Annotated in this window: 42 protein-coding genes and 2 pseudogenes (1 of these 44 running past the window's edge); 22 read left to right on the forward strand and 22 right to left on the reverse strand. The window is 45.6% G+C overall.

What is annotated here, in order from left to right:
• The 3 genes and pseudogenes from IJJ71_RS02710 to IJJ71_RS02720 all read left to right on the forward strand — a co-directional run.
• Positions 1-361, forward strand: a pseudogene (locus tag IJJ71_RS02710) (iron ABC transporter substrate-binding protein); the annotation flags it as partial.
• 64 nt (positions 362-425) lie between these two features.
• The gene (locus tag IJJ71_RS02715; protein WP_296845177.1) at positions 426-2,132 is read left to right on the forward strand and encodes an ABC transporter permease; all 1,707 of its coding nucleotides are present in this window, start codon (positions 426-428) and stop codon (positions 2,130-2,132) included.
• A 9-nt stretch (positions 2,133-2,141) separates the two neighbouring features.
• Positions 2,142-3,218 carry an ABC transporter ATP-binding protein gene (locus IJJ71_RS02720; RefSeq protein ID WP_296845178.1) on the forward strand — a complete coding sequence of 359 codons (1,077 nt, stop codon included), beginning with the start codon at positions 2,142-2,144 and terminating at the stop codon, positions 3,216-3,218.
• A gap of 123 nt (positions 3,219-3,341) precedes the next feature.
• On the opposite strand, the gene IJJ71_RS02725 is transcribed toward IJJ71_RS02720, so the two are convergent.
• The 12 genes from IJJ71_RS02725 to IJJ71_RS02780 all read right to left on the reverse strand — a co-directional run bounded on the left by IJJ71_RS02725 (position 3,342) and on the right by IJJ71_RS02780 (position 16,199).
• Complete coding sequence (locus tag IJJ71_RS02725; RefSeq protein ID WP_296845179.1) at positions 3,342-4,535, reverse strand: galactokinase; 1,194 nt, start codon at positions 4,533-4,535, stop codon at positions 3,342-3,344.
• Positions 4,536-4,692: 157 nt separating this feature from the next.
• Positions 4,693-5,718, reverse strand: coding sequence for an aldose epimerase family protein (locus IJJ71_RS02730; RefSeq protein ID WP_296845180.1), 1,026 nt, complete (start codon positions 5,716-5,718; stop codon positions 4,693-4,695).
• A 72-nt stretch (positions 5,719-5,790) separates the two neighbouring features.
• Entirely contained in the window at positions 5,791-7,314 is a 1,524-nt protein-coding gene (gene galT / locus IJJ71_RS02735) for a UDP-glucose--hexose-1-phosphate uridylyltransferase (protein WP_296845181.1), read from the reverse strand.
• 229 nt (positions 7,315-7,543) lie between these two features.
• Positions 7,544-8,380 (reverse strand): hypothetical protein, encoded by an 837-nt coding sequence (locus IJJ71_RS02740; protein ID WP_486389610.1) that lies wholly within the window; start codon positions 8,378-8,380, stop codon positions 7,544-7,546.
• A gap of 129 nt (positions 8,381-8,509) precedes the next feature.
• Positions 8,510-9,478: a glycosyl hydrolase gene (locus tag IJJ71_RS02745; protein ID WP_296845182.1), complete on the reverse strand. Its 969-nt coding sequence runs from the start codon at positions 9,476-9,478 to the stop codon at positions 8,510-8,512.
• Positions 9,479-9,526: 48 nt separating this feature from the next.
• Positions 9,527-10,180 carry an SGNH/GDSL hydrolase family protein gene (locus IJJ71_RS02750; RefSeq protein ID WP_296845183.1) on the reverse strand — a complete coding sequence of 218 codons (654 nt, stop codon included), beginning with the start codon at positions 10,178-10,180 and terminating at the stop codon, positions 9,527-9,529.
• A 31-nt stretch (positions 10,181-10,211) separates the two neighbouring features.
• Positions 10,212-11,195 (reverse strand): LacI family DNA-binding transcriptional regulator, encoded by a 984-nt coding sequence (locus IJJ71_RS02755; RefSeq protein WP_296845184.1) that lies wholly within the window; start codon positions 11,193-11,195, stop codon positions 10,212-10,214.
• Positions 11,196-11,281: 86 nt separating this feature from the next.
• Positions 11,282-12,424 carry a glycosyl hydrolase gene (locus IJJ71_RS02760; RefSeq protein ID WP_296845185.1) on the reverse strand — a complete coding sequence of 381 codons (1,143 nt, stop codon included), beginning with the start codon at positions 12,422-12,424 and terminating at the stop codon, positions 11,282-11,284.
• A 111-nt stretch (positions 12,425-12,535) separates the two neighbouring features.
• Positions 12,536-14,218 (reverse strand): hypothetical protein, encoded by a 1,683-nt coding sequence (locus tag IJJ71_RS02765; RefSeq protein WP_296845186.1) that lies wholly within the window; start codon positions 14,216-14,218, stop codon positions 12,536-12,538.
• Between the two features lie 136 nt (positions 14,219-14,354).
• Positions 14,355-14,981 (reverse strand): hypothetical protein, encoded by a 627-nt coding sequence (locus IJJ71_RS02770; protein WP_296845187.1) that lies wholly within the window; start codon positions 14,979-14,981, stop codon positions 14,355-14,357.
• Entirely contained in the window at positions 14,906-15,517 is a 612-nt protein-coding gene (locus IJJ71_RS02775; RefSeq protein ID WP_296845188.1) for a hypothetical protein, read from the reverse strand. The genes IJJ71_RS02770 and IJJ71_RS02775 overlap by 76 nt, the downstream gene beginning before the upstream one ends.
• A 73-nt stretch (positions 15,518-15,590) precedes the next feature.
• Positions 15,591-16,199, reverse strand: coding sequence for a hypothetical protein (locus IJJ71_RS02780; RefSeq protein ID WP_296845189.1), 609 nt, complete (start codon positions 16,197-16,199; stop codon positions 15,591-15,593).
• A 294-nt stretch (positions 16,200-16,493) separates the two neighbouring features.
• On the opposite strand from IJJ71_RS02780, the gene IJJ71_RS02785 reads away from it, so the two are divergent.
• The 10 genes from IJJ71_RS02785 to IJJ71_RS02830 all read left to right on the forward strand — a co-directional run bounded on the left by IJJ71_RS02785 (position 16,494) and on the right by IJJ71_RS02830 (position 30,473).
• Positions 16,494-17,801 (forward strand): ABC transporter substrate-binding protein, encoded by a 1,308-nt coding sequence (locus tag IJJ71_RS02785; protein ID WP_296845190.1) that lies wholly within the window; start codon positions 16,494-16,496, stop codon positions 17,799-17,801.
• Positions 17,802-20,018 (forward strand): alpha-galactosidase, encoded by a 2,217-nt coding sequence (locus tag IJJ71_RS02790; protein ID WP_296845191.1) that lies wholly within the window; start codon positions 17,802-17,804, stop codon positions 20,016-20,018. It begins immediately after the preceding gene.
• A 113-nt stretch (positions 20,019-20,131) separates the two neighbouring features.
• Positions 20,132-21,013, forward strand: a complete 882-nt coding sequence (locus IJJ71_RS02795) for a carbohydrate ABC transporter permease (protein ID WP_296845192.1) — start codon at positions 20,132-20,134, stop codon at positions 21,011-21,013.
• Positions 21,013-22,182: a carbohydrate ABC transporter permease gene (locus IJJ71_RS02800; RefSeq protein ID WP_296845193.1), complete on the forward strand. Its 1,170-nt coding sequence runs from the start codon at positions 21,013-21,015 to the stop codon at positions 22,180-22,182. Before IJJ71_RS02795 ends, IJJ71_RS02800 begins: the two co-directional genes overlap by 1 nt.
• A gap of 57 nt (positions 22,183-22,239) precedes the next feature.
• Positions 22,240-24,408 (forward strand): cellulase family glycosylhydrolase, encoded by a 2,169-nt coding sequence (locus IJJ71_RS02805; RefSeq protein WP_296845194.1) that lies wholly within the window; start codon positions 22,240-22,242, stop codon positions 24,406-24,408.
• A 40-nt stretch (positions 24,409-24,448) separates the two neighbouring features.
• Entirely contained in the window at positions 24,449-25,666 is a 1,218-nt protein-coding gene (locus tag IJJ71_RS02810) for an AGE family epimerase/isomerase (protein WP_296845195.1), read from the forward strand.
• A 370-nt stretch (positions 25,667-26,036) separates the two neighbouring features.
• A complete protein-coding gene (locus tag IJJ71_RS02815) occupies positions 26,037-27,206 on the forward strand; it encodes a glycoside hydrolase family 130 protein (RefSeq protein ID WP_296845196.1) in 1,170 nt (389 codons plus the stop codon).
• Positions 27,207-27,264: 58 nt separating this feature from the next.
• Positions 27,265-28,260 carry a glycoside hydrolase family 130 protein gene (locus IJJ71_RS02820; protein WP_296845197.1) on the forward strand — a complete coding sequence of 332 codons (996 nt, stop codon included), beginning with the start codon at positions 27,265-27,267 and terminating at the stop codon, positions 28,258-28,260.
• Positions 28,261-28,274: 14 nt separating this feature from the next.
• Positions 28,275-29,054, forward strand: a complete 780-nt coding sequence (locus IJJ71_RS02825) for a type I phosphomannose isomerase catalytic subunit (RefSeq protein ID WP_296845198.1) — start codon at positions 28,275-28,277, stop codon at positions 29,052-29,054.
• A 69-nt stretch (positions 29,055-29,123) separates the two neighbouring features.
• The gene (locus IJJ71_RS02830; protein WP_296845199.1) at positions 29,124-30,473 is read left to right on the forward strand and encodes a GH1 family beta-glucosidase; all 1,350 of its coding nucleotides are present in this window, start codon (positions 29,124-29,126) and stop codon (positions 30,471-30,473) included.
• A gap of 302 nt (positions 30,474-30,775) precedes the next feature.
• On the opposite strand, the gene pnp is transcribed toward IJJ71_RS02830, so the two are convergent.
• From pnp to truB, 3 genes are all read right to left on the reverse strand, one after another.
• Positions 30,776-32,881: a polyribonucleotide nucleotidyltransferase gene (gene pnp / locus IJJ71_RS02835; protein ID WP_296845200.1), complete on the reverse strand. Its 2,106-nt coding sequence runs from the start codon at positions 32,879-32,881 to the stop codon at positions 30,776-30,778.
• 162 nt (positions 32,882-33,043) lie between these two features.
• The gene (gene rpsO, locus IJJ71_RS02840; protein ID WP_296845201.1) at positions 33,044-33,313 is read right to left on the reverse strand and encodes a 30S ribosomal protein S15; all 270 of its coding nucleotides are present in this window, start codon (positions 33,311-33,313) and stop codon (positions 33,044-33,046) included.
• A gap of 37 nt (positions 33,314-33,350) precedes the next feature.
• On the reverse strand, positions 33,351-35,150 hold the full coding sequence (truB, locus tag IJJ71_RS02845) for a tRNA pseudouridine(55) synthase TruB (protein ID WP_296845202.1): 1,800 nt from the start codon (positions 35,148-35,150) through the stop codon (positions 33,351-33,353).
• Positions 35,151-35,329: 179 nt separating this feature from the next.
• Here truB and ilvD point away from each other — a divergent pair.
• The 4 genes and pseudogenes from ilvD (at position 35,330) to IJJ71_RS02865 (ending at position 38,847) form a co-directional block, all read left to right on the forward strand.
• Positions 35,330-37,017 (forward strand): annotated as a pseudogene (ilvD, locus tag IJJ71_RS02850) (dihydroxy-acid dehydratase).
• A gap of 116 nt (positions 37,018-37,133) precedes the next feature.
• Positions 37,134-37,298, forward strand: a complete 165-nt coding sequence (locus IJJ71_RS02855; protein WP_296845203.1) for a hypothetical protein — start codon at positions 37,134-37,136, stop codon at positions 37,296-37,298.
• Between the two features lie 113 nt (positions 37,299-37,411).
• Positions 37,412-38,002 (forward strand): type IV toxin-antitoxin system AbiEi family antitoxin domain-containing protein, encoded by a 591-nt coding sequence (locus tag IJJ71_RS02860; protein ID WP_296845204.1) that lies wholly within the window; start codon positions 37,412-37,414, stop codon positions 38,000-38,002.
• Entirely contained in the window at positions 37,999-38,847 is an 849-nt protein-coding gene (locus IJJ71_RS02865) for a nucleotidyl transferase AbiEii/AbiGii toxin family protein (protein WP_296845205.1), read from the forward strand. Before IJJ71_RS02860 ends, IJJ71_RS02865 begins: the two co-directional genes overlap by 4 nt.
• A 62-nt stretch (positions 38,848-38,909) precedes the next feature.
• Here IJJ71_RS02865 and IJJ71_RS02870 read toward each other — a convergent pair whose 3' ends face one another.
• Entirely contained in the window at positions 38,910-39,197 is a 288-nt protein-coding gene (locus tag IJJ71_RS02870; protein ID WP_296845206.1) for a helix-turn-helix domain-containing protein, read from the reverse strand.
• 274 nt (positions 39,198-39,471) lie between these two features.
• On the opposite strand from IJJ71_RS02870, the gene IJJ71_RS02875 reads away from it, so the two are divergent.
• Both IJJ71_RS02875 and IJJ71_RS02880 read left to right on the forward strand, forming a co-directional pair.
• Positions 39,472-40,779: an MBOAT family O-acyltransferase gene (locus IJJ71_RS02875; RefSeq protein WP_296845207.1), complete on the forward strand. Its 1,308-nt coding sequence runs from the start codon at positions 39,472-39,474 to the stop codon at positions 40,777-40,779.
• An 8-nt stretch (positions 40,780-40,787) separates the two neighbouring features.
• Positions 40,788-41,759: a hypothetical protein gene (locus IJJ71_RS02880; RefSeq protein WP_296845208.1), complete on the forward strand. Its 972-nt coding sequence runs from the start codon at positions 40,788-40,790 to the stop codon at positions 41,757-41,759.
• Between the two features lie 14 nt (positions 41,760-41,773).
• Here IJJ71_RS02880 and IJJ71_RS02885 read toward each other — a convergent pair whose 3' ends face one another.
• Both IJJ71_RS02885 and IJJ71_RS02890 read right to left on the reverse strand, forming a co-directional pair.
• Complete coding sequence (locus IJJ71_RS02885; RefSeq protein WP_296845209.1) at positions 41,774-42,616, reverse strand: TIGR02452 family protein; 843 nt, start codon at positions 42,614-42,616, stop codon at positions 41,774-41,776.
• A gap of 182 nt (positions 42,617-42,798) precedes the next feature.
• Positions 42,799-43,992 carry a hypothetical protein gene (locus IJJ71_RS02890; protein WP_296845210.1) on the reverse strand — a complete coding sequence of 398 codons (1,194 nt, stop codon included), beginning with the start codon at positions 43,990-43,992 and terminating at the stop codon, positions 42,799-42,801.
• A 185-nt stretch (positions 43,993-44,177) separates the two neighbouring features.
• Between IJJ71_RS02890 and IJJ71_RS02895 the strand changes: the two genes are divergently transcribed.
• Entirely contained in the window at positions 44,178-46,142 is a 1,965-nt protein-coding gene (locus IJJ71_RS02895) for a sensor domain-containing diguanylate cyclase (RefSeq protein ID WP_296845211.1), read from the forward strand.
• Here the strand turns inward: IJJ71_RS02895 and hslU are convergent, their stop codons facing one another.
• The 3 genes from hslU to IJJ71_RS02910 form a co-directional block, all read right to left on the reverse strand.
• Positions 46,143-47,615, reverse strand: coding sequence for an ATP-dependent protease ATPase subunit HslU (gene hslU, locus IJJ71_RS02900; protein WP_296845213.1), 1,473 nt, complete (start codon positions 47,613-47,615; stop codon positions 46,143-46,145).
• A gap of 139 nt (positions 47,616-47,754) precedes the next feature.
• Positions 47,755-48,294, reverse strand: a complete 540-nt coding sequence (gene hslV / locus IJJ71_RS02905) for an ATP-dependent protease subunit HslV (RefSeq protein ID WP_184657837.1) — start codon at positions 48,292-48,294, stop codon at positions 47,755-47,757.
• A 152-nt stretch (positions 48,295-48,446) separates the two neighbouring features.
• Positions 48,447-50,540, reverse strand: coding sequence for a methyl-accepting chemotaxis protein (locus tag IJJ71_RS02910; RefSeq protein ID WP_296845215.1), 2,094 nt, complete (start codon positions 50,538-50,540; stop codon positions 48,447-48,449).
• Positions 50,541-50,646: 106 nt separating this feature from the next.
• Between IJJ71_RS02910 and IJJ71_RS02915 the strand changes: the two genes are divergently transcribed.
• Both IJJ71_RS02915 and IJJ71_RS02920 read left to right on the forward strand, forming a co-directional pair.
• Positions 50,647-53,712, forward strand: a complete 3,066-nt coding sequence (locus IJJ71_RS02915) for an SUMF1/EgtB/PvdO family nonheme iron enzyme (RefSeq protein WP_296845216.1) — start codon at positions 50,647-50,649, stop codon at positions 53,710-53,712.
• A 25-nt stretch (positions 53,713-53,737) separates the two neighbouring features.
• Positions 53,738-57,169, forward strand: coding sequence for a formylglycine-generating enzyme family protein (locus IJJ71_RS02920; RefSeq protein ID WP_296845217.1), 3,432 nt, complete (start codon positions 53,738-53,740; stop codon positions 57,167-57,169).
• Between the two features lie 52 nt (positions 57,170-57,221).
• Here IJJ71_RS02920 and IJJ71_RS02925 read toward each other — a convergent pair whose 3' ends face one another.
• Positions 57,222-57,671, reverse strand: the 3' portion of a protein-coding gene (locus IJJ71_RS02925) for a tyrosine-type recombinase/integrase (RefSeq protein WP_296845218.1). Its footprint extends 453 nt past the window's final position; 450 of the gene's 903 nt are visible here — the last part of the coding sequence; its start codon lies beyond the right edge, outside the window — the gene reads right to left on this strand; the stop codon is at positions 57,222-57,224.

A 57,671-nucleotide genomic window follows, 5' to 3' on the forward strand; every position in this document is an offset into this window, starting at 1 on the left:
AATATACCAAATTCTCCAGGGCTACAACAACATCGGTCTTGTAGTTCCTGCAGACGGAACTTCATTCGAAATCGGCGCAACCGCAATCTTCAAGGGAGCAAAACATCCTAACGCAGCAAAACTCTGGATTGAGTACGCACTTTCTCCAGACTGCGTAAACCTTGCAAAAGAATCTGGCTCATATCAGTTCCTCGTTTTGAGCAACGCAACTCAGCCAAAAGAAGCAGCACAGTTCGGCCTCGACATGAACAACACAATCAAGTATGACTTCGAGGATGCAAAAAAGAACAGCGCAAAATATGTAGAGGACTTCTTCAAGGCACTTGAAAGCGCGGCAGATGACCGTTTCAAGACGAAATAAAAAAGCACGGGGCAGGATTTCTGCCCCATTTTCGGCTTTTTGCATCAAAAAAGGAAAAAAATATATGGAATATAAAAATCAAGGGCGGGAGCTTGACAGGAAGAAGTTTTTTGCGGATCCGGTGCTTATCAGCATGATTGGCGTTCTTCTTGTTTTTTTAGCTCTTTTCATTCTTTATCCACTCCTCATGGTTCTTTTGGACAGCCTTGTTTCAGAGGGCAAGGTCTCTATAGGAGTTTTCAAGCGAATCTTGAGCATGGCTCGCTTCAGGACGGCGTTCACAAACACAATAACGCTTGGCTTTATCACAGGAATTGCTTCAACTGCAATAGGCCTTCTTTTTGCCTATGTTGAAGTCTATGTAAAACTGAAGACTAAGATTTTGTCGGGGCTTTTCAGGCTTGTTTCAATGCTGCCGATTGTTTCCCCGCCGTTCGTACTTTCTCTTTCGATGATTATGCTTTTTGGACGAAGCGGAATCATCACACGAACGATATTTCATATAAATGACTCGAACATTTACGGTCTCAAAGGAATCGCGATTGTTCAGATTATGACTTTCTTCCCGGTCTGCTACCTCATGCTCTGCGGTCTCTTAAAGAATATCGATCCTTCTCTGGAAGAAGCTTCAAGAGATATGGGAGCCAGCCGATGGAAGGTTTTTACGAGCGTTACACTTCCGCTCATGCTTCCAGGCCTCGGAAACGCATTTCTGGTAACATTCATTGAGTCTGTCGCCGACTTCGCAAACCCGATGCTCATCGGAGGCTCTTATGATACACTTGCAACAACAATCTACTTGCAGGTAACAGGAGCTTACGATGCGACAGGTGCTGCGGCAATGAGTGTCGTTCTGCTTTCGCTCACGGTAGTTCTCTTTCTGATTCAAAAATATTATCTCGAAAAGAAGACAGCCGCTACACTCACAGGAAAGGCAAGCCGTGCCAGAATGTTGATTTCGGACACAAGCGTCCGCATTCCGCTTTCTGTTCTCTGCGGACTTGCAAGCGCATTCGTTCTTCTTCTATATATCATGGTTCCGTTCGGAGCTTTGTTCAAACTTTGGGGCAGAAACTACGCGCTCACATTCAAATGGTTCGACTACATGTTCCGTACAAGCGGAATCAAGGCTTTCAAGGACTCATTCATACTTTCTTTGATTGCGGCTCCACTCACAGCACTTCTTTCAATGGTAATCTCATACCTCGTTGTCAAAAAGAAGTTCAAGTCAAAGGGATTCATCGAATTCGTCTCTATGCTTGCGATGGCGGTTCCTGGAACAGTTTTGGGTATCGGCTACATCCGCGGCTTTGCAAACGGTCTTTTCCGCACAGGAGTAATGTCAAGTCTTTACGGAACAGGATTGATTTTGATTATCGTCTTCATCGTGCGCTCATTGCCGACAGGAACCCGAAGCGGTATCTCAGCCCTTCGCCAAATCGACAAATCAATCGAAGAAAGTGCTTATGACATGGGAGCAGGCAGCGCGAGAGTCTTTATGACGGTCACACTTCCGCTCATCCGTGATTCATTCTTCTCAGGCCTTGTCACGGCATTCGTCCGCTCAATCACGGCTATTTCAGCAATCATCTTGCTTGTCACGCCGGACTTCCTTCTCATCACCTGCCAGATTAACGAGCAGGCCGAAAAAGGCAACTACGGAATCGCTTGTGCTTATGCAACAGTGCTCATCCTCATCACTTATGGTGCGGTTCTTTTGATGAAACTTGGAATCCGCTTCTTCGGAACAAGCCGCAAAATTAAAGAATAGGAGAATTTTATGTCTACAGAAAAGAAAGGCGTACGCCTTGATCATATATCTAAAATCTATCAGGATCCGAAGACAGGAAAGGACTTTTACGCCGTCAAGGACACCTCTCTCGACATCAAGCCGGGAACTTTCGTCACTTTGCTCGGACCTTCCGGCTGTGGAAAAACAACAACACTCCGCATGATTGCAGGATTTGAAAGCCCGGACGAAGGAGAAATCTTTCTCGGAAACGAGGCAATCAACGCACTTCCGCCGAACAAACGCGACACGGCAATGGTTTTCCAGAGCTATGCACTTTTGCCACACTACAATGTCTTTGACAATGTGGCTTACGGTCTCAAAATCCGAAAACTCCCAAAGGAAGTGATTCACGAAAAAGTAATGAACATCCTTAAGCTCGTCGAAATGGAAGGAATGGAAGGCCGAATGACGAACCAGCTTTCAGGCGGACAGCAGCAACGAGTCGCATTGGCGCGAGCACTCGTAATGGAGCCGGGAGTTCTTCTGTTTGACGAACCGCTCTCAAACCTCGACGCAAAGCTCCGTGTAACTATGCGTACCGAAATCCGAAAGATTCAGCAGAAAGTCGGAATCACGGCAGTCTATGTCACACACGACCAGAGCGAGGCAATGAGCATTTCCGACCAGATTATCATCATGAGCAAGGGAAAAGTCGAGCAAATCGGCACTCCGCGCGAAATTTACTACCGACCGGTAAACAAATTCGTCGCTGACTTCATCGGTGAGGCAAACTTCCTCGATGCAAAGATTGATGAGACCAATGGCGAGACAGCAAAAATCACCGTGGCAGGAACACAGATTGAAGTTCTCAACTACGCCGGAATTGCTGCCGGTTCGGAAGCATCTCTCGTTCTCCGCCCAGAAAATGTCACACTTTCCGACACAGGAATCCTGAACGGCACGGTAACATTCAGTACATTCATGGGAAGCTACCAATACTATCAGGTTGATGTCGGCGGAAAAAATGTAAATATCACGGACTACAACCCGCTCGGCCGAAAAGTCTACGAGGCAGGCGAAAAAGCCGCGCTCAATTTCGACACAAAGGGAGTTTACATCCTTTAAGTTGAAAGTGGAAAACTGAAAACGGAAAGTTGAAAGTTTAAAACTAAAAACTGGACTTAGAACACATTTTTCCTAAAACGGAAGCTGTTCGATAAGTCCAGTTTTTTTATAACTTAAGAATCGCTATAAAACTCGCGCGACTCCATCTCCAGAAGAGCATTCAAAGAAGCCAGCGGCATAACCGACTTTTGCAGTATACTCTTTCTGGACATTTTCGATGAACGAGTCAACATTGTCTTTGTGGACAAGGGCGATTGCACAGCCACCGAATCCGGCTCCTGTCATTCTTGCACCAAGACATCCCGGCTGTTTCTGTGAAGTTTCTGCAAGGGTATCAAGTTCGAGGCCTGTTACTTCGTAATCAGTTTTAAGAGAAGCGTGGGAAGCATTCAAGAGCGAGCCGAGTTTCTTCAAGTCGCCGACTTTCAATGCAGCAACGGCATCAAGAACACGCTGATTCTCATAAACACAGTGATTTGCCCTCTTCTGTAAGATTTCGTCAGAGACAAAGTGCTTGACTTCTTCCCATTTTGCAGGGCTAAGCTCACACAATGCTTTTACAGCCACACCATTGTCCTGCAAAATCTTCAATGCAGATTCACACTGGCTTCGTCTTTCGTTGTATTTTGAGTCGGAAAGTTTTCGGACTTTATTCGTGTTCATTACGACAAAACGGTAATCGCCTAATTCCAGCGGAGCGTATTCATATTCAAGAGTAGCGCAGTCAAGCATTTCGGCGGTGTTTTTTTTGCCAGTCGCGATGATGAACTGATCCATGATGCCACAGTTTACGCCCATGAAATTGTGCTCGCTCATCTGACCAAGCTTAGCAATCTCAACACGGTCAATTTTAAGACCGAAAGTGTCAATTACAGCATAAGCAAAGCCACATTCCAGAGCAGAAGAAGAAGAAATTCCGCCGCCAGCAGGAACATTGCTCACCATAAGGATTTCAAATCCGCTGTCGAGTTTGTACCCCTGAGCCTTAATCTGGCTCAAAATTCCGTTGAGATAGTTCGCATAATCATTTTTTTTGTCGAACGCAAAATTATCATTGATGTCAAATTCATAAGTGCCAGGAAATCGAACATCATTGTAGATGATTTTTGAGTCAGCACGCTTTCGGATCGCTACATAAAGATAGCGGTCAATCGCAGCCGGGAAAACCTTTCCGCCGTTGTAATCAATATGCTCACCGATGATGTTGATTCGGGCCGGTGACGCGTAAACTCTGATTTCGTTATCATTCTTGCCATAAGTTTTCAAAAACTCAGCGGGCAAATCCTTCGGATCATATTCTTTGGATGTAAGTCCCATAATTGTCTCCATGTTGGAAGTTGAAAAAAAGTGATGAGGGGGAAGTCTCCCCCTGCGCGCCCACTTTGTTGGTCGCTACCCTCTCTGCGGGGAAAAACAATAGCGAGCTTCTTGTTCCCCGCAACGCCCCGTCATCGAGAGCGAAAGGAAGCAATTTTTAGTTTTCAGTTTTCAATTTAAAAATCGTTTTGTGATAATATTTTTCACCAGGCTTCAAGACACAGCTTGGGAAACTCGGCTCGTTGATTGCGTTCGGGAAACGCTCTGTCTCAAAGCAGATTCCGTCGTGAGGCTTGTGAACGACACCGCCCTTTCCAATCTTGCCGCCGATATAATTTGCGGTGTAGACATGTACGCCACGCTGATTCGTGAAGATTTCCATGCTGATTCCGCTTTCATCGGCCCAGATTTTTCCAAATCGAACAAGGTCTGTCTCGTTTTTACCACGGGTCAGGAAGCACTGGTCGTAGCCGTTTTTAAGAGGCTCAACTTTGTCGCAGTCTTTGCCAACAAGTTTTTCGTTTCTGAAGTCAAATACAGTTCCGTCAACGCTCAGGATTTTTCCTGTAGGAGCAGAATCTGCCGCAGTCTCAAGGATTTCGTCACAATCAAGCTGCAAGTGATGACCTTCCGCGCTACCCTTTCCGTTCAAATTGAAGTAAGCATGATTAGTAAGATTGATTGGAGTGGCTTTGTCAGTTGTCGCGCTGTATTCCCAGATAAGCTCGCTTTTGTCGTTGAGCTTGTAGATTACGCACAAATCGACATTTCCAGGAAAGCCCTGCTCGCCGTCCGGACTTTTTCGGGTGAATTTTACGCCCTCGCCTTCTGAATCAGAATATTTTTCGCCTTTCCAGAGCTGTTTTTCGTAGCGAGTTTTTCCACCGTGAAGGCAGTTTTCGCCGTCATTCTTGTCGAGAGTGTAAGTTTTGCCCTCAAGCTCAAATTTTGCGCCGCGGATTCGGTTTGCGAAACGGCCTACAATAGCATTGTGAGCCTCTGTGCCCTTCTTCCACTGCTCAAGCGTGTCAAATCCAAGCAGGATGTCAACTTTTGAACCGTCTTTTGCAGGAACAAAAAGATTAGTAATAGTGCAGCCCCATTCGATTGCAGTAAAACTGACTTTTCCGTTTGATACTGTAAAAGCCGAAATTTCGTCATCCAGTTTTTTAACTTCAGTCATAAATTTTCCTCTTTTTAACCATGATGGGCACAGATTTTTTATAGCAGCCTATCCATGCCCATCGGTGTTGTTTTACAAAGTCTCAACAAATTTCATGAATGAGACTCGTCCTTCTTCAGTGTATTTGTAAACGCCCGCATGTTCAAGAACTTTTGAAAATACAACACCAATTTCTTCTTTTAAGACTGAATCGACTTTCTCTTCGCTCATTGAAGCAAAGTCATATTTTCCACGAAGTTCAGCTACCCAGTCGGCATGTTTTCCAAGAGACTCATCGCAGGAGATGTCTTTTCCAGACCTCAATGCCTCATTCAGGCCCAAAAGTTCTGTCTTAAGACGGCCAGGCAAAATAGCCAAGCCCATGACTTCAATCAAGCCGATGTTTTCCTTTTTGATGTGGTGAAGCTCTGCATGTGGATGATAAACGCCAAGCGGATGCTCCTCAGTTGTGATATTGTTTCGCAAAACCAAGTCCAGCTCGAACGCTTCCCCTCTTCGGCGGGCAATCGGATTGAGAGTATTGTGTTTTTCGCCGTCAGTTTCAGCAAAGATGAATGCTTTTTCGTCAGTGTAGACGCGCCATTTTTCCAAAACATGCTCTGCAAATTCTACAAGCCGCTCTTTTTTCTCAGAACTGACGCGGATTACGCTCATCGGCCACTTTACGATTCCGCATTTGATGTCCTCAAAGCCTTTGACCGTAAATTCTTTTTCAACAGGAGCCTTTGCCATCGGGAATTCATAAGCTCCGCCCTGGAAATGGTCGTGAGTGAGGATTGAGCCTCCGACAATCGGCAAGTCCGCGTTGCTTCCAAGAATGTAGTGCGGGAATTTTTCTACGAAAGACAAAAGTCGCTCGAAAGTTTTTTTGGTGATTGCCATCGGCGAGTGCTCAAATTTGAAGACAATACAGTGTTCGTTGTAGTAAACATAAGGCGAATACTGGAAGCCCCACTTTTCTCCGGCAAGCTCAATCGGAATAATACGATGATTTTCGCGAGCAGGATGATTGACTCGGCCTGCATAGCCCTCATTTTCCTTGCACAAAAGGCACTTCGGATAGCCAGCCTGCTTCATGAGTTTGGCTGCGGCAATGGCTTTAGGGTCTTTCTCAGGCTTTGAAAGATTGATTGTAATGTCGATGTCGCCGTAAGGAGTCTTTGAAATCCACTTCAAGTCCTTACAGACTCGGTAACGGCGGATATAGTCAGAATCCTGCGATAATTTATAGAAGAAATCTGTCGCTTTTTTTGGAGACTTTGCGTAAAGTTCATCGAATTTTTTGATGATGTTCGATGGGCGATCAACCATTACGCTCATGAGGCGCGTATCAAACAAATCGCGGTAAACAACGCCCTCACCGCCAGTCAACCCCTTTTCAACGGCATAATCAAGAATATTAGAAAGAATGTTTTCAAGATCAGAAATCTCGACCTCTGGAACGGCTGCAACATCATCATCGTTCTCAAATCCATCAAGATTCAGAAGAAGAAGAAGCTGATTTTTGACAAAAACCAAGTCTTCCCTTTCAAAAAGTCCTGTCTTCAAGCCATAAGAAGCAAGGCGGTTCAGTTCAGTGTAAATGTTCATGCTCATAGAAATCATTATGCAACCGATTGCGCAAAAAGTCAAATTATTTTTCTTTCAAATGAAGGTTTTTGCGCTACCAAGTGCGGCTACCAAGCACGAGACTCATCAGTCGCATTAATACAATATGAGCAGAGAAAGTGGAAAAAGAGCGAGGCATACAGCTCAAGGAACATGAGCAACGCTGCTCAAAAGGCGTGAGCAATATTTCTCAAGGAACGCGAGCAGAACTGCTCCGCTAAAGAGATTTCACGAACTTCTCAATCTTGCACTCATGTTTTTTACTCTCCACGTCATAATTAACACCCACAAAAAGCACATCGCCGTGCCAGTTGTCGAGCGAGGAGGCGACGGTTTCTTCGTTCTTGGCGATTGTGTCTCGCAAAAGCTGCTTTGAAGCCTTGATTATTTTGTCGGTCTCGGCATAATTCTCATCACTTTCGACGACTTTTTCCCATTCGTTGTAAATCTCTCGGTTGGGAATGTAGCACTGGCCTTCTTTTTCGTCATAAGCTAGATACCCCAAATGAATCAGATAAGTGAAAACATCATCCTTGCTGTCGAAGCCTGTCATCGTGTTGTCGTATTTTTTCACGTTCACATCAACCCGCTCGCCGCCCATCATCGTGATGACATCTTCCTTCGTTCCAGCGAGGTTCATCCTGATTTTTTCCGCCACGACCTTGTACGAGCTTGTCTTGCTCCAGTACGAGATGAACTTTCCTGTCACGCATGCCTTTATCACCGCCTGCGGGTTGTAAATCTCAAAGTCTTCCAGTTCGTAGCCGTCATACCAGCTCTTGCAAAGCTCAAAGTCTCGCCCATACCTTTCGCACAAACTTTTAGCTTCCCCCGTGGTGAATCCCGTGTACTCAGCGAAAGAGCCGATTCGGAGCATATTGTACTCATCGAACGTGTTGAGTTTGGACTGAACCATGTCCTTCATAATCGGCAGGATTTCCGTGAGGTAGGCGAGCGTGATTGCGGGCTTCAGCTCCGCGTTCTTGAAGAGCGAGTTGAAGAATCCCAAGTACGGCTTGAATTCGTCGTCGCCCACCTGCTCTCGGATCAGCACATCGTATTCATCTATTATGACGATGAAGGTCTCTCCCTTTTCGGCGTAGACTTTCTGAATGTCTTTGCTACTTTCAAAAAATTATATCACACATTCGCGAATTTCATCAGGTGAGAAAACTACACAGCCCTAATACAATTCCGGCAAATCTTCCTTTGTAATCAAATTCGGCGAGGAGTACACTTTCTTCACGACTGAGAAATCAGTGTACTGCTCGGTCAGGCAGAATTCGTGCGACCAAGTCATAAAACTTGCCCAGAAAAGCCCTTCGCCCAGGGCAGAATCCACGTCCAACATGGTTCCGTTTTCCCCAAGGATGACGATTTTTTTCTGAGCCGTGACTTTTTCAAGCTCCTTGTACTGGGCGGAAAAACTTGAATTGGCATGGGCAGGCGCGTAAATATCCCGGGAGATTATGTCAATCACATCGTCGCCTGGGTAACATTCAGGAACATGCGAATTCCACACCCAAATCAGATTGTCAAGATGATGGATTTTCGTAAATCGCTCGTACATAATTCTGTACAATTTTTTGAGTGCGTCTCCGCCTTTTGCTCCCCACCAGAACCAGTCGCCGTCCCCCTCGTGCAACGGTCTCCATAAAATCGGGATTTTCGCATCGCAGAACGGGCGAAGGATTCCAGCCATCGCATCAAGGTCGGAAAGCATCGCATTGTTTTCAGGACTGCCTTCGGTTACGGCCTTGCGGGCATCAAAATCAGTATTCCGGGCGTAAAAGGATTTTGATCGGCCGCCCAGAGGTGAAAACCAGTGCCAGGTGAATGTGTGCAAGCCTTTTTGAGCCGCCCACTCCCATGCCTTTTCCAGCGTTCCGTAATTCTGATGGATTTCTTCCATGCACTCCTCGTCTGTGTCCAGATAATTGATGTTGGGGGAATAAGACAAAAGTTCGAAGCCCAGCAAGGCGGGGCTTTTTCCTGTGAGCTTTTCTATGAAGTGCAGCTCTTCCTGCGCGTGGTTCTGCGTGTGCTGACCGCTTATGATTTTTTTGCCGCTGATTTCTGCCAAGTATTTCAGCACATTTTTTACGCAATCCTGAGCGTTGGGATTAGAGGGCTGGCATATTCTTTCAATCATTGGAATCTTCCTTGTTTACTTTTATTGAGTGACGCTGATTTTCAGGTCTCAGAGCCTGATTAAGAATTCCCGGAGCAGGCGGTAGATTCGCTCATGCCCCGCGTCGTTCGGGTGCAGTCCGTCGGGCGCGTAGCGTTCTTTTAAAAGCGGGACATCGGGCTGTATTCCGCTCAAAGAGTACAGGTCAAGAACTGGTAGTGCGTAAAATGCGGCAACTTCCTTGATGATTCGCACATAATCAGAAAGAAAGCCGACATTGCGCAAGCCGAAATCGTTCAAAAGATTGTTCTCGCCCTCGCGGTGAAGCGGTGTCATAACCACAATCTGCGCGGCGGGATATTTTTTGAGCAGTGCGAGGTACAGGCAATGCAAGGCTCCGTAAAAAGTGCCGTCCGTGCAGTCTGAGGGAGTGCCAATCGGCGCGTCTCCGTGACCGTAATCGTTCGTGCCGCCAAAGACCACGACAACATCGGCTTTAGACTCCATACCCTCCACGCGGGAGACGAAATGCTGGTCATATTTTGCTTCTTCGGAAGGATGTTTCTGCCTTGCAATCCGAGTGCCGCCGATTCCGTAGCCCGTGACCTCCGCCCCGTCTCGCGAAGACAGAAGAGACCAGAAAATCTTTTCGTTTGAGGAAGTTCCCCAGCCTTCGGTGATGCTGTCACCCAAAAAAAGAATCTTTTTTCCTTTTAATTCCATAATTTGCCTTGTTTTTAATGAATTTGTTTTCCTAGCTTTCAAGAATCTCAATGTCGAAGAGCGACAATGACGGCGGAGTTTCCTTTTCGATGAGCTGGAATAGATTCCGCGCGTCCTGACTTCCCATCTGGCGGATTGGCTGGCGGCCCGCAATCACAGGAAACGGAAGAAAATGGAACGGTCGGTACTCGTCAAAGACCGCGATTCCAAAGTGTGACATGTCCACGCCCCGCTCTTGAAGCACCTCAAAGACATAGAACGCGAATTCGCCGCCAGCCGCAAGGAAAAGCGCATCAAGATTTGGCTTTTCGTCCAAAAGGCGGCGGACACTTTCTTTAGTCGCTTCTTCTGAATAGCGCGTGGTGACAATCACATAGTTTTCAAGAGAAGAATCAGCAAGAGCCTTTTTGAAGCCGGCGATTCGTTCCTGCGTATACAAAAAGCTCTCAGGACCCGCAATGCAACCGATATGGGAAAAGCCTTTTTCGACAAGCTTTTTTGTGAGCCGAAACGCTCCGTCTTCGCTCCGAACATCCACGCAGCAATGGCTTGCGAACGATGCCCGCCCTTGAAGCACGAATGGCATATCCGAAGAAGAAAGCATCGTGTAAGCCTGTGCGTTCAAAAGCTCGGCAGGGATAACAAGACCGTCAACACTCTGCTTGAGGATTGTGTCTTCAAGCGTTTTGAGAGGCTTGTCCGCATTCAGCATAATCAGAAGCAGATTGTAGTTCCGTTTGGAAGCCTCGTCAGCCACGGCGGCAATAATCACTGACCAATATACACCACTCAGAGTGTAATCGACATCAGCGGGAATAATAAGCCCGATTGTCTCTGTTTTTCGCTTGGCGAGCGCACGGGCAGCAAGATTGGGGCGGTAATTCATATCCCCCACCAGCTTCAGGATTTCCTGCCGCTTCGCCTCGCTCACGCCTTTCTGACCGTTCAAAGCCTTTGAGACCGTGCTTTTAGCGACATTCGCCATTTTTGAAATTTCTGCAATCGTGTAGTTCATAACGCTTTTCATTATATTCCTTTTGTTTTCCAAAATCAAGAAACGCAAAAGAAACCGTTTCTTTAGTCGTTCAGACGACATTCGGACTAATACGCTTTCAAGTCGGGGAGTTCGTCCAACGTGATGACTTTTTCGCTTTCGTACACTTCCTTGCGGTGCGAAAGTTTGTTGTGTTTCTCCGCGCTCCAAAAGCACTGGCTTTCGTCAGAAGAATGGTCGTTCCATGTGTTGAAGTACGCCCATTTTCCGCTCATGGCTGAGACATTCGGAATTGTGCCGTTCTCGCCAAGCGCGATGATCTTCTCGCCGCCGCTCACCCTTTTGAGCATTTCGTACTGTGTGTTTATCGCGTTCAGGTCGTAGTTGTCGTAGGCAACGATGTCCACGAACTCGTCACCGGGATACCAGTCCTCGTTCTGCGCGTTCCACACCCAAATCAGGTTGTCCAAGCCCTTTTCCGTTGTGAAATACTTGTACATGAATTTGTAAAGCGCGAGGTAGGCTTCTTTTCGCTTCGCGCCTTTGCCGTCGCTCGTTCCGATTCCAGCTCCCCACCAGAACCACGCGCCGCCCCAGTCGTCTTTGTTGCCGTACGCCTCGTGGAACGGCCGCCACAAAACGGGATAGCCTGCCTCTTTTATCTTTGTGAGTTCAGCCGCGATTTTGTCCATGTCAGACTTGATTTTCGCAAAGTCATCGCTCGACTCGTCAAGCCCGCTCTCGCTTTGTGCGCTGTAAGGGATTCTGAATTTCATTTTTTCGGAATTGAATTCGCTTGTCGCTCCGCTCGGGTCGCGCCAGTGCCAGCAGAATGTGACGATTCCGCCTTTTTTGAGGAATTCAAGTGCCTCTTCGGTCTGTTTTTGCCCCGAGCCGCCAGAAGTCTGCGTATAGTTCATGAAGTCAAAGCCCGCGAGCGCAGGATATTTTCCCACCGTCTCGTAGACTTTCCCCAGCTGGTCGTAATTGTCATCCCAAGTCAAATCCTGCTGACCTGAAAGGACTTTCCCGCTCGTCTGACAATCGGCGATGTAGCGCATGAGGCGTTTCGCTGAATCTGATTTATTCTCTGGAATCGTGACTTTTGATTTCTTTTCGGGCATATAAGTTTCTCCGTTTTCCGAATTTGTAGAAGATGATGATTCTACATCGTCAGACTGGCAGGAAGAAAAAACAAGGCCGAAAGACAAAAGCGCAGCCGCCAAAATTACATTCATTTTTCTTTTCATAGCGTTTTCCTTCATATATATAAGATTTTCAAAAAAGGGGAAACTAGCCGAATCTCGCTGCAAAATCCGACCCGTTCCCCCACACATCAAAAAGGAGGAGGAGGCATCCCCTTACAACCGCACATCAAACCGGCAGGTCAGGCAGCCTTTGTCAAGCTCGTTGTCCTTTCCTTCCAAATCCCAAAGCACATCCGCTCGTTCGTAACGCAAATCTATGTTGAAGCGGGCGCACGGATTTACGGTTACGCCTACGCGGCTGTCAAAATCATATTCACGCGTGAGATAGCCATCGCCGTCTCGCTGCTGAATCAAGCGACCGAAGATGTACGGCTTGACCGCCATTGTCTTTCGCTTCGCAACAGGCACATTGATAAGATATTCGAGCTGACCCGCGATGAAGAACGCGCTGTCTTTTTTCCAATCTTTGTCTTTCGCGCCGTCAAATTTGTCGTCTTTGTCTCCCGTGCGGAACAGATTCACCATCTCGAACTCGAAGAATCCGCCGAGATTCGGGATGAGCGCGTCCGCGTCAGGCTTTTCGTACACCGAGAAGACGAGATTCGCGATACCGTTCTGGTCTGAGTTCATGCCGAGCGACACGCCCACGGGGAACTGCCTGCCCCAGTAATCCAGCGTATTGTTGTTGTACTTGAAATCCTTGCCGCGCCAGTAATAAGCGATTCCCAAGCCGCCCTCAAACTGACTGTCGCTCTCGTCCTTCTTGTTGTTGAATGCCTTTTCGTCAGCTTTAAGATAGCGGAAGTCAAAGCCAGCATAGGGAGAAAGAGTGCCTTTTTCAAGGTCAAAGTCATATTCCACGCCGATGCCGCCCGTGTAGATGTCATAAGGAATCTGATCAGAGCTGTCGCCGTAGATTGAAGAAGCGGCGGCTTGGTCGTCAGCCTTTTTCTTGAAATTCATAGTGGCGAGTACATCAGCATTGGCTTTCAAATTCTCGGCCGGCAAGAATTCGGTGTCCAGCTGGAAAACAGCCTTGTTCTCCGCGTTGAGCTTTTGGTATGCCTTGCCCTGCTTGATGTTCTTGGGGGCTTCGTCGCTGATTGCAATCCATGAGCCTGGAGTTCCCGCAGAAAGAGTCGCGTTCCACTTGTCGTAACGCACTCCCGCAGAAATCACGCCCGTGATTCCGTAGTTCCCGCGCCCGAGATAGTTGTTCGAGTCTCTGATTCCGTTGTAGTACAAGATTCCCACATTGTCGTCCTTCGCGCTGTCAAAAATACGGAAATTCGTAAAGTCATCGAAAAGAGATTTCAAGCTCGCGTTGTCAAAGCCAATCGGGCAGCCGTTCTCGTAGTCGTATTTGTAGAAATTCAGGAAAAGATTCCGCCATTTTACTTCCGAAACGATTCGGTCGTACACAAAATAATTCGTGTCACTGTCATCGGGTGCGCCAGGCTTTTCGCGCCAGCCAGTTGTTTTTCTGACGTCGTCGCTGCCCTTGAAGTCGCTCTGCGTGTTATTGTCCTCGTAAGTTTTCTTTTCGTTGTAGAATTTGAAGGCGTATTTCAAGCCCTCGATTCTCACCGAAGCCGAAAGTGCGTCTCCCTTGCTCTCCTCCACCCCGCGCGTAGCATACGGAAGAAATTCCCACCAAACTTGCGCCTGGTCAATCGTTGACTCCATGCCGAAGATTTTTTCCTGAAGGTTGTAGCCAAGCGTTGTATGCGTTTTAAGGTCAAACCATGCGTTCGTCTTGATGTCCTCAGTGTCAGCGGCAAGGGAAGAAAGAGCCAATGCCGCAATAGTCGCGCCTGCGATAAATCTTTTTTTCATATCTTACTCCTTTAAAGCCTTGGCGGCAGCCGTGCGCCATGGATGGCGCAGATTGCAATTGCTGGCTTTAGACGGCAATTGCTGTGATAAAAATTACATGGAAGTAATTTTTATCACGCCTCCTCGATTTTTGAATTTAGTTGGCATAAGTCGTAACTTTGCCTTTTCCGTCATTGCCAAGATAATCCTCAACATTGCTCGCATCGATTTTGAGCGTGGTGTCGTCGGAATAGGTGATTACAAAATCCTTCACCGCGAATGCAACAGACTCTGAGCCGATTTTGCCTTTCTTATACCAAGTAATTCCGCCACCAGAACAGCCAGTCACATCTGCTTCAAATTCAGGCTCATAGGTGATTTTGCCCCAACTGTCTTTTGCATTGTTCGCGCCGCCATTATCTGCCCATCCCCAAGCGTTTGAAGCGGTCGCTGGCTTGCAGTAAGCTTTGAGCCACCACTCTTCTGTTCCCACGACCGAGACTTCAATCTTTTTGATTTTTGTACCATTTTCTTTGTCATAGCCGATTTTTGGTTTGTTCTCGGTTACGTCACCAACATCAGAAGCGTCCTGAACATTGATAAAGAAATCCGCGTCCGAATAAGCAGATTTCAAAGTCTGGACGGCGGCAGGGAGTTTCATTTTTTCAAGCTCGCCCTTCAATTTCTCAACCTCGTCCTGCAAGTTGCTCATCGTCTGCTCATTCTCGTCAACGACTTTGTTCTCGTTTTTCTGGATTTTCGCGTAGACATTGTTTCCGCCCAAGAAAGGTCGCAGTTTTTGTCCAAATCAGAGGCCGTAATCGTTTTTGTGCCTGATGAGGTCGTCACTTTGAAATCTTTTATGCCGAACACATAGATTCCTTCTGCGGTACTGTCATAAACTTGAACTCCCGCGCCTTTGTGAGCGGCAGAATCGCTTGAAGTGACCGTCACCCATTTGCCCGCCTCGGTGTCAATCGCGTCAGTTCCTTGCTTCCACCCCTCGTTCAAGAATGGCTGAAGGACATTTATCTTCTTGCTTGAAATGACTTTGAGGCTCACGGCAGTAATGTTAGCCTCGTCCGCCGTGTACATCACCGGGAATTTGAATCCGCCCGCACCGCACTTTGCCACCACGAAGAATTCCGCGCTTTTCCATGTGTCAGATTCAGTTACCGCCCTTACGGCTTCATTCTGCTCCGCGACAAGAGCGGCTTCCCCGAAGTCCTCATCGTCCTTGTAAGAATCGCATCCTGTGGCAAGCGCGAGCAAAAGCCCTGCGATTCCCAAAAAAGACGCGTATTTTGCGATTTTTTTCATAATTGTTCTCCTATTTTTTGATAGATTCCGAAATAAATTCGGAATGACATCCTTCGCATTTGGAATATCAGTCTTATTCGACAATCATCTGAATGTTGTCGATGTAAGCGAATGATTCCTTCACGCCCTCGGGAATGAAGAATTTGACTGCCACGCGGCGCAAATCGTCCGAGTTTTCAAGGTCGGAAGAATACTGCCAGCTTGACGAAGCCGCCTTCAAACTCCCCTCGTACAATTCCATGCGGACAGTTTTCTTTTCGCCTGGCGCAATGTCCACTTCCTTGCTCTCGAACCAATCCCAGCCGCTGCCCGTGGTGAGGGCGAGTGCAACCTGAATCTTGCTGTTCGTGGGGTTGTAGACCTCAAATGAAATCGCGTCATACGGTGAAATGTCCGTGTAAGCCATTTTTTCCGTGAAGAATGTCGCGCTTTCTTTTGATTTGCCAGCCGTCGGCTCAAACGAGCATTTGAGACTCTGCTTGCCGTCGCTCGCCCAGTCCGAGCTTGCGGCAACAGCGGTGCTTTTGTCGCCGTCGCCCCAGTTTGTCTTTACGGCAGTCCAGCTGCCCGCTCCTTTCTCGAAGCTTTCAAGCTTGTCCACTTTTGGCTTTGCGTTTGCGACCATCGCCGTGAGCATGAGAGCCATGGCGGAGAGCGCAAACTTTTTGAATCTGTTGTCCATCGTTTCCTCCTTATGAAACTTTATACAAGAAACTTTACGAAACCGTTTTCTTTATCTAAGAACACTGATACACCCGCTTTTCTGATTTGTCAAATGAAATTTTGCGATTTTCGCTTATTTTTACTGATTTTTCGTATTTTTACGTCTGAAAAATACAGTTTTATGTCAATTTTATAGAAAAATGATTTTTTATGAAATTTTTTCTTGACAATGCATAAGAGCAGTTCTATTATACAAGAGAAACCGATTTTCTTTATCTAAGCAATTCGTTTTTCAAAACCCAAGGAGACTATTATGATTATTTTGAAATGGAAAAAAGCTCTTGCGCTGGCTTTGGCGGCAAGCGTCCTTCTTCTCTCTGGCTGCGAGAAAAAGCAGGCGGCTGCGGCAGAAGGCAAAATCGGCGGAACGATTATCGTTCTCACAAATCGCACCGATGTGGTGGACACAAAGTTTCAGGAGTACAAAGAGGCATTCGAGCAGAAATATCCCGGCACGAATGTTGAATTCGAGGCAATAACCGACTACGAAGGCACAGTCCGCACGCGAATGTCAACGAATGAATACGGCGATGTGCTTTGCAAGCCTGGGATTCAGACCATCGACTACCCGCGTTACTTCGAGCCGCTCGGTTCAATCGAGGAATTCAACGAAAAATTCAACTTCACGCAAGGCTCAAACGCAATTGACTATCAGGGAACGGCTTATGCCTATCCTGTCATGGGAGTCGTGGGCGGCGGAATCGTCTACAACAAGAAAGTGTTCAAAAAAGCCGGCATAACAAAAACTCCCCGCAACACCGAAGAATTTTACACCGCCTTGCAGGCAATCAAAGACAAGACGGACGCAGTTCCAATCTTCATGAACTATCCCGCAGGCTGGACACTCGTTCAGTGGGAGGGCGGAGTCACGGCATTCACGGACGACACTGATTATAAAAACAAAATGGTTCACCAAAGCGAGCCTTTCCAAAAGGGAACTGCTCACTACGAGCTGTACAAACTCATGTACGAAGTGGTCAAACGCGGCTTGTGCGAGCGCGACATGCTTGCCTCTGACTGGGAAATGAGCAAACAAGAGCTTGCGGACGGGAAAATCGGTTGCATGGTCTTGGGAAGCTGGGCAATCACGCAAATTAAAAACCTCGCCTCAAATCCCGATGACATCGGTTACATGCCCATGGTGGCGGAAGTCAACGGCAAGAAATATGCCGAAGCCTCGCTCGACACGCCGCTTTGCATCAATGTCCACAGCAAAAACAAGGCGACTGCCCGCGCATGGATTGAATTCCTCGTGCATGAAACGGATTGGGTCGAATTCAACGAGTCGATTCCAGCCGTAAAAGGCGGAAAATATCCTTCGGTCTTGGACTCATTCAACGAATTGGGCGTGACTTACTTCGAGATGAACAAGCCGCCTGTCGGAGAAGAAGGATTGTACGACACCTTGGACAAGGAATCTGAAATCGGCTTCTGGAGTGATCCCGAAAAGAAGAGAATTGTTGATGCGGCGATGGGAACGACAAACGAGACATTCGAGCAGATTATGGATGACTGGAACAAACGATGGGCTAAAGCACGAAAAAATCGTAATAAAAACTAAATGAACATTTCTTATAATGAAGAAAACCGCGTGTTCAGCATTGAGACTGCCCACGCGGGCTACTATATCGGAATCGTTGATTCTGAAAATTGTGTCGCTCATATCCATTACGGGAAAAAACTTTCCTCTGATGACGAGCTTTCTCACCTTCTCCGCATTCACGAACCGCCCTTTGTGCCGTCAGAAAACGAGGGCGACCGCGCAATCTTCAATGATGCCTTTCCGTGGGAGTATCCTGCGGGCGGCACAGGCGATTTTCGTGAGAGTTGTCTGAATGTGAGCAACGCACTCGGTCAGAACGGCTGCCAGCTTTCCTTTGAGAGCTACGAAATCATCAGCGGGAAGCCTGCGCTTGAAGGCTTGCCCGCCACATGGGGGAGCGAAAAAGACTCAAAAACGCTTCTTCTGCACTGCGTTGACAAGACTTTGCATCTTCGTGACACTCTTTTTTACTCCATTTTTGAAGGATTGGACGCGGTGGCTCGGAGCGCGGTCATTGAAAACGCAGGAAGCGAAAATCTTACACTCACAAAGGCTTATTCCGCGTGCATTGACATGGACGACAGGGATTTTGAATTCGTGTCGCTCCATGGAGCATGGGCGAGGGAAAGGCATATTGAGCGCACTCCGCTTCATCATGGGCGAGTGAGCGTGTCTTCTCTGCGGGGAATCACGAGCCACCAAGAAAACAATTTTTTTGCGCTCGCCACGCGCAAAGCTGACTATGAGACTGGAGAAGTTTTCGGATTCAGCCTTGTCTACAGCGGCAATTTTCTCTCTCAGGCGGAAGTAAATCAATTCGACAGCGTGAGAGCCGTCACTGGCATTCACAGCGAGGGATTCAGCTGGCTTCTTGCGCCCGGAGGGCGATTCACCACGCCCGAAGCCGTGATTGTCTATTCAAGCGAGGGGCTTGGGGCAATGCAACGGACTTTCCATACGCTCTGGAATTCGCACCTTATCAAAAGTCCATGGAAGAACAAGGAGAGGCCTCTTCTCATCAACAACTGGGAAGCGACTTACTTCGACTTCAACACGGAAAAACTGCTTTCAATCGCCCAAAAAGCCGCCTCGTGCGGAATCGAAATGCTCGTTCTTGACGACGGCTGGTTTGGCAAGCGCAATGATGCGAACTGCTCGCTCGGCGACTGGGTTGTGAACGAATCGAAAATCACGGGCGGGCTTGAAAATCTCGTTCAAAAAGTGAATTCGCTCGGGCTAAAATTCGGATTGTGGTTCGAGCCTGAGATGGTTTCGCCTGATTCTGATTTGTACCGCTCGCATCCCGATTGGGCAATAGCCATACCAGAACGGAAAGCCACGCTCTGCCGTACCCAATATGTGCTTGACTTGAGCCGCAAGGAAGTGCGGGATTACATTTTTGAGTCCGTTGTAAAAATCCTTCGCTCTGCCCCAATCGCATATATAAAATGGGATATGAACCGTGCGCTCACCGACATTGGAAGCGTGTCTTTCAAACAAGAACGCGCGGGCGAACTTCATCATCGCTATGTCCTCGGATTGTACGAGCTTCAAAATCGGCTCGTCAGCACATTCCCTGATTTGCTTCTCGAAAACTGTTCAAGCGGCGGGGCAAGGTTCGACCCGGGAATGTTGTATTACAGCCCGCAGATTTGGTGCAGCGATGACATGGACCCGATTGAACGGCTTGCGATTCAAGAAGGAACCGCGCTTGTCTATCCGCCGTTGTGCATGGGTGCGCATATCGCGGCAAGCCCCAATCATTCGTGCGGCAGAAAAACGCCTTTCATGACACGCGCTTTCGTCGCCCTTTCGGGAACATTCGGCTACGAGCTGGACTTGACGAAACTTGACGAAACGGAAATTTCACTCGTTCCACATCAAGTTGAGCTGTACAAGCGAAACTGTTTCCTCATGCAAAATGGCGACTATTACAGAATCGCCTCTTTCGCGGAAAATCACGAATGGGATTCCTGGCTTTTCGCATCAAAAGACAAAAGCGAGGCTCTGCTTACCGTGGTGCAAGTCCTGAACCGCCCGAATTTCCACTCGCGGAAAGTGCGTCTTCGCGGCTTGAACGAGAAAATCCGCTATCAGGTGAGCATGGAAAACTCCGACGGAATAACAGAAGAGCTTGGAAACTGGGGCGGCGACACGCTCATGAACGCAGGTCTTCTTATTCCGCGTTTTTGGGGCGACTTTCAAAGCGCGATTATCTCTCTCAAAAAAGTGTAAAAAAATGAAAAATTTTTCTTGACAATCATAAAAGTCGAGATATACTGAAATTGTTAAAGAAACCGTTTTCTTTATTGTTTCTTCAAATCGTTTCGCAATTAAAGGAGTTGCTTATGAAAAACCAATTGTCCTTCGCATGCCAGCAAAAGCTTGTGATTTTCACATTCCTTTTCTTTCCCGTGCTGCTGCTTTTGATTTTCGGATTTCTGCCAATCCTGAATATGTTCTTCTACAGTTTTTTGCAATGGGACGGAATCGGTGAGAAAAAATTCATCGGGATTCAGAATTACATCGAGCTGTTCTCGCGCCCTGAGAATCTTCGCGTATTCGGCGTGAGCATCTACTATTTTGTCGGCTCGCTCATTCAGCTCGCGCTCGCACTTTTATTCGCGGTCATTCTCTCGAAAAAACTTCGCGGCTCGAACTTTTTCAAGGGAGTGCTTTTCTTCCCGAACCTTATCAACGGAGTCGCAATCGGCTTCATTTTTCTCTACTTCTTCAAGGATACGGGAACGCTCAACGAAGTCTTGAAGTTCATCGGGCTTGACGGAAAAGTTCTCTGGCTCACCGATCCGCACATGGTCAATTACTCGCTCACATTCACTTCAATCTGGCGATACATGGGCTTCAATGTGGTCATGTTCGTGGCGGCAATTCAGTCGCTTCCGTCGGACATTTACGAGGCGGCGAATCTTGACGGCGCGAACAGCTGGCAGCAATTCTGGTATCTTACATTCCCCGGAATCGCGCCGGTTATTCAAATCAACATGATTCTTGCGGTCAAGGGCGCGGTGAGCGTTTTCGAGATTCCCTACATCATGACAGGCGGCGGAAACGGCTCTTCAACCTTCGTCATCCGAACAATGGACACGGCTTTCAAATTCAACAAAATCGGACTTGCCTCAGCAATGGCAATCGTCCTTACGGTCATAGTTCTTGTGGTTTCGGCAATCCAAAACCGCATGTTCAAAAAATCTGAAGGGGGAATCGCATAATGAAACACGAAATTTTGAGAATCAATTCATACGGTGACAAGGTACTCGTCAGAAATTTGAAATATCTCCTGCTTTTTCTTGCGGCAGTGAGTGTCATTCTTCCGATTGTGGTGGTTTTCCTTGGCTCTTTCAAGACCAGCGAAGAATTCAACCGCTCAAAGCCATTCGCGCTCCCCACATTCACCTCGAACACGGAGATATGGAAGGGAACGAAAAATCTCGCTGACGGCGGCACACTCACCATCACAAAAAAAATGCTCGAAAAGCACGAAGTCCGCAAAGTCACGCTCATCGTTGACCCGATTGAGGACAAAGATAATGCGGTCTGGATTTCGGACAAAAGCGGCTCAATCGTCAGCAGGGGAGAAGGAAAAGTCGGCGAGAGCGAAATCACAATCGCCATTCCTAAGGGTGCGCAAAAAGACCTTGCGAAAGAAGGATTTTCAATCAGCGGGGAAAACGCAACCGTCCACCGTGTAAAAGTGCTTGAAGGCTTCTTCCTCGACAACTATATCGTCGCCTTTTCAAAGGGAAACATGTTGCTCGGCTTCTTGAACACGCTGATTCTGATTTTCTTCTCGGGGATTGGAACGGTTCTCACGGGAAGCATGACGGCATTCGTTTTGAGCCGCTTCAAATTCAAGGGCAAGAAAATCGTCTACACGGCATTCTTGTGGATTGCGCTCATTCCGACAATCACCACGCAGGTGGCGACATTTCAGATTATCTACAAGCTGGGGCTTTACAACACGAGATTAAGCTGCATCATCCTCTCGATGGGCACGGACATCATCGGAATCATGATTTACCTGCAATTTTTGAACAACATTTCAAATTCGCTTGACGAAAGCGCGATTATCGACGGGGCAAGCTGGTGGCAGGTGTTCACAAAAATCATCTTCCCGCTCTTGCAGCCAGCGACGGTCACGATTTTGATTCTGAAATGTATCAACCTGTACAACGACTTTTACAATCCGCTTTTGTACATGCCCAAACAGAGCCTCATGGTGATTTCGACATCGCTCTACAAGTTCAAGGGCCCGTTCGGCACAAACTGGCCGGTCATCTGCGCGGGTGTCGTGATTGCCCTCATTCCGACTTTGATTACATTCATCGTGTTGCAACGCTACATTTACGGCGGCATGGTCACGGGGTCGGTAAAAGAGTGAGCAGTTAGCAGTTAGCAGTTAGCAATTAGCAATTTATTATATGGGAGATTTTATATTATGAAGAAAGTTTTATTACATTTAAAAAATGCCCTTTGTTTTGGGACGATGCTCATAAGTCTCGCTTTGATTCCGCTTCTTGCCGGCTGCAAATCTCAGGCTGAAAAAGAAGGTTTCGTTGTGGTGAAAGGCGGGCAGTTTTACAAGGACGGAAAGCCCTTCAGATTCGTGGGAACGAACAACTACTACCTGCATTACTCGCCCGACAAAATGATTGACGATTTCTTCTCGGCCGCGGACGAAATGAAAATCCCCGTGGTGAGATGCTGGGGTTTCCAGTTCGGGCCGCACCGCGACCACAATTCTCATGGAATGGACGAACCTGGCGAATTCGGAGTGCCGGAGAAATTCATCAAGCGGAACAAAAAGCAGCCAGACCAGTTCGGCTACCCGCGCGACATTTTCGAGCGGCTTGACTACACAATCGCGCAGGCGAAAAAGCACAATATCCGCCTCGTCATTGCACTCAACAATTACTGGGGCGACTTCGGCGGAATTCAGAACGCTTCAAGCTGGCAGAGATGGTTCAACCTTGAAAGCGCGGAGGATTTTTACACCAACGAAGAATGCAAAAAGACTTACAAAGAATACATCAGCTACATTCTGAACCGCGTAAACACTTACACAAACATCGCCTACAAGGACGACCCAACGGTCATGACATGGGAAGTGATGAACGAGCCGCGCGACCAAAAAGACAAGAGCGGCGCGACCGTCACAAAATGGGTCGAAGAGATGAGCGCGTACATCAAATCAATCGCGCCCAAGCAGCTGTGCGCTGTGGGAGACGAGGGCTTCATGAAGCTTGACGGATTCGTTCCTTACGCGGGCGAAGGCTCAACGAGCTATGACGGCTACGAGGGAGAAGATTTTGACGCGCTTCTTGCCATCAAAAGCATCGATTACGGCACATTTCATCTCTATCCCGAAACTTGGGGAATCTTGGACAAAGCGCAAGTCGCATGGGGAGACGAATTCATCAGAAAGCATGCCGAGTCGGGCAGAAAGGCGAAAAAGCCAGTGGTTCTCGAAGAATACGGAACAAGCGCGGGCGGAAACCTGAACCGAAAGGCGGTCTACGACATTTGGAACAACACCGCCTACAAAGAAGGGCTTGCGGGAAGCATGTTCTGGATTCTCACATCAACCAATTCTTACGAAAGCGGGAACGGCACAGACGATGCGAACGATGGTCTTTATGACGACTACGACGGATTCAGAATTTTGAACGACAAGAGCGAAGTGGCAACGCTCCTCAGCGACTACTCAGATTTGTTCGCGGGGAAAGCAGTCTCTCCACAGCTGAGTAAAAATCGAGTCTACCTTTTGAATCCGGCCCGCGACCAGGACGCGAAAGGCATTTTTGAAGTCCGCGCACAGTTCCTGCAAGGCGCGAAAAACGAAGCGAAAGTCAAGCGGGCGGAGCTTTACATAAACGGCGAGCCAGCACCTTCTCCACGCACGCTCAACTACAATGCCGAGGCAGATTTCTACCGACTGAACTTCGACACGCTTGCAAACGCAAAAGTTTATCCCGACGGAAGCAAGCTCGACATCAGCGTTTTGTTCACGTTTGACGACGGGACACAGCGTTCAACCGAAACGCACACAATCACCATCGCAAATGTGGTGACTTATTCGGTCATCAAGAAATACGATTTCGCAAACGATGAGGCGAACGCTTCTTCTTTGGGCGGCTACATGGCTGAACTCAAAGAAATCAAGCACACGACTTTGAACGGCGGCATGGTCGAGATTGACGGAAGCTATTCGGGCGAAAACAACTGGGAGGAGCTGAAAATCAAATTCGGCGACATGAGCGAAGTCGCAGAGGCATCGAAAATCGAATTCACTCTTTATTACGAGAAGTCGAAGATGACACCCCACGCGACAAAATCAGATGAAGCCGACAAACTCCCGGGTTTCCAGCCCTACATCGCATTCGACCCGGGCTGGGTCAAGACAGGTCTCAAAGAAAACAACCGCTACCTGAAAGACACGCCTGTCGTCACGCTCGAGGACGGAAAAGAATACTACAAACTGGAGACGAGCCTAGAATTCTTCCAGAACCCTGGCTATACCTTCGTCACGATTTGCCCCACGCTCGGCTATGTCAAGTATGACGGTGCAATCTACATCGACGATGTAATTCTCTACAAAAAAGACTGACGGTTATCAGTTAACAGTTGTTAAGAAGCAGGAGATTTCTATGAAACTGACAGAAAAAGAAAAAGCAAGGCTCACCGCCCTTGAAAAAGAAACCCGCTCGGAGCTGGAAAATCACATCATTCCGTTTTGGGAAGGGATGAAAGACGAGGAGCGCGGCGGCTTCTACGGACTTTTGGACTATGATTTGAATCTCGACAAGAACGCGGTCAAAGGCTGCATCTTGAACAGCAGAATCCTTTGGTTCTTCTCGAACGCCTACAAAATGCTCGGCGAAAAAGAACTTTTCTCCTACGCGCACCATGCCTACGCCTTCCTTAAAGAAAAATGCTTGGACAGCAAAAACGGCGGCGTGTTTTGGAGCGTGAACGCGGACGGAAGCGTGGCTGACAGCACGAAGCACAGCTACAATCAGGCCTTCGCAATCTACGCGCTCTGCTCCTACTTCGAGATAAGCCACGACCGCGCCGCGCTGGAAACGGCATTCGATTTGTTCAACATAATAGAAGAAAAATGCACAGACGAGGTCGGCTACTTGGAGGCATTCACGCGCGACTTCAAGCCCGAATCGAACGAAAAGCTCAGCGAAAACGGAGTCATGGCGGAAAAGACGATGAACACCCTGCTCCATGTCCTCGAAGCCTACACGGACTTGTACCGCGTGAGCAAGGACGCGCGGGTCAAGGAGCGGCTTCACTTCATTCTGCGGCAGTTCGAGTCAAAAATCTGGAATCCCGAGAAAAAGCGGCAGGAAGTCTTCTTTGACAAGAACCTGAACACGCTGATTGACCTCTATTCCTACGGTCACGACATCGAAACGAGCTGGCTTTTAGACAAGTGCCTTTCGGTGCTGGGGGAAGAAGAATACACCAGCCTTATCGCGCCCATCACAAAGACAATGGCGGAGCAGATTCTGTCCATAGCCTACAAAAATCACTCGCTTTTGAACGAATGTGAGAAGGGCAAGGACGACAGCAAGCGAATCTGGTGGGTTCAGGCAGAAAGCGTGGTGGGATTCCTGAACGCCTTCCAGAAAAGCGGAAACGAAAGCTACCTGACGGCGGCCACAGACATCTGGAACTACATCAAGACCACCATCGTAGACAGGCGACCCGGCTCGGAATGGTTCTGGTGCGTGGACGAAAGCGGCAAGCCGGCCACAAGGCAGCCAATCGTGGAGCCATGGAAATGCCCCTATCACAACGGCAGAATGTGCTTCGAGGTGATGGAAAGGGCGGAGAAAATGAAAGATGAGAATTGAAAACTGAAAATGAGTCTTTCGCAAAATGCGGAATGCTACCCAAGCAAAAGTGAGCCTTCCGCAAAACGCGGATTGCTCACCCAAGCGAAAGTCGGCTTTCCGCAAAATTAGGAATGCTCGCTCAAGACGAAAACGGCTTTCCGCAAAATGAGGAATGCTCGCTCAAGACGAAAACGGCTTTCCGCAAAATAAGGATTGTTCACCCAAGCAAAAGTGAGCTTTCCGCAAAATGAGGAAAGCTCACCGAGGCGAAAACAGTTTTCCGCAAAATAAGGAAAGCTCACCAAGACAAAATGATTAAATGGCGAGTTTTGCACTTTTGTCTCTGCCAACTGATTGCAAAACTCACCATTCAAGCAAGGAGGAAAATATGACCGAATTTGAAACGAATTACGCACGGGAGCAGGCGCGATACGACGCGCTGATTTCTCGCAAAAACGAAAAGACCGACTTTTACAACGGAATCTACGACCGCTACAAAAATCCGGTTCTCACGCGCTACCATGTGCCGCTCTTTTGGAAGTACGACATGAACCCAAAGACGAACCCGCACTTCATGGAGCGGCTCGGAATCAACGCGGTGATGAACTCGGGCGCAATCTACCTGAACGGCAAATTCTGCCTCGTCGCCCGCGTTGAGGGCGCGGACAGAAAGTCTTTCTTCGCACTGGCTGAAAGCGAGAGCGGAATCGACGGCTTTAAGTTCCGCGATTACCCGATTCAGCTCCCCGACACTTGCGCCGAAGAGACGAATGTGTACGACATGCGGCTTACCCGGCACGAAGACGGCTGGATTTACGGCATTTTCTGCTCGGAAAGCAAGGACAGCTCCTCCAAGGATTTGAGCGCGGCTGTGGCTCAGGCGGGAATCGTGCGCACCAAGGACTTGGAGAAATGGGAGCGGCTGCCAAATCTTAAAACCCTGCGCTCGCCCCAGCAGAGAAACGTCCTCCTTCACCCGGAATTCGTAGACGGAAAGTATGCTTTCTACACCCGCCCCATGGATGATTTCATCGACACCGGAAGTGGCGGCGGAATCGGCTTCGGCCTCTGCGATGACATAACGAACGCTGTGATTGACGAGGAAAAAATCATCAGCAGGCGGGTCTACCACACTATCACCGAAGTGAAGAACGGAGCGGGGGCAAGTCCCATCAGGGGCAAGAAAGGCTGGCTCCACATAGCCCACGGAGTGCGCAACACGGCGGCAGGCCTGCGCTACGTGCTCTACTGCTTCGCCACGGATTTAAGCGACCCGTCGAAGGTCATTGCCCAGCCGGGCGGAGTTTTCCTAGTTCCCCTGGGACAAGAGCGTCTTGGAGATGTGAGCAACGTAGTCTTCACCAACGGAGCAATCGAGCATGATGGCATGGTTTACATCTACTACGCTTCCAGCGACACCCGGCTTCACGTGGCAAGCACCAGTCTGGAAAAGCTTGAGGACTACATCTTCAACACGCCAAGGGATGCGCTAAGAAGCCCCGACTGCGTGAAACAGCGGGTAGATTTCATCAGGAAGAATCTTGAGTATTGCAAGTAGGCTGATGAATCAAAACGGCCAGCCATAAAGAAAATCTGACACATAAAAGGAGATTATTATGATTAAAGTATTTGGAGAAAAGATTTCGGACATGCCTTGGGAAGAAAAGCCTGAGGGAAAACTTTTGAACACGCCGGTCTGGCGCTACTCGAAAAACCCGGTCATAGGCCGCAACCCCATTCCCAACGTCACCCGAATTTTTAACAGCGCGGTGGCTCCCTGGACAGGGGGCGGCTTCGTGGGCGTTTTCCGGGCAGAAACCTGCAACGGAATCCCCTACCTCTACTACGGATTCTCAAAGGACGCGCTCAACTGGACTTTCAGCGACTCTGCAATCAAAATCACAGATGAGAACGGCAACGATGTCAGCCCGAGCTACGCATACGACCCGAGGCTGATTAAAATCGAGGACACTTATCACATCGTCTGGTGCACGAACTTTCACGGAGCGTCAATCGGAATCGCGACCACGAAGGACTTCAAGACTTTTACCTCAAAGGGGAACGGATTTCTGCCCTTCAACCGAAACGACGTCCTATTTCCGCGAAAAGTGAACGGAAACTATCTTATGCTCACCCGACCGAGTGATTCAGGACACACTCCTTTCGGCGACATCTTTCTTTCTGAGAGCAACGATTTGCTCCACTGGGGAAACCACAAATGGCTCATGGGAAAAAGCGGCGAATGGTGGCAGTCGGTCAAAATCGGGGCTGGCTGTGCGCCAATCGAAACCGAGGAAGGCTGGCTTCTTTTCTACCACGGAGTCACGGGAACTTGCTCAGGCTTTGTCTACTCAATGGGAGCTGCCCTGCTCGACCGCGATGACCCGTCAAAGGTGATTCACCGCTGCGGAAACTTCATTCTCACGCCAGAAGAAGAGTACGAAGAGCGCGGATTTGTGCCGAGCGTTGTTTTCCCTTGCGCGGCACTTGTCGATGCCAGCACGAACAGAATCGCAATCTACTACGGTGCGGCAGACACTAACACCGCGCTGTGTTTCACCACGGTTGACGATGTAATCTCGTTCATCAAAGAACACGACATCATCAAATAGAGCGAGAGGGAGCTATGCTAAAACTGAACGCGCTTCATTTTGATAAGATTTGGGGATACGAGGAGTGGATTGCTTCTGTCCACCCGCTCGGACGGCAGAAAGAATTTTTCGAGGCTGTTGGCGAAAAATACCCGCTCCTTGTCAAAATCATTCAGGCAAACGACTCGCTTTCCGTGCAAGTTCACCCCGATGACGAGCAGGCGAAAGCTCTTGAGGGCGAAAACGAGCGCGGAAAGACCGAATGTTGGTATGTGCTTGACGCAGAGCCAAACGCAAAACTCGTTTACGGCCTGAAAGGCTCTTATACGACAGAAGAATTGCGGCAGGCGATTGAAGGAGGCCGCCTTGAAGACTACCTGAACCTGGCTTCAGTCAAAAAAGGCGACTTCATCTTCATTCCTGCGGGAACAGTCCATGCCATTGGCGGCGGACTCAGGCTTCTTGAAGTCCAGCAGTCATGCGACATCACATATCGTCTCTATGACTGGAACCGAGGGCGCGAGCTTCATGTGGAAAAATCACTCAAAGTGATTAAAAACGATGAGCTTTTTCCTATTGTTCCGTTCCACAAGAAATTCAAATGCCCATACTTTGAGCTTGAAAAAACGAGCGAAATCCGTCACTCTCCAGAGAACCGGCTTTTGTTCGTCCTTGAAGCGGAAGAAAATGCGGGAATTTCTTGCGGTGGCACGGATTTTTCCATTAAGCGCGAGGATATTTTCTTTGTGCGGGCAGAAGAAACACCAATCCTGCGTGGCAAAGCCAAGATTGTGGAAATCAAATCATTCGGTTAAAATAAATTCAAAGCGTTCCCGATACTGTCAGAAACGCTTTTCCACTGATTTACACTTGTGGAGAACACTATGGGATTTTCAAAAGATTTTTTGTGGGGGGCGGCTACCGCCTCGTATCAGATTGAGGGTGCGTGGAACGAGGACGGCAAAGTTCCCAGCGTGTGGGATGCTTTCTGCCACGACGGCTCGCACATCAAAAATGCGGACAACGGCGACACCGCCTGCGACCACTATCACCGCTACAAAGACGATGTCGCGCTCATGGCAAGCTTCGGCTTGAAAGCATACCGATTTTCAATCGCATGGTCACGAATTTTTACTTTCGAGGAAAATGAAGACGGAGTGCTTTCGTACCGCGAGAACGAAAAAGGCATCGCTTTTTACAATTCGCTGATTGACGAGCTTCTTTCGCATGGAATCAAGCCGTTCATCACGCTCTACCATTGGGATTTGCCCTTCATAATCCAAAAGAAAGGCGGCTGGCTCAACCGAGAAACTACGAAATGTTTTACAGATTATGCGGAGGCAGTCGCAAAACATTTTGGCGACAGAGTAAAGCATTTCATCACCTTTAACGAGCCTTCGGTTTTCGTGGGGCTTGGTTATAAAGAAGGAATACATGTGCCAGGCTTAAAGCTCGACACTCACGACATTCTCACAATCGGGCATCATGTTCACCTCGCCCACGGAAAGGCAGTGCGAAAAATCCGCGAATTGGTAAAAGACACGAAAATCGGAATCACGCTCGCGACCTCGCCTGTTCTTCCCGAAAACGATAGCAAAGAAGCTGTTGAATCTGCCCGAACGGAATATTTCGCTTGCCGTGCAGAACATGTAGAATGGTCAGAGAGTTTTTGGCTCGACCCAATTGCAAAAGGAAGCTACCCCGCTTCTCTCCTCAAAGAACGCGCGGATTTCGCTGATGAAATCAAAGCTGGAGACATGGAAAATATAAAGACTCAGATTGATTTCGTGGGCTTGAACATTTATCAGGGGCGGTATGCTCGTCAAACGCTCCGACCAGTGGGTGTCGCCCACACGGATGTGAACTGGAATATCACACCGAGCGCACTCTATTGGGGAACGAAATTCTTTTTCGAGCGGTACAATCTTCCGATTTACATAACAGAGAACGGAATGGCATGCCACGACACGGTGAGCCTTGACGGGCTTGTCCACGACCCGAACAGAATCGATTACCTGCACCGCTATTTGCTTGGTCTTAGAAATGCGGCAGAAGAAGGAGTTGACATTCGCGGCTATTTCCAGTGGTCGCTCATGGACAACTTTGAATGGGCGGAAGGCTTTGACCCACGTTTCGGAATGATTTTCTGCGATTATGAAACGAAAAAGCGTATTCCCAAAGACAGTGCGCATTGGTACAAGCGCGTGATTGAGACAAACGGCGCGGAGCTGTAAGAGAACTCCAGCCATCTGACGAAAAATTCCGCACAGAGAACACGGAGAGATGTTTATATGAAAAACTCCAGCCTAGTGACTGGAGCTTTAAATTCCTCACAGAGATAAAGAGCTCACAGAGAGATGCTCACAATACAAAAAAAATACCCCAATCCAATTCGCCAAAACAACTGGATTGAGGTATATAAATATCTTAGAACAAGGATTCCTCTGTGTTCTCTGTGCCCCTACGAGCATAGCTCTTCGGGAGACTCGCTCAAATTGCTACGCAATTTTCTTACGCTCTCTATCTGTGAGGGATTTTACTTTTGTGCTTCGATTGCGTCGATGTAAGAAAGATTCAATCTTCCCTGTTTGTCAACTTCGAGCAATTTTACAGGAATCTGCTGACCTTCTTTGAGAACGTCAGTTACCTTCTCTACGCGGCCGCGTGAAAGCTTAGAGATGTGGCACAAGCCTTCTTTGCCTGGCAAAATCTCAACGAATGCGCCGAATTCCATGATTCGTTTGACTGTTCCGTTGTAGATTGTGCCGACTTCCGGGTCTTCACAGATGCCTTTGACAGCGATTTTTGCTTCTTCGGCAGATTTGCCTGTTTTGCCGTAAATCTGAACTGTGCCGTCGTCCTCAGTGTTGATTGTGACACCGTACTGAGCGCAGAGAGCCTTGATGTTCTTGCCGCCAGGACCGATGAGTGCGCCGATCTTATCCGGAGCAATCTTCATTGTGAGGATTTTTGGAGCGAACGGGCTGATTGGCTGAGGCTTGTCGATGCACTTCTCCATGATTGAGAGGATGTGCAAGCGGCCAGCTTTTGCCTGTGCCAAAGCGTTCTTCATGATTTCTGTTGTAACGCCGGCAATCTTGATGTCCATCTGGAAGCCTGTGATACCGTCTTTTGTACCGGCAACCTTGAAGTCCATGTCGCCCAAGTGATCTTCTTCACCGAGGATATCAGAAAGAATCTTGTATTTTCCGTAAGGATTGTCGCCCTCTGGCTCTGTGATAAGGCCCATTGCGATACCAGCGACCATCTTTTTCATTGGAACGCCAGCTGCGAGCAATGAGAGACATCCACCACAAGTTGAAGCCTGTGAAGATGAGCCGTTTGATTCCATAATCTCTGAAACTACACGGATTGTGTACGGGAATTCTGACATTGGAGGAATCATTGGGGCCAAAGAACGGCGAGCCAAGTTTCCGTGACCGATTTCGCGGCGACCTGTTGTCAGGCGGCCTGTCTCACCAACTGAATATGGCGGGAAGTTGTAATGGAGGATGAAGTTTTCGCTTCGCTCTCCGTCGATGTCGTCAAGAACCTGTGCGTCGAGTGCTGTTCCCAAAGTGGTGACAGCGAGTGACTGAGTTTCGCCACGAGTGAACAAAGCTGAACCATGCGGGCGCGGAAGAACGTTGACTTCGCAAGTGATTGGGCGGATTTCGTCGCATTTGCGGCCGTCGATTCGAACGCCTTTGTCAAGGATTGATTTGCGAAGAAGATTGTACTGGATGTCGTCGAAGCAGGCATCGAAGAGCTTTTTCTGGATTTCATCGGCAAGCTGCTCAGCGTGATTTGCTACAACCTGCTTTTTAACCTCAGAAATTGCCTTGCCTCGGTTCATTTTGCCATCCTGGAAGCAAGCCTTTTCGAGAAGAGGTGTTGCTTCTGCAATGATTGCATCTTTGTTCTCAAGCTCTACATTGAGTGGAGCGAGAGGAAGCTTTTCTTTGCCGCATTTTGCAACAAGCTGCTCCTGAAGTTCACACATTGCTGTGATAAAGCCCTGTGCCTTTTCGAGAGCGCCGAGCATTACATCCTCAGAAACTTCGTTTGCACCACCCTCAACCATAGTGAAGCCGTCTTTTGTACCGGCAACTACGATTTCAAGCTGAGCCTTTTCCTGCTGCTGGAATGTTGGGTTGATAACATACTCACCATCGATATAAGCAACACGAGCGGCTGCAACCGGGCCGTGGAAAGGAATATCAGAAATAGAAACTGCAGCAGAAGAAGCGATAACTGCAAGAATATCAGGTGGGTTGATTCCGTCTGATGAAACGCAGGTTGGAACAATCTGAATCTCACGGCCAAAGCTTACTTCAAAAAGCGGGCGCATAGGGCGGTCGATAAGGCGGGAAACCAAGATTTCCTTGTCCTTTGGTCGTCCTTCACGCTTAATGAAACCACCAGGAATTTTACCTGCGGCATAATACTTTTCATTGTACTCAACTGTAACAGGAACGAAATCCAGTCCCTCTTTTACCTCTGACGAAGCACAAACAGTAGCAACGATTGCAGCACCAGCGTACTGTGCATAAACACAACCGTTTGCCTGCTTACCGATTTTACCAGTTTCAAGGATAAGTTCGGAATCTCCAATTTTGTAGGTTACTCTTTCTACAGACATAATTTTACTCCTACATACATCACTACATCCGATGTATGCTTTAAATATAATAACTTCATCATTTTAAACCATAACGAGATAATAATCAATGAAAAAATTTTCAAAAGGGATAAAAAAAATCCCACCAAGCCAAAGCCTGATGGGATTGTCGAAAAAGACAACTTATTTTCGGAGACCGAGCTCTTTAATAAGTGCACGGTATGTCTCAAGGTCTTTTCTCTGGAGATATTTGAGAAGAGAGCGGCGAGCACCGATTACTTTAAGCAAAGCGCGTTTGCAGTTTGTGTCTTTTGGGAAGTTCTGTGTGTGTGTTGTGAGCTGTTTGATTCGTTCTGTGAGAAGAGCGATCTGAACTTTTGTGTTACCTGTGTCAGCTTCGTTTGCGCCGAATTTTGCTACTACAGCAGCTGTTGTTTCTTTTGTAAGTGCCATTTACTTACTCCTTGAAAATAATAAAATTTTACTGGAATTACAAGAACTGAATCGACCGTACAAAGCCACTGATTAAATTATCAGAGAATGCGAGGCGAAGAATCCCATCCTCTAATGTACAATCAGAATTGGCTGCACGGCAATTTTGTGCTTCACCAGATTTTTGACTGAAATCAAAGAACTTTACCTTTACGGCATAAGTTCCGTTTGGAGGCAAAAGCTGCGCTCCTTTTTTATTGGCAAAAATAATATTTTCACCCTGTCTGTGCCAGTTAAAACCGGTACAATCAAGCTCAAAAGGCTTTGAAAGCATTTCTTGAACTTGCATAAAATCTCTTTCGAGAACGCATTTTCGGATTCGGGAAGAAGAAACCTTCTCGCCATCAAAAATCACAGAATCTATTTTTTGAGCCGTAAAATTGAAATCCGAAGCGATTTTTTTGATTTCTTCCATGCCGACCAGACCTTTGTAACCGCAGTGAAAGTCAGAGCCTTCAGCAAGATATTTCAGGCCGCATTTCTGCACCAACATCGATAAGAAATCGTGTCCTTCTATTTTACCGAATTCAGAAGAAAAGTCAATGACTATAGCAAATTCAAATCCTTGCACAGTAAGATTTTCAAGTTTCTGGGAGAGTGAAACGACATCCCCTTCGTAAGTTTTTGGATTTTTGTAGCCACGGAGCGAGCGGGTAAAAGTAATCACTCCTGGAACCAAATTCTTTTCTTTTTGGGAAATCACCGACTCAAAAATAGCCCTGTGCCCCAAATGAGAGCCGTCGAAGCTTCCGATTGTAATTGCCGTGCCGGATTTTTTAAATTCTTCGGGGAATTTTCCGCCGACAATCTGCTCCCATGAAAAAATCTTCATTTTTGGCTCTTCATGATGAATCACAAAACCGTAATTAAGCAGGAATTTGTTGCCGTTCGGCTTTTTTGTGATAACGCCGCCGAATTTTCCATCATCATAAAAAACCGCGATTTCATTATTTTTATTGTCGCTCATAAAATCATGAACGAACATCTTGGCTTTTAAAGGCCGGCCGTTGTTAAAATCAGTTATATAGCGTGGAGCCAGAACTGCAGTGTCCATTCCGCAAAGATGAGCAACATTCATGTCCATGTCCAAAAGCTTAGAACGAATTTGAGAATACAACCTTTCATCATCAGCAGGATTCTTGGGCGAACAATCAGCACCGACTGCATCTTCAAGTTTAAAAGGCCCTACCCTAATACGACGAAGTTCCTTAAGATGCGCGACCGTTCCGCAGGCAGAGGCAATATCACGGGCAAGAGAACGAATGTAAGTTCCTTTGGAGCAAGAAACTTCAATCCGGGCAAAATTATCGCTGAAGTCAAGCAATTTAATAGAAGAAATTGTGATTTTTCGAGGCTTAAGCTCAACTGTTTTCCCCTCGCGCATCAAATCGCTGGCACGCTTTCCGTCAACATGAAGCGCACTGTAGGCAGGCGGAACCTGATCAATTTCACCAAGGAATTTTGGGAGGACTGATTCAACCTCTTCTTTCGTAGGTATTTTTCCTGTTTTTATGACCTGACCTGTCGGATCAAGAGTGTCGGTCTCAGTTCCGAATTCAACAAGAGCGATATAAGTTTTGTCAAAATTTGTAATATGAGGAACTAAATGCGTGAGTTTTCCGACAAGAACGACCAGCAAGCCGTCCGCAAAGGAATCCAGCGTGCCTGTATGACCGACTTTTGTGGTTGAAAGCGCGCGCTTGACCGAAGAGAGAGAAGAAAAACTTGTGAGACCTGCCTGTTTTGCAAGCAGAACAATACCGGACAAGCCTGAATCCGAGTTCTTATTCTTTTTCATCTATATAATTGAAAAAGACTAGCAATTTTCCGAATGGGTGTCAATACAAGAAGAAATTCTACAAAAGCAAGCCTGTCATTGCATAACACGCAACAATTCTTTTCTTATATTTCAATTTACGCAATGAAAGAATCTTTGTATAATATCCTTGATTAATTTCAATTAAATTGAGGTACATTATGAAGAAATCTGATAACGCAATCAAGGGTACGGCACGCGCTCCGCACCGCTCACTTTTCTATGCTTCTGGCTACACAAACGAAGAATTGAACCAGCCGATGGTCGGAATCATCTGTGCAAAAAACGAGCTGATTCCTGGTCACATCGAGCTTGACCGAATCGCTGAGGCTGTAAAGGCAGGCGTTCGCATGGCTGGCGGCACTCCAGTTGAGTTCCCGGCTATCGGTGTTTGTGACGGTATTGCAATGGGCCATGAGGGTATGAAATACTCTCTCGTTACCCGCGAATTGATTGCCGACAGCGTTGAGTGCGTTGCAAAGGCTCATCAGTTCGATGCTCTCGTTATGATTCCGAACTGTGACAAAATCGTTCCGGGTATGCTCATGGCTGCTGCCCGCTTGGACTTGCCTACAGTTTTTGTTTCTGGCGGTCCTATGATGCCGGGGCATTTGCCTGGTCACGATGCAACAAACCCTTATTCTGGAAAAAATCTTTCTTTGACTGATATGTTCGAGGCTGTAGGCGGTTTGGCAGTTGGTAAAGTCACCGAAGAACAGCTTTGTGAGATGGAAAATTATGCCTGCCCTGGATGCGGTGCTTGTTCAGGAATGTTCACTGCAAACTCAATGAACTGTCTCACTGAGGTTCTTGGTCTTGGTTTGCCTGGAAACGGAACTATCCCTGCCGTAACAGGCCGCCGAATCCAGCTTGCAAAACACGCTGGTATGCAGGTTATGGAAATGTACAAACGCGGAATCACTGCCCGACAGATGATGACTGCCGAAAACTTCAAGAACGCTCTTGCAGCTGACATGGCTTTGGGCTGCTCTTCAAACACAATGCTCCATGTTCCTGCAATCATGCACGAGGCCGGTCTTGAACTTGATCTTCACGAAGTAAACGAAATTTCTAACCGAACCCCTAACCTCTGCCACCTCGCTCCTGCAGGCCACACTTTCATGTGCGAGCTTGACGATGCAGGCGGAGTTCAGGCTGTTTTGGCAGAACTTGCAAAGAAAAACCTTATCAACACAAACCTTATCACGGCGACAGGAAAAACAATCGCTGAGAATATCAAGGGCGTACGAAACCGAAACCCGGAAATCTTGCGACCAATCGAAAATCCGTTCTCAGACAACGGCGGTATCGCAATCTTGTTCGGAAACCTGGCTCCAAACGGAACAGTCGTTAAACGATCAGCTTGTGCAAAAGAGCTTATGCTTCACACAGGCCCTGCCCGCGTATTCAACGATGAGAGCGAGGCAATGGAAGCCGTTCAGAAGGCTCAGATTCACCCGGGCGATGTTGTCGTAATCCGCTACGAAGGCCCGAAAGGAGGCCCTGGTATGCGTGAGATGCTCGCAGTCACAGCAGCCCTCGCAGGTCAGGGCTTGGACAAGCAGGTTGCCTTGATTACAGACGGCCGATTCTCTGGTGCTACCCGAGGTGCCTCTCTTGGTCACTGTTCACCGGAAGCAGCCGTGGGTGGTCCAATCGCCCTCGTTCAGGAAGGTGACAAAATCACCCTCGACATCAATAACTACAAGATTCACCTTGACGTGAGCGATGAGGAACTTGCAAAAGAAAAGCCGCGTGGGTTGCACCGGAGCCAAAGGTAAAGACAGGATACCTTGCACGCTATGCAAAGCTCGTCTCATCTGCTGACAAGGGCGCGATTTTACAATAGAAAAAGGGAAAAATTCCTCACAGAGGGCACAGAGTTCACAGAGAGCTTATTTTATCTCTAATCCTTTGATTCTCTGTGCGCTCCTAAGCTCTGTGAGGAATTTAAAAAGGAATTTTATGACCGAAACTTTTAACAATTGGACAGAATATGACGCCTGGCTCATTCAGCATTATGAGGAATTCGCGATGACCAAAGTCGATGAAATTGACGGAAAAGTTGTCGTGGAATACATGCCCAAAGCTGAATGGGAAAAACAGGAAAGAGCCGCAGGGCGAATGTAAAAAATTAAAGCAATCTTTTCTATGAAAAAAGGAAAGATTGCAACTATAAAAAACAAACAAAACAATTATTGCTTTTATACATGTTTTTATGATAAAGTATGTATAAAAGCAATATGAACAAGACAGACGCGCTTATATTAAAGACAGCAGAACTCAATAACGGATATATCACAATTTCTGAGTGTGATGCATTGGGCATTCACAAAAACAATGTATTCAATTTGGCAAAGAAAAATATGCTTACCCGTCAGGCTTCTGGGATTTATACTTTGCCAGAAAATCTTCCAGATGAGCTTTATATTCTTCATTTGCGTTTCCCTTCGCTGGTTTTTTCACACGAAACGGCTTTGTATTATTTGGGGTACAGCGACCAAGTACCGTTTGTTTATTCTGTAACTGTACCAAATAATTTTCATTCTAAAGCACTTGAAAACTATACTGTGATTCAACAAAAAGGCGATTTTATAAATGAGGGAAAAATCGAAGTCGAAACAGAGTATTCTAACAAAATTCCAGTTTATTGTATTGAGCGCACTTTATGCGATTTACTTCATAAACCAAGCACACTAGATTTAGAAAGATTCATCCCTGCATTAAAGAAATATTTACATTCGAAAGATCGTGACAATATTAAGTTACTGGAGTTTGCAAAAAAAATCGGCATGGAGAAAAAAATCCGTACTTATATGGAGGTGACATTGTGAAAACCGATAATGCTATGCAACTAAAAGCAAAAATTAACACCAAGGCAAAAGAGCTTAATATTGCACCTCAATTTGTGCTACAAAATTACATAATGGAATGTTTTATAAAAAGGCTTTCGTTTTCTGAATACAAAGACAATTTTATTTTAAAAGGTGGAATTCTAATTGCTTCTCTTGTGGGACTTCAAAATCGTTCTACGATGGATATTGACGCAACGATTACAGGTTTTAACTTGGACAAATCAGAGATTGTAAAAATTTTGAATTATATTTGTTCCGTTCCGTGTGATGATGACTTTACTTTCGTTTTTGACAGAGTTGAGGATATTCGAGAAGATGATGAGTATTCCGGGCTTAGGGCATTTCTTTTTGCAGATTATGAAAAGATACACGCCCCTTTTTCTATGGATCTAACAACAGGAGACAAAATTACACCTGGAAAAATCAATCATTCGTTTCAAAGGCTCTTTGATAATGACACAATTATTATGTTGTCTTATCCTGTTGAAAACATTCTTGCAGAGAAGCTTGAAACGATACTTTCAAGAAATATCGAAAACACGCGCCCCCGTGATTTTTATGACATTTTAGCATTAAAGGCTTTGGCTCATACTTGCAAGAGTGAAGTGTTGCAAACAGCATTGCAAAATACAGCAAACAAAAGAGGAAGTTTAAAATATCTTTCAAATACGAAAGCCACTATGGAAAAAATTGAAAGTGACAGTTTTATGAATTCACTTTGGGAAAAATACAGCAAAAAACAGCCCTATGCAAAAGATTATTCTTTTGCAGATGTTTGTGGTGAAGTCAAAAATTTGCTTGATAAAATCGGGGAACTTAATTAGGTTGCAAACTTTCAGTCAACAATTTCTTTACCGTCACTAAAAAACTACACAAATTATAACACTCACAAAGAATCAACAAGTTTGGAAAGTTCTTTCCTCAAGTTTGTATACTTCAAAAAATAATTATCCCTAGTCTCAGCATCATCTTTAGAATCTACACCCTGTACTAAAAATTCCACGGTCGTTCCCAATGCGGCGGCAATCTTTGTAGCTTCACTTGCTCTTGGTTCCGTTCCGGCTTTTCGCATACTGGAAACAGTCGTCTCGGACATTCCCATCTTGTGGGCAAGCCAACGATACGATGTATTCTGTTCTTTGCGCAACGCCTCAACATTATCCCAAAAAGCCATACCTTATTATAAATGATAGAATTACTTAGGCTCGTAGTCTGTTATTGAATAATTCTAATTTTCGTAGTATAAATTATAAAATTACGAATTTTCGGAGTTTTATAACAAAAACTATGCTTTTCAGTTCTTTTGAATTCATCTTTATTTTTCTGCCCGCAACACTCGCAGGATACTTTCTTTTCGGGAAAAAAAGTATCCATTCAGCGAATATTTTCTTTTATTCGCCTCCTTCTTTTTCTATGGATGGTGGGATTTACGATATATTCCGCTGCTTATGTTTTCAATTCTGTGGAATTATTTCGCAGGTCTTTTGATTGGCAAATTCGCAGAGAAAACTATTTCTCAGAAAGTAATTCTTATTCTCGCGGTAACACTGAATGTGGTACTACTCGGATATTTCAAATACACGGATTTTTTCATAAAAACAGCGAATCGTGCCCTTCATACAGACTGGAACCTAAAGCATATCGTTCTTCCGCTTGGAATCTCGTTCTACACTTTTCAAGCAATTTCATATATCGTAGATGTCTATCTAGGAAAAACAAAAAAGGAAAAGAACATTATAAACCTAGCTCTTTACATCTCACTTTTTCCGCAACTAATCGCAGGCCCGATAGTAGATCACAATTCTATGATTCCACAGTTCGCTGACAAAGACAGGCACAAATTCAATCCAACAAATTTTTCGGCAGGAATTACACTTTTTGCCCTCGCAGTTTTCAAAAAAATTGTTATTGCAGATTCCCTTTCACCTGTAGTCGCAGATATTTTTGGCCGTATTTCATCTCTAACGATGCTTGAGGCGTGGTGCGGAGTAATTTGTTATACTTTTCAGCTTTATTTTGATTTTTCGGCATACTCGGAAATGGCTATCGGACTTGGAAAAATGCTAAACATTAACTTTCCAACGAATTTTGAGTCCCCATATCAGGCAACATCAATGATAGATTTTTGGAGAAGATGGCACATTACTCTCGGAACTTGGATTCGGAATTACATCTACATTCCGCTCGGCGGAAATCGAAAGGGACAAAGGCGAAAACTCATAAATCTTTTCGTAGCAATGACAATCTGTGGCTTTTGGCATGGCGCTGGATTCCGTTACATAGCATGGGGAATGATGCACGGCGGATTTTTAGTCGTAAATCATTGGTGGCGAGGATTCTCAAAAGAACATAAGCTTGAAATTCCAAAGATTTTCGGCACAATACTGACTTTTATATGCGTATGCTCAGGTTGGGCGATTTTTAGAGCAAACAGTCTTCGAGACGGATTAAGGCTTATAAAACGAATGTTTAACTACCATAAATTCGCACTTCCAGCTGGCGGTAAAATCGAAAATCTGTTCTCATTCCTGCATTACTTTGAGGTGAATTTTATCAATACCGCTAATCTTCCGTTTGCACGGCTACTTCTTCTCTCCATTTTAATTTTCTGTCTACCCAGTGCACAAAAAATCGTATCAGAAAGATACAAGGCAAGCTGGAAATGGTTACTCATATCATTAGCAGCCCTATTCTACTCGCTCTACACGATAGCAGGAAACGCAAACCTTTCAGAATTCCTCTATTTTCAGTTTTAGGAGACAATATGAATCCAAATCGATACGCAATTTTTTTTATAGGCCTTTTTATTTTGATTGCAATTACGGCAGTGTTCCGCTGGTGCTTGCTTTGGAATATGCAATTCTCATATATGGACAACGAATTTCCATACTGGATTCAGCAAAAAGATTATGTTCAAACGAAATCTGACAAGCAGGAAGTGATTTTTTTGGGAGACTCGCGAATGAAAGCTGCTGTTATTCCGAACAAACTTTGTGAAAACGCATACAATCTTGCTGTTGGTGGCGGAACATCAATCGAGATGTACTATACACTTAAGCATTATCTTGAGAATCACCCGAAGCCAGAGAAAGTGATTTTGGGATTTGCGGGCGGGCATTGGGTTTCAGAAGGTCAATTCACAGGTCGCGACTTGTATTTTCATTTTCTTTCGCCAAGTGAACAGCTTGAAGCTCAATATATTGGCTATAAATCTAATCAATGGGGATTTCAAAGATTTAAGGAAAAGATAATCGACACTCTAGAATACGAGTTATTTTTTCCTCAAAAATACTCGGCAGCTCTCATAAATTCAAAATTCAAGCGAGGAGAGTTCAATCATTCTGAATATGAAAAAAACAAAATGAACAAAGGACAAATGTTTTTCGGTATGAATGAAAGAACAGAAGATTTTAATGGCGATGCAAATATAAACTTTGTACCAGACAAAAGGAACGATTTTTATCTCCACAAAATCATAAATCTCTGCAAGAAACACAATATTTCATTTTTTATCGAACAACTGCCAATGAACACTATTAGCCATGAAAAACTTGGAGAAACAAAATTCTACGAAAAATTCAAAAGCTATCTTTCTGACTTGGAATCAGAAACTGGAATCACAGTCGAAAAAGCAATTCCATGCTATGAACCGGAATGCTTTGGAGATTCAAGCCATGTAAATCCAAGAGGGGCAGAACGGTTCACCGCAGAAATAAAGGAGAAATACGGTCTTTAGGAAAGGATGGATATTTACCCCAGTTTCACGAATTCCCGGTAATTAATATCATCATAAGGCGGGCAATATACTGCGAATTCAATTACCTTGAACGATTTTACATATTTTTTGGCGAGATTCATCATCACTTTGGCGACGACGGCAGGGCTGTTTCGGAAGGCACCGCAGCCGAATGCTCCTAGGACGAGGATATCAACGCCTTGCTGAACGGCAACATCAAAAATGCGGGAATCACGCTTTTCGTGAAGGGCTTCAAGTTCTGAATCATTTAGAATCAGCCGCTCATCTCCGTCACCAGAATTGTAGCTGTTGCTTGGTCTCTCACGCAGATTAGGGGCGGCACAGGTAATCACATCAACATCATACCAGTCACTTTCATTCATTGTCTCAGGCTTCATCGTGTCGTTTTTGAAAACGGTAATATTCTTTGTGTAAAGAATGTCGTCATTATGAAGCGGGTCACGGCTACGGCGATGCGGCGTGTAAAATCTTTTCCAGTTTGGGTCAGTGTCGAGCGTGAAATAAAGCGTCGAAACCCGGCAAAGGCACTCTTCCTGCGCACCAGCCCCATTCACTACCCCGCCACCGGGATTTGAAGCAGAGGCAAAATTGAGAACTGCAACTTTACCGCCTTTTCCGGCATAAAACTGGGCTGCCTCAAAGGTGCGTTTTTTACTCACGATGATTTTCGCATCGTTTTCAAAGCGGGCGATTTTGCTTCCGTCGGGAACGGAATCCTTTTCAGGGATAAAAATCTGGCTTTCACGAGATTTTTTAATGCTTTCCTTAAGCCGATCCGATTTTTCGCACAAAGCAACAGTATCTTCAAAAACGGCGATATTCTCAAATCTTGACATAAAATTTTACCTCACTTTATCGTTATCATAACACAATTTTGGAACTTCTGCGCTAGGGATTGTAGGGGCGTAAGTTGCGAAGCAATGAAGTGCGAAAGCACGGAACCCAAACGAGCACGACAACGAGAGTGCTCGCGGAAAGCCCGACCTGAAAGGGAGCGCCCACTGCTACCTGCTCTAACTTAATAATTATCCCACTTAAAATCATCAAAGTCCTTAATCTGCACTTCCCGCTCGTTACGGAAATATTTTTCGAGTTTTCGGATTGTGAGGGGCTTTTTGTTTGCGTAGTTCGGGTTCAGGTAAAAATAGGCGGAATACAATTTTTCGACATCACTTTCTTTGGAACTTTCGTCATCGATGAACACGATTCCGGCCAGGTTTCTGGACACATCGCACACGCGGATTTTTTTATTGGAATAGCTTTGCGAGTAGCGGGCTGCATCTTCTTTGATTCGGGCAAGTTCGATGAAGGTTCGGCGGGCAAGGGAACGGTAAAAAATGTTATTGAAATCACCGAAATCGACAGTCTCTTCATTGAACCAGGGATTCCGGACCATTGTGATTACGGAATATTCGTTGTCCACGAGTTTTGAGCCGTAGTCGAGGAATTTGTATTTGTAAGCCTCTGCCATCGCGAACGGAGAATATTCTTTGACCGTGCTGAGCGTGTCGGAATATTCGATTCGGAATGTGAAGACGATGCCAGTTTTTGACTCGTAGTGAACCAGACGGCGGTTTTCGGAGATTGCATTCGTGAGAGCGTAGTAGATTTTGCGCTTTTCGTAGCCCAGATGTGATTTCACCTCGGTGTAGTCGATGCTTGAAAGGTTGTCCACGCCAATCATCACGCTTTTTCCAAGAGTAACAAGGGAATATTCCTCAACGACTTCAATCACTTCGTCCAAAATGTTCTGATGGATGCAGTTGAAGCTTTTTATATCAGTGAAAACTTTGTCATGGCGCAGGTGAAGGCACAAGTCGATGTCGATTACTTCTTTCTGGCCGTTAATCGCCGGAATCGATGCCGGATGATTTTTAATAGGAAGAAGATTAATATAAGAAAGATTGAAAAATTCTGAGAACTGGGAATAAAAATCAAGCGCGACCAGCTCGGAATAAGGGCCTGCCCACGCGGAATTCTTTGCCTCACCAATATTTTTTACGCGCTCGGCAATGTCGTTGATTGCTGATTTGTCGCCGTCAAATTTCTGGTTGAGCCGCCTGAGCCTGTCGAAGAAATTCCGGGCAAAAAGATTGTGCGGCTTTCGGTTGAGAGGAGCAATGCAGCTGTTCGTGTTCGTGCGGTTCTTTATGACTTTTGAAACTTTGAACACCTGTCTGATGATTTTTTCGAGATTCTCGATGTCGGTCATTTTCTCAATTATAAGTCCAGATTTTCATATTCACAAGTTTTATTATTTTCTCCCGTCGGCACAACTTGTTTCAATTTTCCGTTTCAATTAATTGTTCAATTATATAGAAGATTTTTGAAAGATTTTTCTTTATAAATCAAAAATACTGTGTTATAATGGATAATATCAGAATATTTAAAGGAAAGATGAAAAGCAAAAGAATCAGCCTGAAAATTGCGGCGATGGTCGGAACAGTTGAATTAATTACAATGACGGCCTTTTTTCTTATCATTAATCACAGTCTCACAAAAGTCCTTGAGAATAAAGCCATGAGCGATATGAATATCATCGCGCGAGACCGTGCTCAAATCGTCGAATCATACATAATCGGATGCTGCGATTTTCTTACAGGTTACAGCCGTTCCCCGATAATCCGCGAAGGCTTCACCAAAAAGAACGATCCGATTGCACGCCGAAAAGTACATGAAGTCACGCTGGCTTATGCCGCCGGTCACACTGACACTGAAGGTCTTTACATAGCAGAATGGGACACATTCGTTCTGGAGCATACAAATCCGGCTTCAATAAACATCACTTTCCGAGACAAGGAAAATGCAAAGATTCTCGAAGAAACCATAAAAAGCAAAGGACAGGCATTCTGCACAGGAATTGTCCGCGCCCCAGTCTCACAAAAAATGGTAATTCCTGTTTATGCGCCAGTTTTTGATGAAGCAGGAAAAGAGCTTGGTTTTGCGGGCGGAGCTTTCTTCACTGACGCACTCGAAAAAAAACTTGCCCCACTTTCAGATAACACTATCGGATATTCTCTGATAAACGCAAATACAAACGAATATATTTTCAATGAAGATTCACAGCTTGTAGGGCAAAAATGTACGGATCAGCATTTGCTCGACACAATTCATGGGTTCTTATCCCAGGACAAAAAGAATAAAACGCTCAGCTATCGCTCAGAGGAATCCGTAATTTCATGCTATTTCATGGCCGATAAAAACTGGGTCTTCATTGTTAAAGACTCAAACGAAAATGTTTTTGGAATCGTCCGCTCGGTCAGAACTATTCTTGCCGCAATCTGTATCCTTATCACATTGATAATGCTCTTGTTTTTCGGATTCAGCGTCGAAATTACAATGCGTCCAATCCGTGACATAAACACGCAAATCGAAAAATTCAAGGCCAGAGATTACAGCTATTCCGACATTCTCAATAAATATCTCGCTCGCGATGATGAATTCGGAACAATCGCAAATGCAGTCAAGGAACTTCATGGGGTTCTCGAAAATCAGTATCAGCTTTTCTTTGAGCTGCTTGAAGCCCAGACAGTCGGAACTCTCGTAACAAACCTTGAAGACAACAATATCATTCTTGTGAACAAAATGGCTCTCAAACTTTGGGGAATTCCTCCAGAAAAGAAAGCGACTCTTACAATGGATGATATAAAAAATCGGTTTGATGAGGAAGAAACTGAAAAGATTGCAAATGTCCGTTCTTTGTCAAAGATTTCAAATGAAGAAATTGTCTATGAAACCTCTGTAATGCACGATGACGGGAAAAAGATTCATCTTCTGAGCCATGCAAAATGCGCTCACCTTTCAAACGGCGAGCAGGTCATTATTTTCTCTTTCATTGATATTTCAGCACAGAAAAAGCTTGAAAAAAATCTTGTCGTCCTTTCCGAAACTGATTCGCTCACACAAATCTGCAACAGGCGAAGCGGTGAATACAAGGTCAAAAAAGCCGTAATCGAAGGCAAATATGGCATGTTCTGTCTTTTTGACGCAAACAAATTTAAATATGTGAACGATACATTCGGGCACACTGCAGGAGATAAAGTGCTCATTGAAATTGCAAAATGCATGAAAAAGACTTTCCGAACCACCGACATTTTAATTCGCCTTGGCGGTGATGAATTCGTAGTGTTTGCCCCGGAAATCAAAAATCAATCAACAGGAAAATTAATTCTTGAACGATTCATGAAAAATATCGAAAAAATCGACATCCCGGAACTTCATGAACATAAAATCTCAATAAGCCTCGGTGCGGTCATAATCGACAACAACGAGACTTTTGAGCAAATGTACACAAAAGCCGACTCGCTCATGTACGACTGCAAAAAGCAAGGCGGCAATGCATTCAAATTTTATAACGCGTAACTACAAAATGTAGCGGCTCAAATCCTGATCTTTTACGACGCCGGTGAGTTTTTCATCGACATATTTTGCATCGACATTCACGGTCTCGCCCTCGTGCTCATCGGCATCAAAACTGATTTCTTCGAGAACCTTTTCCATGATTGTGTGAAGTCGCCTAGCCCCGATATTTTCGCTTCGGGCATTAAGTTCCTCGGCAATCTCGCTCATGCGGTCAATCGCATCTTCCGTGAATACGATATTGACGCCCTCGGTTGCAAGAAGAGCCGTGTACTGCTTGGTGAGAGCGTTTTTTGGCTCGGTGAGGATTCGCTTGAAGTCAGCCTTTGAAAGAGACTCAAGCTCGACACGAAGCGGGAATCGTCCCTGAAGCTCAGGAATCAAGTCACTGGGAGCTGCAAGACTGAATGCACCTGCCGCAACGAAAAGAATATGTGTTGTATCGACAACACCGAATTTTGTGTTGACCTTTGAGCCTTCAACAATCGGAAGAATATCGCGCTGAACACCTTCGCGGCTTACATTTGAGCCGTGGCCCTCGCCGTTCTTTGTGGCGATTTTATCAATCTCATCAATGAAGATGATTCCGCTCTGCTCTACCCGCTCTTTTGCCTTGTCAGCAACTTTGTCGGCATCAATCATTGAGTCCAAAACTTCTTCGGTAAGGATTTTTCGAGCTTCGCGGACAGTAACAGTCTTCTGCTTGTGATTTCGGCCAGAAAGCATGTTCTGGATTTCCATCATGCCGCTCTGAATGTCGTCCATTGAGCCGCCCGCAATGATTTCCATGCTCGGCATAGAACGCTGTCGTTTGACAGTGACTTCAACTTCACGGTCTTCAAGCTTTCCCTCACGGAGCATAGTTCGGAATTTCTCGCGGGTTGAGTTATCGACAGGCTTTTCAGCAGCCTTTTTTTCGTCCTCAGCCTGCTGTGCGGCAAGGCGCGCGTTCTGCTCTTCCATGAATTTCTGTGCTTCTTCGGGACTACCAGAGAAAGGAATAATCTCGAACGGAGAAGCAGATTTATCTTCGGCCTTTTCTTCTTTTTTGCCGGTTCCAGGAAGGAGAAGGTCAAGCAATCTTTCCTCAACTTTTGGACCGCAAGCCTCTCGCATAGAATCCTCGACTTCTTTTTTGACATTATTGAAACCGACAGCCATCAAATCGCGAACCATTGACTCTACATCGCGGCCAACATATCCGACCTCAGTGTATTTTGTGGCCTCAACCTTGATAAAAGGAGCGTTCACGAGCTTGGCAAGGCGGCGGGCAATTTCTGTCTTACCAACGCCAGTCGGTCCTATCATAAGGATATTTTTGGGTGCAACTTCATCACGAATATCTTCTGACAAATGAATTCGGCGGATTCGGTTACGGAGTGCAACGGCAACGGCCCTTTTGGCCTTGTCCTGTCCGATGATGTAAGAATCAAGTTTTTCAACAATCTGTTTCGGTGTAAGTCCTTCTATAGACATGGTATTTTCCTTATTTTAACCACAGATTACACAGATTTCACCGATTAACTATTTTTTACAAGAAAGCACTTCGTAAAAAACGAAATATTTTCATTCAAGATAAATATAATCTGTGTCAATCCGTGACATCTGTGGTTTATTAGAGTTCTTCTACGGTTATATTATTGTTTGTGTAAATACAAATATTACCGGCGATTTTAAGACTTCGCTCTGCGATTTCGCGCGCACTCAAATCGCTTGAATCAAGATATGCGAGAGCCGCTGAATATGCGTAGTTTCCGCCCGAACCGATTGCAAGAACATCGTTCTCAGGCTCGATTACATTTCCGTCTCCGCTGATTAAAAGAATCTTTGAAGAATCGGCGACAATCAGCATGGCCTCAAGCTTCTGGTACATTTTGTTCGTGCGCCACATTTTTGCAAGCTCTACTGCGCTCCGGGTCAAGTCACCGTTGAATTCCTTGATTTTTTCTTCGAATTTATCAAGCAATGTAAAGGCATCGGCAACGCTTCCCGCAAATCCTGTGAGAATCTTGCCGTTGTAAATTTTTCGTACTTTTCGGGCATTTCCTTTGCAGACGGTGTTTCCTAATGTTACCTGACCGTCACCTGCCATAGCAACCTTACCGTTTCGTTTGACAGCAATAACGGTAGTGCTCCTGATTTCAATCTTTTCCATGATATAAAGATAAAGAAAATAAAGAAAGTCGGCAAGTAAATAATTAGAAATTAGCAATGAGAAATGTTCAATTGGTCGAATGCCGAGTTTTATATTTGCTGAACGGTGCAAAACTCGGCATTTGATCTAATTAGTAATTGCAAAAAGTCTCGCTAAACCCGGAACAAATCGATTTCGTTTCCGATTTTTGAGATTGAATCGTTCATTACGCCGGAGATTTCAGAGAGAGCCGCACCAGTCTCATTGATTTTCCTTGCACCGATGCCCATTTCACCTACGCTGTCCTTAATTTTTAGAGTTGCGTTCTGGAGCTTTTGGACTTCTTGGAGAATCTGCTTGTTTCCCTCTGACATCTCAGCGGAAGCCGTGCGAACTTCGGAAGTGCTGTCGTTCATCGCATGAAGGGCATCGCCAATCTGCTGACTTCCGGCCTGCTGCTCCTGCATTGCGGCACGAATCTGTCGCACAAGCTGATCAGTGTCCTTGATTTTGTCGGCCACGGACTGGAACGCTGAGCTTGAGTCAACCGAAGCAGAAACGACATCAGAAATTGAAGCACGGATTTTTCCAAGCTGAATACCGATTGTCTTTGACTGCTCGCTTGAATTCTCGGAGAGTTTTCGGATTTCATCGGCGACAACAGAGAATCCTTTGCCCGCCTCGCCCGCATGAGCCGCCTCGATTGCCGCATTCATAGCAAGGAGGTTCGTCTGCTCAGCGATTGCCGAAATGACGGTGTTAGCGTCCTGAAGCATCTCGCTCTGTGTCTTAATCTGCTCGATTTTATTGTTTACATCCTCTTGCTTTGCGGAACCTGTCTGTGCGTTGACTTCAAGTTCCTCAAATGAGCCGGCCATTTTCTCGACAGTCTGATTTACGCTCGAAATGTTTCCAATCATTTCTTCAACGGCTGCGGAAGCCTGTGAGACCTGAGAAACCTGATTCTCAATCATGCGCTCCAAAGAAGCAATGTTTGAAGCAATCTCATTGATTGCACCGGCAGTCTCGTCAACGCTGCCTGACTGATTCATAATCTGCTTGTTTACGCCCTCGATATTAGCAAGAATCTCCGTGATTGAAGCCGCCGTGTCCTGACTGACCGCGCTCATATTAGAGCCTGCATCCTGAAGATTTGATTTTGAATTCTTTACCTGAGAAATGATTGAATGGAGTTTTTCGATGAACACATTGAAGCCGGAGACGACATCACCGACCTCATCTTTTGAATTTACTTCAAGCCTTTGTGTTAAGTCAGCATTGCCAGTTGAAATTTCAGTAATCGCGCTCTTAAGACGACGAAGAGGCCTGATTGAAAGCCTGATTACAAACGCGACGACAGAAAGTGAAATAACAGTAAGAACGATGAATGCAATGACAATCAGAGTCATCAAAGAATCAAGTCGCTCCTGAAAATCTGAGAAAGGAACAGAACAGGCCGCAATCCAGTTTGTATCGGGAATACGCTCAAAAACCGACATCCATTTTTTGCCATTGTCTACATAAATATCACTTCCAGTCTCGCCGGAAAGCATAAGAGTGAGGTGAGTTCCAAGAGAAGTGCCCTGATTCTGAACTTCAATCGCTCCGACATCCTCGACACCGACCTTCCAATGGTCCTCATTCGCCAAAGTGATTTTTGTGGCCGCACTGATTACATAAGGTTTACGGTCTTTTGACATTGGATGAGCCATACACAGATTGCTCAGCTTGAATCCGTCAACGACACAGTACAAAACATTGATTACCCGGCCGGAAGAATCCTTTACAGGATAAGAGTATGTCATAGTGACCGCGCCAGTTTTTTCATCTACGGAAGGATCTGTAATCACAAGGCTGCCGCTTTTTGCTCCGGTAAAATATGCCTCGCTCGCCGCAGAAAAACTTGCCCCGGAAGATTTGTCCAAGCCCCGCCCGCTCATGTCAAGGACAGAAACATCGATGTAATCTTTGTCCAAAGAAGTGACCGCACGCGCAATCTCGACTTTCTCTGAAAGGCTCACATCAGGATTTCTCATGCGTGAATCAGCCGCAAGTGCCTGAAGCATACGGACATCGCGCTCATTGTTAAGCCGCATTTCTTTTGCCACGGCATTGACGGAATGAAGCAAATCCTCGTACATCATCTGCTGCAGGGACTTTGAAGAATTAAGACTGACGACAATCCCGATTATAAGATTGGAGATGACTGTGCCAATCAATACTGTAAGAATAATTTTAAAACTCAAGCTCTTTCGTGGACTTTTCACAGAAGCCTCCTTCAGAACATTATAACACAACTTTTAAATAATATTAAGATTTTTTTCAAAATTTCATTTTATAGAACCATTTGACAAATATGTGTATAATGTCATTATGAAGAGACTAAACAGATTTTTTATAACGCTCACACTTCTTGTTTGCGCAACTTTTATTTCCTGCAAAGAAGCAAAATTAATAAATAACATTCAGTTCGTAGAAGTAAATATTCCAGGGGAAAGCGGCGAACCGACAGGCCAAACTCTTTTTGTGTCACGCACGGAAATCACTCAGGCCCAGTTCGCAGAGATGATGAAAGAAAATCCGTCGGAAGTCGTAGACGATCAGCTTCCTGTAACAAATCTTACTTACAACGATGCCTTCCGATACTGCAACAAGCTGAACAAATTCTTCGGATTCCAGGAAACTTACAAAATCAATGAAAAAGCAACCGAAGAAACAAGCATCCTTTATATAGAAGAAATTAAAGATGCAGTTGGATTCAGGCTGCTCCATTATAAAGAAGCAGAAAATCTCCTAAAGAAATACATCACCGTTGACAACACACACGGATATACTTCATTCAGAAACACAGGAAAAGGCTGGCACGGAAACCGTCTCCACAAAGTCGCGCATTTTGTTCCAGATTCCATGGGACTTTTTGACTTCACAGGCAACGCGAAGGAATATGTTTATTTTACGGATGAAGATTTTGGAAACACCACCAGTGCGGAGGAAAAGCAAAACAGAACCATTGACATCGACTATGGAATCATGACTTATCAGGTTTTAAAGGAATATGCCGGCGATGACTTTATAGAAAAGTACAAAGACTACATAGTATCGAATTCGTCTGCCACGGGTTTCAGAATCTGCTGTCCAACAACAATCGACAAATCAAAGCTCGACATTCTTTTCGCAAAGGATGTTGAAAAAGACCGGGAAGAATGGCTCAAGTCAAATTTTGAAAAACTCCGCCAGCAGCTAGAATTCGTTCCATGCGAGGAATATTCATACCAGACAATCGGCGAAAAATCAGACGGCAGCAAAACAAAAATCAACATCTTCGTATCTGCCCTGAACGCCGGAAAAACAGAGATTTCCAAGGAACTTTACGATTTTGTCATGAATAATCAGCTTTATGACGGAATAGAATCACCGGATTTTCTGCACAGCAACAGGGATTATTACTATTTCATCACAAAGGTTTTCAAGGAAGAAGATTACATCAACGAAACCGAGCCAAAAACAAACATAGATTTCCTAAATTCAATAGAATTCTGCAACAGGCTCAGTAAGCTCTGCGGACTTACGCCTTGCTACAACCAGCTCAAAAAAAACATGACCAATTCAACCCATCCTTACGACTATTCATATTCTTACAATCCGGCTGCAAACGGCTACAGGCTCCCGACAAAATCCGAGCTGCTTTCATTCGAGGCTCAGTACAATCCAAAAGATGAAGTCAACTTTGACCCGACCCACTGGAACTGGACTTATGATTCTTTCACGGAGCAGCTTTACACGAGGGACATGTACAATCCAGTAAACGAATTTCCGTCAGCCGACAAAGTTATCATCAGATATGCAGGTAAGAACCGAAAGCCTATTCAGAATTTGATGAATCATTATGAAGTAAATGCGAAGCGCGAGCAAAAATCACCGAATTTCTGTCTTCGCTTGTTCCAGACGGCAAAAACAGAGCAAATCGCAGAATACAATAAAAAGCAGGAAGAACTCGTAGCGGCAAAAATCAACGAGGAATTTGATTCCCTTATCACGATGAAAAAACAGGAAGGCGGGCTTAAGACATTCCAAACAAGAGGACGAGAGGGAAATATTTTCCCGGACGCAGAAATCGCAGACTTTGAGTATTCGGATAAGCAATTCACAAATTATCTTTACAAAACCCTGACAGGAAAAATCCCGGAAACGGAATCACATCGAAATGACATAGACGCATCTTGTCCTTATGATGAAATTGTTGAAATCTGCAACAAGTTGAGCGAGATTCGGGGCTTTGAAAAATGCTACTATCAGAAAGAAAACGAATGGAAATGTGATTACACGAAGAACGGTTTCAGGCTTCCGACCATAGCAGAATTCTCATCACTTTTGGTCTCTTCTGCTTTGAAAACAGACAGCATCTGCAACGATTATTATATCACCGGAGAGATTCCTGTATGGGAAACTTCATTTCCTCATGGCGATTTCAATCTTCTTGATGAAGAAAAAAATCATGCCAGCGTATCAGCCAGCAGATGGAGTGCCTGGTTAACTAATTTCAACTTGGGCTCATTCCACCTTTGCAGGACTTTGGATTCAGAAAAAATAAAGGAACTTCTTGCAAAAAACAAGGAAGAAAAGAAACTTCTGGCTCAAAAGCTTGATGAAATTCTCGAAATGATAGAAATCCCCGGCGGAAAATACACGATGACTTACAAAGATTCAGACTCCGAAAAGGCTGTGACAAAAAGCGAAAACATAAAGGCTCTTTCGATGATGAGCACAAAATTCTCGCACGGACTTTACGGAAAACTCATTTGGAACGATCATGAAAATGAATCAAAGATTTACGTGGAAAATTTTCTTGCGGCCCTTGTTATATGCAACAAACTGAGCATTCAGGCACATCTTAAGCCGGTCTATAAAATAAACGGCAAGACAATTCTTGATGAAGGTGAAATCAACCAGATAAATCAGGATTTCAGCATTGAATTCACAGGGGAGCCGGACAAATCCGTAAAATTCAAGAACATAATCTTGTGCGACCAAAAGGCGGACGGCTACAGGATTCCGAAAGAAATCGAATGGGAATATGCGGGAACTCTCGGAGAAGATTCGGAAAAAGAAATAACACTTCTCAACGGAACTATTTATGATTTAAAAAAAGATCCGGCCACTTCCACAGGACTATACCTGATGAACACGACAACAGCAGAATGGTGCTTTGACGAAGGAAAAAATATGAGCTATATATACGACAAGCCCTTCTACACTTACGATTATCCAGAAAAAAAAGGCGAGACCTACCAGACCCGTATAGTCCGCTCCCACTGCGGAAAAGACGATATTGAATATTCGGAACGCACAGTCTGGAACACATACAAATACACTGAGCCAAAGCGGCGCCAAAGCCCACTTTCCTCAAAAAACTCATTCAGGGTGATGAAGTATAAATAAAGAATCTTAAAAAAGGGAATAAATTATGAAAAAAACAAAAAAATCACTTTACGCAATGGCAATTTTCGCCCTAATTATGACATCTTTCTCATGCAAGGATAAAAAAACAACAGCGACAGAAAGCATTGAGCCGACTGTGTCAGAGGCAGAACCAGTCGAAGAAGAAAAAAAAGAGCCCCCTGAGCTTTTCAACATGATTACGGTCGAAGGAGACTGGTTTACGCTTGGTCTCACCGAAGACGAGATCGAAAAGATTGACAATGACAGCCGGGCATACCGCATATACAGAAAGCATGAGACTTATGTAAGCGATTTGCTTATGAGTTCCTCGGAAATCACCCAGGATATGTACGAAGAAATTATGGAAGCAAATCCGTCGATTCATGCGAGCAAGTACAGGCCTGTCGAACTCAAGAAATTTACGGACGCACTCATTTTCTGCAACAAGCTTAGCATCAAAGAAAATCTTACCCCTTGCTACAGCGTAAAAGGCGAGACCGACCCAGACCTCTGGGATTTGTACTGGGGAAAGGAGACCAAAGACTTCTATAGTTTCATGAAAAATCTTGCCTGCGATTTTAATGCTGACGGCTACAGGCTCCCCACCGAAGCAGAATGGATGTATGCTGCCCGCTCAGGCACTCACCACGATAAATTCAAATACTCCGGCGCAAACAGTTTTTTTGATGTAGCTGTCTCTTCCGGCTCAGACGGAATCACAAATATCGGTTATGACAGCCCCGCCGAAGTAAAATCTATGAAACCGAACTCTCTCGGATTCTACGACATGAGCGGAAACCTGCCTGAGATTGTATGGGATTATTATGCGCCATTCCCAGAATATAAGACAGTTGATTACAAAGGCCCTGAGCGAAGAGATTCAACCTATGCCGACTTTGTAATCATTAAAGGCTGCGGATTCAAACAAGCAAAAGAGCTGGAAACCAGAGATTACACAAGATTAGACCACGAGTATGAGATTGATTATTATGGTTCTGGTTTTGGCTTCCGTGTCTGCCGCTCAATCAATTCGGAAGATTCTCAAAAGCGGACAAAAAAGGCCCTGGAAATCGCCAAAAAAGACCAGGAAGAAAGGCTTAAGGAGACAGTTCTTTCAAAACTCGTGAAAGTAAAGCCTTTCGCACACAGATTCAGAAGCGACATAGACTACAAAAGGCAATTCGACGGCCTTTATATCACGAAAGAGCCTATAGAACAAAATGATTTTTACCTCTTGTCTGACAAATATGCCGGCGACTACATCTACATACATAACTCAACCACTTACAACGCAATCCGCTTCCTCAACGAAATAAGTAGAATATGCGGTTATGAACCTTATTACAAGATTACAATGCCCGACGAAAACGGAGAATATGCGGAGGTCGATGAGGAGTATCTTCTTTCCCACAACCTCGACTTTATGATTTCTTATAACGACTATGATGACTGGAACAAAGAAGGATTCAAAGGAATGAAAATTGCTTGCAACCCGAAAGCAAACGGATTCCGATTTCCAAAAGAAGACGACTTTGACTATGAAAGACGAAGCGAAGAAAGAGACGAAGAAGAATCACTTTCATACCTCACGGACACAAATTACGGAAGCAATGTAAGCATCTTTTTAAAAAACGGTCTCCCGGCAGATATGAGAGTTGAGCATTTGAAAGAAAAAGACGGTTTCGTGAAAGATGGAATTCACTACGGCTTCGGTTTCTCAAAATTTTACATCTGCAAGAACATTCCAGAAGATAAAAAAGAACTCGTCAAGCTCGAAAAAACAATCGCAGACTATTCATCAAAACTACGAATCAAAAAACTCGACAAATTTGAGGCATTGGCAGGAACTTCAATCAACAAACTTATGAAAAATGTTAAGGGCGGAAAGGCGCTCCAGTCCCTCGATACACAGAACAAAGATTTCGTTGAAGTCACATTGGGCTCTTTCGTGATGTCAGAAATTCCTGTGACTCAAAAAATCTATTCAGCCCTCGAAGGCAAAAAATTTACGCTTGACGGAGATGGCTACCGTCGCCCAACCGAAGAAGACATTGAGGAGGCATCGAACAGGCCGAAAGAATTCAGCTGGTACGATGCGGCGGCTTTCTGCAACGCATTGAGCGAGCTTTACAATTATCAGAAAGCTTATTCATTTTACCGTGATGTAGTGACTGTCGATTACACTGCGAACGGCTTCAGAATGCCGACCGAAGCAGAATGGGAACATGCGGCGCGCTCAGGCACGACCGACAAATCCCTCAAATACGGCGTTACAATTGATTCTGTCGTTTATTACGGGAATCCGGCAATGTACACTCTGAGGAATAATGATTGGGAAGATTACTATGAGCCGGAACAGAAGATTACGGTCTACACAGGAAAGGCAAATTCTCTCGGAATCTACAACCTTGCAGGTCTCTGTTATGAATGGTGCAACGATTTCCAGTATTTTGACTACGATGATTTTTGTGAACAAAAAACAGGCTATACCATAAGTTCTTATGACTCAAAGCCGTACTACATCACGAAAATGCCATTCGGCCAGATTTACGCCCCTCAAAAAATCCAAAAAGGAAGTGATAAATACAATCGTAACGCATCAGATGTAAAGCTTTCCGTAAGAAGAACTTCTCGCGAAAAACACGATGGTTCCGCATTAAGGCTTGTAAGGACGACAAAACCTGATGAAATGAAGAAATTGCTTGAAGAGCATGAAAAAGAGCACATTGAAATGCTTACCTCTCAAAAAAGTTTCTTCGACGAAAACCTGAAAATGGTAGGAATCAAAGGGCAGGAAATCTGCAAAGTTGACGATTACGGAAGAATTGACGAAGAAAAAAGGCTGACTCTCTCAGACTATGAGCTTTCCGACACAGAAATTACGAATGAAATGTTCATCCGCATAATGCACTACAACCCGAACATAGAGCATACCGACTCAAAATATTACAACGACTCATCTAAAGCCCCCGTAACAAATCTCACTTATACGGAAGCACGATATTTCTGCAATGAGCTGAGCAAAGTGTACGGCTACAAACCGTTCTATAATATCGAAGAAGAAACAGTAAACGAAGATTCTGACGGATTCAGGATCCCGACCAAAAATGAATGGAGATTCGCCGCAATGGAAGCGAACCCGAAATCCAAGCTTGAATACAGCGGCTCGAACGACAAGGATGAAGTCGGTGTATTCGATGCGATGAAGCCACAGGATGTAAAAAGCAAAAAGCCGAACAAACTTGGGCTATACGACATGTCAGGAAACGCCGCCGAAATGGTTCACTCCGTATCAGGCTATCGTGATTATTACTGGAATACCGACAACATTATGGGCGGTTCTTATGACACCAACGATGATGTTTTCTACGGTGAAAGAAACTGGCACGAAAGCAACTACAAAGAAGAAACAGGATTCAGAGTTGCGAGAAACGGAAAACGGAAAGTTGAAAACTGAAAACGGAAATAGGATTTTTGTTTCGGATCAAACACTTTCCACTTTCCACTTTTCACTTTCCTGCGTGCGGGTGTGCTTTGTTGTACATGGCAATCATCTGCTCGGTGCTGATGTGGGTGTATCGCTGCGTGGTGGAAATGCTTGCATGTCCTAGCAATTCCTGCACGAGCCTTACATCAGCTCCGTTCGTAATCATCGCCGTGGCAAAAGTATGGCGGAAGGCATGAGGCGAAATGTGGTGCTTTGTGCCCTCGCTTCCAGAATACCGAGAAATAATCATCCTGATTCCGCCTGTGGTAAGAGCACCGCCCCGCTGATTCACAAAAATATGGCGTTCCTTGTCGGCATCCCCGAAGCGTTTTTTTCTGTCTTCAAGATAGGCTTTCAGAGCTTTCTGCGCATCTTCCTCAAAATAAACGCGCCGGTCCTTGCTTCCTTTACCAGTTACAATAGCACTGGAAAAATCTCCGTTAAAATCATCGAGAGTAATGGAAGCAATCTC

The organism is Treponema sp., assembly GCF_017430385.1.
In the GTDB taxonomy this organism is placed as follows: domain Bacteria; phylum Spirochaetota; class Spirochaetia; order Treponematales; family Treponemataceae; genus Treponema_D.

Excerpts from the sequence above, each read along its gene's own strand:
- IJJ71_RS02715 (WP_296845177.1), top strand. The coding sequence starts at position 426 with ATGGAATATAAAAATCAAGGGCGGGAGCTTGACAGGAAGAAGTTTTTT.
- IJJ71_RS02720 (WP_296845178.1), top strand. The coding sequence starts at position 2,142 with ATGTCTACAGAAAAGAAAGGCGTACGCCTTGATCATATATCTAAAATC.
- IJJ71_RS02725 (WP_296845179.1), bottom strand. The coding sequence starts at position 4,535 with ATGGGACTTACATCCAAAGAATATGATCCGAAGGATTTGCCCGCTGAG.
- IJJ71_RS02730 (WP_296845180.1), bottom strand. The coding sequence starts at position 5,718 with ATGACTGAAGTTAAAAAACTGGATGACGAAATTTCGGCTTTTACAGTA.
- galT (WP_296845181.1), bottom strand. The coding sequence starts at position 7,314 with ATGAGCATGAACATTTACACTGAACTGAACCGCCTTGCTTCTTATGGC.
- IJJ71_RS02745 (WP_296845182.1), bottom strand. The coding sequence starts at position 9,478 with ATGATTGAAAGAATATGCCAGCCCTCTAATCCCAACGCTCAGGATTGC.
- IJJ71_RS02750 (WP_296845183.1), bottom strand. The coding sequence starts at position 10,180 with ATGGAATTAAAAGGAAAAAAGATTCTTTTTTTGGGTGACAGCATCACC.
- IJJ71_RS02755 (WP_296845184.1), bottom strand. The coding sequence starts at position 11,195 with ATGAACTACACGATTGCAGAAATTTCAAAAATGGCGAATGTCGCTAAA.
- IJJ71_RS02760 (WP_296845185.1), bottom strand. The coding sequence starts at position 12,424 with ATGAAAAGAAAAATGAATGTAATTTTGGCGGCTGCGCTTTTGTCTTTC.
- IJJ71_RS02765 (WP_296845186.1), bottom strand. The coding sequence starts at position 14,218 with ATGAAAAAAAGATTTATCGCAGGCGCGACTATTGCGGCATTGGCTCTT.
- IJJ71_RS02775 (WP_296845188.1), bottom strand. The coding sequence starts at position 15,517 with ATGAAAAAAATCGCAAAATACGCGTCTTTTTTGGGAATCGCAGGGCTT.
- IJJ71_RS02780 (WP_296845189.1), bottom strand. The coding sequence starts at position 16,199 with ATGGACAACAGATTCAAAAAGTTTGCGCTCTCCGCCATGGCTCTCATG.
- IJJ71_RS02785 (WP_296845190.1), top strand. The coding sequence starts at position 16,494 with ATGATTATTTTGAAATGGAAAAAAGCTCTTGCGCTGGCTTTGGCGGCA.
- IJJ71_RS02790 (WP_296845191.1), top strand. The coding sequence starts at position 17,802 with ATGAACATTTCTTATAATGAAGAAAACCGCGTGTTCAGCATTGAGACT.
- IJJ71_RS02795 (WP_296845192.1), top strand. The coding sequence starts at position 20,132 with ATGAAAAACCAATTGTCCTTCGCATGCCAGCAAAAGCTTGTGATTTTC.
- IJJ71_RS02800 (WP_296845193.1), top strand. The coding sequence starts at position 21,013 with ATGAAACACGAAATTTTGAGAATCAATTCATACGGTGACAAGGTACTC.
- IJJ71_RS02805 (WP_296845194.1), top strand. The coding sequence starts at position 22,240 with ATGAAGAAAGTTTTATTACATTTAAAAAATGCCCTTTGTTTTGGGACG.
- IJJ71_RS02810 (WP_296845195.1), top strand. The coding sequence starts at position 24,449 with ATGAAACTGACAGAAAAAGAAAAAGCAAGGCTCACCGCCCTTGAAAAA.
- IJJ71_RS02815 (WP_296845196.1), top strand. The coding sequence starts at position 26,037 with ATGACCGAATTTGAAACGAATTACGCACGGGAGCAGGCGCGATACGAC.
- IJJ71_RS02820 (WP_296845197.1), top strand. The coding sequence starts at position 27,265 with ATGATTAAAGTATTTGGAGAAAAGATTTCGGACATGCCTTGGGAAGAA.
- IJJ71_RS02825 (WP_296845198.1), top strand. The coding sequence starts at position 28,275 with ATGCTAAAACTGAACGCGCTTCATTTTGATAAGATTTGGGGATACGAG.
- IJJ71_RS02830 (WP_296845199.1), top strand. The coding sequence starts at position 29,124 with ATGGGATTTTCAAAAGATTTTTTGTGGGGGGCGGCTACCGCCTCGTAT.
- pnp (WP_296845200.1), bottom strand. The coding sequence starts at position 32,881 with ATGTCTGTAGAAAGAGTAACCTACAAAATTGGAGATTCCGAACTTATC.
- rpsO (WP_296845201.1), bottom strand. The coding sequence starts at position 33,313 with ATGGCACTTACAAAAGAAACAACAGCTGCTGTAGTAGCAAAATTCGGC.
- truB (WP_296845202.1), bottom strand. The coding sequence starts at position 35,150 with ATGAAAAAGAATAAGAACTCGGATTCAGGCTTGTCCGGTATTGTTCTG.
- IJJ71_RS02855 (WP_296845203.1), top strand. The coding sequence starts at position 37,134 with ATGACCGAAACTTTTAACAATTGGACAGAATATGACGCCTGGCTCATT.
- IJJ71_RS02860 (WP_296845204.1), top strand. The coding sequence starts at position 37,412 with ATGAACAAGACAGACGCGCTTATATTAAAGACAGCAGAACTCAATAAC.
- IJJ71_RS02870 (WP_296845206.1), bottom strand. The coding sequence starts at position 39,197 with ATGGCTTTTTGGGATAATGTTGAGGCGTTGCGCAAAGAACAGAATACA.
- IJJ71_RS02875 (WP_296845207.1), top strand. The coding sequence starts at position 39,472 with ATGTTTTCAATTCTGTGGAATTATTTCGCAGGTCTTTTGATTGGCAAA.
- IJJ71_RS02880 (WP_296845208.1), top strand. The coding sequence starts at position 40,788 with ATGAATCCAAATCGATACGCAATTTTTTTTATAGGCCTTTTTATTTTG.
- IJJ71_RS02885 (WP_296845209.1), bottom strand. The coding sequence starts at position 42,616 with ATGTCAAGATTTGAGAATATCGCCGTTTTTGAAGATACTGTTGCTTTG.
- IJJ71_RS02890 (WP_296845210.1), bottom strand. The coding sequence starts at position 43,992 with ATGACCGACATCGAGAATCTCGAAAAAATCATCAGACAGGTGTTCAAA.
- IJJ71_RS02895 (WP_296845211.1), top strand. The coding sequence starts at position 44,178 with ATGAAAAGCAAAAGAATCAGCCTGAAAATTGCGGCGATGGTCGGAACA.
- hslU (WP_296845213.1), bottom strand. The coding sequence starts at position 47,615 with ATGTCTATAGAAGGACTTACACCGAAACAGATTGTTGAAAAACTTGAT.
- hslV (WP_184657837.1), bottom strand. The coding sequence starts at position 48,294 with ATGGAAAAGATTGAAATCAGGAGCACTACCGTTATTGCTGTCAAACGA.
- IJJ71_RS02915 (WP_296845216.1), top strand. The coding sequence starts at position 50,647 with ATGAAGAGACTAAACAGATTTTTTATAACGCTCACACTTCTTGTTTGC.
- IJJ71_RS02920 (WP_296845217.1), top strand. The coding sequence starts at position 53,738 with ATGAAAAAAACAAAAAAATCACTTTACGCAATGGCAATTTTCGCCCTA.